Origin of the sequence: Methylobacterium oryzae (assembly GCF_036441375.1) — a bacterium.
GTDB classification, from domain to species: Bacteria; Pseudomonadota; Alphaproteobacteria; order Rhizobiales; family Beijerinckiaceae; genus Methylobacterium; species Methylobacterium oryzae_A.
On record NZ_MLCA01000014.1, the window covers coordinates 846,886 to 888,928 of the forward strand.

Here is a 42,043-nt window from a genome sequence, read left to right on the forward strand (position 1 = left end):
GCGGCCCGAAAATCGCGCTCCTGCCCGCAGGAGCCTTCGCGTTGGGACGGCGGAGCGGCGGCAAGTCCTGGATTCCTTGATGCCGGATGAGAATGAAAGGCTAGAGAACGGCGCTGTCTTACAGTCAAGCCCGCGCCGCGCCTAGGGTAATCGAGCCACGCCGGCCGCTTGCATAACGGGCCGTCCCGGGTTTCGGATCCGGCCTCACGGCCGAACCGCGCCCCCGAAGAAGTCCCGCACCTTCGAGAAGAAGCCCGCGGATTCGGGATGGTTCTCCGGGGAGGCCGACTGGTCGAACTCCTGGAGCAGCTCGCGCTGGCGCTTGGTCAGGTTCTGCGGGGTCTCGACGAAGACCTGGATGTAGAGGTCGCCGACCTCCCGGGAGCGCAGCACCGGCATGCCCTTGCCCTTGATGCGGAACTGCTTGGCGGTCTGCGTCCCCGCGGGGATCCGCACCTGCGTCTGCGAGCCGTCGATCACCGGCACGGTGATCTCGCCCGACAGCGCGGCCGTCACCATCGAGATCGGCACCCGGCAGAACAGGTCGGCGCCGTCGCGCTGGAAGAACTCGTGCTGCTTGATCGACAGGAAGACGTAGAGGTCGCCCGCCGGCCCGCCGCGCAGCCCGCTCTCGCCCTCGCCGGCGAGCCGGATCCGCAACCCGTCATCGACGCCCGCCGGGACGTTGATCGAGAGGGTGCGCTCGCGGTTGACCCGGCCCGCGCCCTGGCAGGCGGCGCAGGGATCGTCGACGATCTCGCCGCGGCCGTGGCAGTTCGGGCAGGTCCGCTCGATGGCGAAGAAGCCCTGCGCGGCCCGGACGCGGCCGTAGCCCGCGCAGGTCGGGCAGGCCCGCGGCTTCGAGCCGGGCTTCGCGCCGGACCCGTCGCAGACCTCGCAGGTGATCGAGGTCGGGATCTTGATGGTCTCGGCCTTGCCCAGGAACGCCTCCTCGAGGGTGATCTCGAGATTGTAGCGCAGGTCGGCCCCGCGCTCGCGTCCCGGCGCGCCGCCGCGTCCGCGGCCACCGCCGGCGGCCCCGCGGCCGTCGCCGAAGAAGTTGTCGAAGATGTCCGACATGAAGTCGCCGAACTCGTTGCCGAATCCGGGGCCGCCCCCGCCCTGGCTGAAGGCCGCGTGGCCGAACCGGTCGTAGGCGGCGCGCTTCTGGCCGTCCGAGAGGCACTGATAGGCCTCGTTGATTTCCTTGAATTTGATCTCGGCGTCCTTGTCGCCGGGATTCCGGTCGGGATGATAGGTCATCGCGAGCTTGCGGAAGGCGATCTTCATCTCGCCTTCCGTGGCGGTCTTGGTGACCCCCAGGATCTCGTAATAGTCCCGCTTCGACATCCCGCCCTCAGGTGCCTTACCGTCTCGTCCCGAACCCCGGGCCGCGACGCTCCTACCACCGCGCCGCCGTTCCGGGGCCCTGCTGGCGAGCCCGGAAGCCGGAGGCGCCGACGCGGCAGATCACGATCTGCCGGCGGGTCCGGATCCCGGGCTCCGCATCCCCGGGGACGACGGAGCTTCTGAATACGCTGCTCACGCAAAGGCGGGGCCGGATCGCTCCGGCCCCGCGCGGTCGTATCAGATCCGCGCCTCAGGCGCGCTTCTTCTGGTCCTTCTCGTCGACCTCCTGGAAGTCGGCGTCGATGACGTCGTCCTTCTTCTCGGAGGCCGCCGCCTCGGCACCGGCATCCGGGCCGGCCGCCTGGTTGGCGGCGTACATGGCCTCGCCGAGCTTCATCGAGGCCTGCATCAGGTCCGTGGTGCGGGCCTTGATGGCCTCGACGTCGTCGCCCTCGAGCGCGGTCTTGAGCGCGGTCATCGCGGTCTCGATCGCGCCCTTGTCGGCGGCCGGGACCTTGTCGCCGTACTCGGTCACCGACTTCTCGGTGGCGTGGATCAGGCTCTCGCCCTGGTTCTTCACCTCGACGAGCTCGCGGCGCTTCTTGTCGGCCTCGGCATTCGCCTCGGCGTCCTTCACCATCCGGTCGATGTCGGCGTCCGAGAGGCCGCCCGAGGCCTGGATGCGGATCTGGTGCTCCTTGTTGGTCGCCTTGTCCTTGGCCGTCACGTTGACGATGCCGTTGGCGTCGATGTCGAAGGTCACCTCGATCTGCGGCATGCCGCGGGGCGCCGGCGGGATGCCGACGAGGTCGAACTGGCCGAGCAGCTTGTTGTCGGCCGCCATCTCGCGCTCGCCCTGGAAGACCCGGATCGTGACCGCGTTCTGGTTGTCCTCGGCGGTCGAGAAGGTCTGGGACTTCTTGGTCGGGATCGTGGTGTTGCGGTCGATGAGCCGGGTGAACACGCCGCCCAGCGTCTCGATGCCCAGCGACAGCGGGGTCACGTCGAGCAGCAGCACGTCCTTGACGTCGCCCTGGAGCACGCCGGCCTGCACGGCGGCGCCGATGGCCACGACCTCGTCCGGGTTGACGCCCTTGTGGGGCTCCTTGCCGAAGAAGGACTTCACCACCTCCTGGATCTTCGGCATGCGGATCATGCCGCCGACCAGCACCACCTCGTCGATCTCGGAGGCCGACACGCCGGCATCCTTGAGCGCCTTGCGGCAGGGCTCGATCGTGCGCTGCACCAGGTCGTCGACCAGCGACTCGAACTTCGCGCGGCTGAGCTTCAGCGCGAGGTGCTTCGGGCCGGTGTTGTCGGCGGTGATGTAGGGCAGGTTGATCTCGGTCTGGGTGGCCGAGGACAGCTCGATCTTCGCCTTCTCGGCGGCCTCCTTGAGGCGCTGGAGGGCGAGCTTGTCCTTGGTCAGGTCGATGCCCTGCTCCTTCTTGAACTCCGCGGTCAGGTACTCGACGATCCGGTTGTCGAAGTCCTCGCCGCCCAGGAAGGTGTCGCCGTTCGTGGACTTCACCTCGAAGACGCCGTCGCCGATCTCGAGGATCGACACGTCGAAGGTGCCGCCGCCGAGGTCGTAGACCGCGATCGTGCCGGACTTCTTCTTGTCGAGGCCGTAGGCGAGCGCCGCCGCGGTCGGCTCGTTGATGATGCGCAGCACCTCGAGGCCCGCGATCTTGCCGGCATCCTTGGTGGCCTGACGCTGGGCGTCGTTGAAGTAGGCCGGGACCGTGATGACCGCCTGCGTGACCGGCTGGCCGAGATGCGACTCGGCGGTCTCCTTCATCTTCTGCAGCGTGAAGGCGGAGATCTGCGACGGCGAGTACTTCTTGCCGTCCGCCTCGACCCAGGCGTCGCCGTTGTCGCCGCGGGCGATCTTGTAGGGCACGAGGCCCTTGTCCTTCTGGGTCATCGGGTCGTCGTAGGTCCGGCCGATGAGCCGCTTGATGGCGAAGAACGTGCGCTCGGGGTTCGTGACCGCCTGGCGCTTGGCCGGCTGGCCGACGAGCCGCTCGCCGTCATCCGTGAAGGCGACGATGGACGGCGTGGTGCGCGCGCCTTCCGAATTCTCGATGACCTTGGGCTGCGTGCCTTCCATCACGGCCACGCAGGAATTGGTGGTGCCGAGGTCGATGCCGATAACTTTACCCATGGTGGGATCCCTCTTTGTGTCGCGTTCAAGCAGACCGCCGAGCCCCGAAGCAGCTCGGCCCATGGCGGTGTCGGGGGTGATGTGAGTATGGGACCCGGGCCGGATCAAGGGCCGTGAACGGCTGAAACCCAGCGCGCAATCCCGCGTCGAGGGCGATATAAGAAGCCCCTTCCGGGCCCGCAAGGCGAAGCCTGCGCGGCGGCGCCGGCCACGCGGATCCGCGCCATCCCCTTGTCATTCCGGCAGGATCTCGCCGGACGGCCGTCATCCGCCGGGTGGCGTGGCTGCATTTTGTTGCTCCGCTGCCACGTCGGCGCCATCGACGGCGTGTTAACGTTTCGACAAGGGGTTGCACGTGGCCCCGCCACTTCGTGTCCCCGTCGTAGAGTCCGATGCGCCCGACCCGCAGCCTCCTGCTCCCGATCCTGGCGGTCGCCGTCGCGGCGCCCGGGATGCTCGCCGCCCCCCCGGCGCGGGCCCAGAACTTCTTCGAGCGCCTGTTCGGCATCAGGCCGGAGCGGCCGCCGACGCCGCCGCGCGGCCTGCCGGAACCGGCACCCGCGCCGGCGGCACCGGGCGAGCCGGGCCCGCCCGCGGCCCCCGAGGCGCCCCGGCCGGCCCCCGCGCCGGCCCGCCCGGTCGTGCTGAGGACGCCCTCCGAGGACGGCGTGATCGNGACGCCGCCGCGCGGCCTGCCGGAACCGGCACCCGCGCCGGCGGCACCGGGCGAGCCGGGCCCGCCCGCGGCCCCCGAGGCGCCCCGGCCGGCCCCGGCGCCGGCCCGCCCGGTCGTGCTGAGGACGCCCTCCGAGGACGGCGTGATCGGCCAGGAGCTGCAGCTCAACGGCCTGTCCGGATCCCTGAAGCTGGAGCGCTCCGGCACCGCCGTCACGGCGCGGATCAAGCTGCCCGGGACCAAGATCTCGCAGCCGGCGGAATCGTGCACGGTGCCGCTCGCGGGCGGCAATCCGGTGACGCTCACCGCCGAGGGCAAGCCCGAGGGCGTGCCGCGCTTCGAGGCCGCCGGGGCCGAGTGCCCGCTGCGCTTCGACGTGACGGACGGCGGCGTCCTGGTCTCGAGCCTGGGGTCGGGCCCGGTCTGCACCTTCTCGGCCGCCGATTGCGCGACCACGCCGGTCGGCCTCTGGGGACCGGGCGCCGCCACCCTGATCCCGCGGGCCGGCGAGTTCGACACGGCCCGCGGCGTGGCCGACAAGGCGGTCCGGGACAATTACAAGCTGATGACTCAGCGGGCCCGGCGCGAGGACGTGCGGCCGATCGTCAGCGAGCAGGCGGCCTTCTCGTCGGACCGCGAGCAGCTCTGCCGCACCTACGCGCGCGAGGGCACGCACGGGTTCTGCCATCTGCGGGTGACCGAGAACCGCGCCCTGGCCCTGGCCACCCGGCTGGGCGCCAACACGGCGACGCCCACCGCCGCCGTGGCGCCCCGCCGGCCGCGTCCCAAGCCGGCCATCGAGGGCATGAACCCGGACGCGGTCGGCGGCGGCGACGCGCTGCCCGAGTAGAGGCCCGTGCAGGAGCGCCGGCCGTGACGGCGCGGCCGTCGCGTCGTCGCGCGGCGAGGCAGCCTGGGGCCGCGGCTCCGAGGCTCCGGGGCGTGCGGCCGGGTCAGGCCCGGCCGGCGGTCATCGACAGCATCGCCGGGTCGATGCCGTTCGCCCGCAGGGCGAGGTCGTACTTGGCGTCGAGGTCGGCGTTGAAGATCAGGGCCGGATCGGCCGGGCAGTTGAGCCAGCCGTTGGCCATGATCTCGCTCTCCAGCTGCCCCGCCTGCCAGCCGGCGTAGCCGAGCGCCAGCACGGCGCTGGCCGGGCCGTCGCCGCTCGCGATGGCGCGGAGGATCTCCACGGTCGCGGTCAGGCAGATGCCGTCGTCGATGATCAGCGTCGATTGCTGGATGTGGAAATCGTCGCTGTGCAGCACGAAGCCGCGCCGCCCCTCCACCGGGCCGCCCATCAGGACCGGCATGTGGCCGACCCGCTCGCGCAGGCGGATCGCGTCCGCCTCGGGCGCGACGTCGAGCTGGACCAGGAGGTCCGGCATGCTGATGTCGGCCGCCGCCTTGTTGACGATGATGCCCATGGCCCCGTCGGCGGAATGGGCGCAGACGTAGATCACCGAGCGGGCGAAGCGCTCGTCGGCCATGCCGGGCATGGCGACGAGGAACTGCCCGTCGAGGAAGTTCGGGCCCGACAGCTCCGTCCGGAGCGGCGACGCGGCCTTCCCGGCCTGCGGCGAGGCTGCCGACATGGGATCAGGCCTGCGGTGCGGAGGATGCGCCATGCGTCCATGCTACGCCGCGCCCCTCCGTTGTCCAGCGGGCAAAAGGGACGCAGCCAGCCTCCCCCAAGCTTGTGCGGGCCGCATGCGCGCCGCGGAATGTCCCGGCCGGCACGCGACGCGGTCGGTCCGGCCACGTTCGAGACCTCGACCATCATGGCTGGCTCCGCCTCTCCGACCGCGTTCGGCACGGAGGAGCAGCGCGCCCGGATCGAGCGCGCGCACGAGGAGACGCGGAAGTTCGTCGCCGAGCAGCACAAGCGGATCGCCGAGCAGTCGGGACTGGCCGCGGAGCAGACCGAGCTGGCGGCCGGGCAGTTCAAGATGACGGCCGGGGCTTCGAAGTCGGCCGTCAAGCAGACCAGGCTCGCGGCCGAGGCCGCCAAGATCGGCCGGGATCGGAGCCTCGCGCCCCGGCAGGTGGCGCCGTCGGGCATGACGGCCGGGGCCGCGCTGTTCGGCGCCGGGGCCGCCTGCGTCGGGCTTCTCGGACCGTGAGCCGCAGGCCGCGCCCGATCCTCGACAGGCACCCCCTGCCACGCTAGGTCAGGCGCGCTGCTCACGCGCGCCATCCCAGCGCGCGACAACGAGGGACCCGCGATGATCCAGGTCGGCGACCACCTGCCCCAGGCCACCTTCCGGGTGATCGGCCCCGAGGGCCCGATCGCGCGCACCACCGACGACGTGTTCAAGGGCCGGCGCGTGGTCCTGATCGGCGTGCCGGGCGCGTTCACCCCCAGCTGCCACCGCAACCACCTGCCGGGCTTCGTCGCCCACAGGGCCGAGATCCTCGGACGGGGCATCGACGCCATCGCGGTGACGAGCGTCAACGACGTGTTCGTGCTCGACGCGTGGTCGAAGGCGAGCGGCGCGGAGGGGCTGGAATTCCTCGCCGACGGCAACGCCGATTTCGCCAAGGCCATCGGCCTGGAGATGGACGGCACCGGCTTCGGTCTCGGGATGCGCTCGAAGCGCTACTCGATGGTGGTCGAGGACGGCGTCGTCCGGATCCTCAACGTCGAGGAGACCCCCTCGAAGGCGGAGGCCTCGGGCGCCGAGGCCCTGCTGAAGGTCCTCTGACCGCGCCGCAGGTCGGCCCTCTTAAGGCCACGTTCCGTCCGCTTGAGTCGCCGGGCTTTGCCCGGAGACCGGCCCGAGGACCGCATGGCCTTCCTGAACGACCTGCCCATCGCCGAGCTGATCGCGAATTACGGTTACATCGCGATCTTCGTGATCATCACCCTCGAGAGCGCCGGCGTGCCGTGCCCCGGCGAGACGGTGCTGATCTCGGCCGCCGTCTACGCCGGCAGCACCGGGAACCTGAATATCGGCCTGGTCATCGCGGCGGCGGCGGGGGCGGCGATCCTCGGCGACAATGTCGGCTACTGGGCGGGGCGGCGCTGGGGCATGCCGCTGCTCCTGCGCTACGGCCACCTCATCGCCCTCGATCACGGGCGGCTCAAGCTCGGCCAGTACCTGTTCCGCCAGCACGGCGGGAAGATCGTGTTCTTCGGCCGCTTCACCGCGATGCTGCGCGCCTACGCGGCCTTGCTCGCCGGGGTGAACCGGCTGGACGCGCGCCGGTTCTTCGCCTTTAACGCCCTCGGCGGCATCGTCTGGGCCGGCAGCATGGGCATCGGCTCGTATTATTGCGGGCGCCAGATCGAGCACATCGTCGGTCCGGTGGGCCTGACCCTGCTGGCGCTGGTAGTGTTCGGCGGCCTGGCCCTGTGGCTGTTCGTGCGCCGTCACGAGGCGCGCCTGCTCAGCGAAGCGGAGATCGCCATCCCGGGGCCGCTCGCCTGAGCGCCGTCACGCCTCCGCGAGGTCGATCGCCTCGAGGGCGTCGTGGTGCAGGAGGAGCACGCCGGTGGCCGTGGCGAGCCGGCGCGCCGCCGGCGTGAAGCCGGCATTCGACACCACGGCGGCCCGGTCCCCGTCCCAGTAGCGCAAAGCCGCGGCCGCTTCCTGCACGGCGGCATTGCCGACCGGCTTGCTCAGCCGCTTGCACTGGACCACGAGGCGCAGCCCGTCCCGCACCGCCACGATATCGGCGCCCTGGTCGCCGCTCGCCGGTGTCCGGTGCGCCCGCCAGCCGGCCCGGACGAGGCGCTCGGCGCAGTAGCGCTCGTAGTCGAGCCCGTCCCCGGGCGCCTCGTCCTCCTCCGGGAGCGCGACGGCGGCCGCCTCGGCCTCGACGATCGCCAGCATCCGCTCGTGCTCCGACTCGGCGAGGTCGGCGAAGCGGGGGCCGAGCTGCGGCAGGACGGTCCGGTCGAGGAAGTAGTCCCGCTCCCGCAGCCAGCCGTCCTCGATCCAGTTGCCGTAGGGGTCGCAGTAGCTCTCCTGGCGCCGCCGCAGCGCCAGCGTCTCGGCATGCGCCCGGGCGATCCGCCGCACCCGGGCCCGGAACCGGCGCGGGCGCCCGAGATGCCGCAGCAGGACCAGCACGAGGGCGAGGCCCGTCGCGGCCAGGGCCGGCCGGCCGTACCAGAGCCCGAACGGGAGGCCGATCACGGCCGTCCAGAACAGGCGGGCGACGAGGCTGGGCTTGCCGGGCATCGGGTCTCTGCGGCGCTGACGGGCCCCTGACCCTCGCAAGCGCGGCTTGCCCGATGCCTAACCCGGATCCGAAAGCTGTGGACGCGGACGCGGATGAGGGCGCCGCGCCGTCAGCCCTTCCGGCGCTGGTGGCCGAGGCCCATGCTCTTGGCGAGGCTGGACCGCGCCGCCGCGTAGTTCGGCGCCACCATCGGGTAGTCGGGCGGGAGGCTCCATTTCGCCCGGTACTCCTCGGGCGTCAGGTTGTAGTGCGTCCGCAGGTGGCGCTTCAGCGACTTGAACTTCTTGCCGTCCTCCAGGCAGACGATGAAGTCGGGCTGGACCGAGCGCCGGACCGGCACGGCCGGCCGCAACTCCTCCGCCGGCGGGGCGGCCGGCTCGCCGAGCCCGTGCAACGTCGCGTGGATCGCCGCGATGAGGCCGGGCAGGTCCGGCGCGGGGACCGGATTGTTGCTCACGAAGGCCGACACGATGTCGACGGACAGCGCGAGATAGTCCGGTTGCCCTTCACCCGTGGCGTCCATCCCATAACCTCCACTCGATCCCAGCCGGCCACCGACCACCGGCGCCGACCGGAACCTGTTTCTGCTCGACCCGATACAGGGTAGTTAAGGGGCAGTTACTATGGTGGCGTGAATTTAATAGCAAGACCAATCTACACACGCCCACAAGTGCCGTCTTAGAGTGGATAAATGGCGCTCGATATTGGACAAAAGGAGGTCTGGAGGGCGAGGCCGCGTCGACCATGCAATTTCCGGCCGGCGCCGGCCGACCGGGCGTTGCAGGCGCGCCGGATCGCGCCATCTGGGAGGGCGGCGAGCGCCCGGACGCCTCGCCCGGTCGAACGTGAGCGAGGGGACCAGATGCGTGCCGCCAGGAACGGCTTGCGGGACCTCATCCCGTGACGGCGGCGCCGTGAGCCGCCGGTCGTGAGCACCTACCGGTTCGACAAGCTGCTGGCGCCCCGCTCCATCGCCCTGGTGGGGGCGGTGGCGCGTCCGGGCTCGCTGGGGCGCAGCGTGCTCGACAGCCTGCGCGCCGCGGGCTTTCCCGGCGCGATCATGCCGGTCCAGCCCGATCAGGTGGCCGTCGAGGGGCTCCCCTGCGTGCCGCGGGTCGCGGATCTGCCCGCCGCCCCCGATCTCGTCCTGATCGCGGTGCCGCCGCCGAGCGTGCCCGAGGTCGTCGCGCAGGCCGCCGCGATCGGCGCCGGGGCGGCGGTGATCCTCACGGCGCGGCTCGGCTCCGGGCCGGACGATCCCGGCCCGGTCGCCCACAGGATCGCGCGCGCGCACGGCCTGCGCCTGCTCGGGCCCGACAGCGCCGGCCTCGCGGTCCCGGGCGCCAAGCTCAATGCCAGCCTGTTCGCCCACGCGCCCGAGGCCGGCGACCTCGCCCTGGTCTCCCAATCCGGCACGGTCGCGGCCGCCATCGTCGCCTGGGGCGCGCGCCACGGCACGGGCTTCTCGGCAGTGCTGTCGCTGGGCAGCGTCCTCGACATCGGCGTGGCCGACTGCCTCGACCACTTCGCCGCCGATTACCGCACCCGCGCGATCCTGCTCTGCCTCGACCGGGTCGCGGATGCCCGCCGCTTCATGTCGGCCGCCCGCGCCGCCGCCCGGGCCAAGCCGGTCGTGGTCCTGCGCGCCGGCCGCCACCGTCCGGACACGCGCGCCGCCGTCACCCATACCGGCGCCCTGGCCCGTCCGGACGCGGTCTACGCCGCGGCGTTCCGGCGGGCCGGCCTGCTGGCCGTTCCGGACCTGGACGCCATGTTCTCCGCGGTCGAGACCCTCGGGCGCCAGCGGCCGTTCCCCGGCCACAGGCTGGCGATCGTGTCGAACGGCCGCGGCATCGGTCTCCTCGCCGCGGACCGGCTGATCGAGCGGGCCGGGACCCTGGCGGCGCCCGCAGAGGCCGAGGGCCGCGCGCCGGGCAACCCCCTCGACCTCGGCATCGAGGCCGCCGGGCCGGCCTTCGCGGCCGCGCTGGCGCCGCTGCTGACGGACCGGTCGAGCGACGCCGTGCTGGCGATCCACGTGCCCACCGTCCGCTCGGAGGCGGGCGCCGTGGCCGAGGCCGTCGCCGCGACGGTCAAGGCTGCCCGCGCCGGCCAGACCCGCAAGAAGCCGGTCTTCGCGGTCACGCTGGGCGACGCGGAGGCGGCGCGCGAGCCCTTCGCGCAGGCCGGGATCCCGCATTTCACCACCGATTCCGAGGCGATCGAGGGTTTCCTGCACCTCGTGCGCTACCGCGAGGCGCAGGACGACCTCATGCGCACGCCGGACTCGCTGCCGCGGGATTTCTCGCCCGACACGGCGCGGGCGCGCTCGATCGTCGCCGGTGCCCTGCGCCAGGGCGCCGCCTGGCTCGACCCGGTGGCGGTGAACGGCCTCCTGGAGGCCTACGGGATTCCGACCGTGCCGATCACGCTCGCCCCCGACACGGACGCGGCCGCAGCGGCCGCGTGGCCGATCATCGCGGCGGGCGGGACGGTGGCGCTGAAGGTCGTCTCACCGGACATCGTTCACAAGTCCGACATCGGCGGCGTCCATCTCGACCTGACCAGCGAGGCCGACGTCGCGGAGGCCGCCCGCAGCATCCTGGCCCGCGCCCGCCGGGAGCGGCCCGACGCCCGCGTCACCGGCTTCGCCGTGCAGCCGATGGTCCGCCGCGGCCAGCGCCGGGAGCTGATTGCCGGCCTCGCCGAGGACGCGGTGTTCGGCCCCGTGGTGGTCTTCGGCCGGGGCGGCACCGCCGTGGAGGTGATCGACGACCGGGCCCTCGGCCTGCCGCCGCTGGACCTGACCCTGGCGCGCGATCTCATCGCCCGCACCCGGGTGGCGCGGCGCCTCGAAGCCTACCGCGACGTGCCCGCGGCCGATCTCGGGGCGGTCGCGCTGACGCTGGTGAAGCTGTCCCAGCTCGCCGCGGACCTGCCGCAGGTCCGCGAACTCGACATCAACCCGCTTCTGGCCGACGAGACCGGCGTGCTGGCCCTGGACGCCCGGGTCCGGATCTGGCGCGCCGAGCGCGGCGCTCAGGGCCGCGGCCACCCGCGCTTCGCGATCCGGCCCTATCCGACCGAGTGGGTCCGGACGCTCAACCTCAAGGATCGGACCGTGCGGGTGCGGCCGGTGCGCCCGGAGGACGAGGGCCTGTTCCTGACCTTCTTCAAGGGGCTCGACCCGGAGGATCTGCGGCTGCGGTTCTTCGGCCCGGTGCGCGAGTTCAGCCACGCCTTCCTGGCGCGCCTGACGCAGCTCGACTACGCCCGCGCCATCGCGTTCGTGGCCACGGAGATCGAGCCGGGGGGCGCCGAGCGCATGCTCGGCGCGGTCCGGCTCCACGCCGACGCCAACCACGAGAGCGGCGAGTACGCGATCGCGGTGGGCCGCGACGCCCGGGGGACCGGCCTCGCCTTCGCGCTGATGCGCCTCATGATCGACTGGGCACGGTCCGAAGGGATCGGGCGGGTCGAGGGCACGGTGCTGGCCGAGAACCGGCCGATGCTGGCGGTCTGCCGCCGCCTCGGCTTCGCGCAGGGGCGCGACCCCGACGATCCGGGCCTCGTGAAGGTCCACCTCGATCTCGCCGCCGGCTAGCGGCGGCGCGACGAGGCCGGCGCCGGCTGCGCTGGGGCCGGGCGGCGCGGCTCAGTGGCCGCTGTCGGTCGCGTCGCGGGTGGTCTCGTAGAGGAACCACGTCCGCTCCTCGGACTGGTCGATCCACTCCTCGAGCTGCGAGGTGGTCGCCACGTCGCCGGCCTCGTCGGTGACGCCGTGGAGCGTGCGCATGTTGGCGGTGAGGGCCTTGTTGTCGTCGCGCAGCTCCTTGAGCATGTCGAGGGGCGAGACGTACTCGGCGTCGTTGTCGGCCACGCGGGTCAGGCTCCTGGCCTGGCCGAGCGAGCGCAGCACCGTGCCGCCGATCTTCCGGGCGCGCTCGTTCACCGCGTCGATGATCTCGAAGATCTGGGCCGACTGCTCGTCCAGCAGGAGGTGGTAGTCGCGGAAATGGGGTCCGCTCATGTGCCAGTGGAAGTTCTTGGTCTTGATGTAGAGCGCGAACAGGTCCGAGCTGAGGATCGTCAGGCCTTCGGCGATCGTCCGGACATCGCTCGGATCGAGGTCGGTCGGGGTGTTCAGGCGCGCGCTCTCGATGCGGCTGCTCGGCTTGGCCTTGGCCATGGTCGTCTCCGGTCCGATTCTGTGGCTCCGCGCGCCGCTCGCTCTCGACGAGGAGAGGGCGGAGGCGCGTTCAGCGAGCCAATGACCGGCTTGCCGCGAGGTTCCGGCATTCCGAGAAGCGCATGGCTGGGTTGGGCTTAGCGGGTAGGTTCGACGGATTCCAAACTGTGGCGCTCGGCCGCTGGCTGGGCCGGCGCGGGCTTCGTCGGGACGGCCTTGACCGCGGCGGGCTTGGCCGCCGCCGCCCGATCGGGCGCCGGCTTCGCGTCGCGTTCCGTGCTCGTCCGGGGGGCGGCCGGCGTGGCNGCCTCGCGGCGACCGCGTCGGCCCCGGCCGGAGCCGCGGGCGGGAGCGCGCCGGTCGCGGCCGGCTCCGGAGCCGGCGTGTCGAGGTTGTAGATGTCGTCGCGGAAATGCGCCTTCCCGTCCGGCGTGGCGAAGCCGGTGAGATACACGAAGGTCACCGGGATCGGCTTGGTGAGCTTGATGTCGCGGCGCTCGCCGTCGGCGATGCCGGTCTCGATCTCGATCGGGCCCCAGCTCGTGCCCGGCCCGTTCGGGCCGTCGGTGCCCTGCAGCAGCCAACCGACGAGTTCCTTCACCTGACCGACCCGGACGCAGCCGTGGCTGTGGAAGCGCACGCTCGCGGCGAAGAGCGACTTCGCCGGCGTATCATGCATGTAGACGGCAAAGCGGTTCGGCATGTCGATCCGCACCTGGCCCAGCGAATTGTCGAAGCCGGAATCCTGGCGCAACGTGTAGTTGACCGCCTTCTCGCCGGCCCAGTCGATCCGCGTCGGGTCGACCTCGCCGGAGGGCCCGAGGATCCGGATGTGGTTCTTGGCGAGGTAGCCCGGATTCTTCCGCATCTGCGGGATGATCTCGTTCTTCACCACCGAGGCCGGGACGGTCCAGGTCGGGTTGAAGTTGATGTCGGTGATCCGCGTCTTCACCGGCGGTGTCGCCTTGTCGGGCGAGCCGACCACCGCGACGTAGCGGCGCGCGACGGCGCCGTTCTCCACCGCCTCCACGGCGGCGGACGGGATGTTGACCACGACGTAGCGCTCGCCGAACGGGAATTTCGAGCCCATCAACCGGGCCGCGGAGGCGGCGAGCTGCCGCTGGCGCACCGGGGCCGGCACGTTGAGCGCGTTGATGGTGAGCCGGCCAAGTATCCCGCTGTCGGGCAGGCCGTGACGGGCCTGGAAAGCCGCGATCGCCGCCACCAGGGGCGGGTCGAGGCGGTCGTTCGGCGGCGCGTCCGCCGGCAGGTCGCCGGTGAGGGTCAGGTGGTGGCGCAGGGCGGGGATCGCCGGGTGGCGCTCGCCGGGCTTGAGGCGCGCGAGATCCTCGGGCAGCCGCTCCCAGCCGCCGGCCTCCGCGAAGGCCGCGTAGCGCTCTGCCGCCCGGAGCGTGTCGAGGAACGTCCGGGCGGTCAGCGTCGGGTTCGGGTCGGTGGAGACCTTGGCGTAGACCAGCGGCGCCGGCTCGCGGGATTTCTTGGCCGCCTCCTGGGGCGTCGCCTGCTGGGACTTGGCCTCCGACGGCTTGGCCTCCGACGGCTTGGTGTCCTGCGCCTTCCCGTCCTGGGCCCTGGCATCCTGCGCCTTACCCTGGGCCGTGACGGGCTCGGGCGCGGCCTCGGTTGCCCGGGTCTCGACCGGCTTGGTGTCGGCCGGCCTGGCGTCGGCGGGTCTGGTCTCGGCCCGCTTGGCGTCTGCCGCCTTGCGGGCCGCTCCCTTCGCCTCACCCTTCGCCTCCGGTGCCCGGAGCTCCTGGCCCTTCGCGGTCTCGCCCGCGGCGGCGGGCGGAACGGCGACCGGCATGCGGCCCCGGCACATCACGCTGATCGTGTCCGCCATGTAGTCGATCACTGCCAGATTGTGGGAAACGATGAGGTAGGAGAGGGCCAGGGCGGCGCCCGGCGCTCCGAGCAGGGCCAGCAGGGAGAGGCCGGCACTCAGCGCGGCGCGCGGGTGGGTGTGACGGCGGGGCTGGACCGGGACCATACGCAACACTCCCGACGCGCTCAGGCGGCGCGACCGGGCCGGATGATGGGCCGGCGTGGTTACCAATCTCCTCCGACCCCGAGAGCGGTCCGAGATCGGGATTCACGATCCCGCACGTGATCCAGCCGCGCGTGGCTTCGCGGATGTCGGTCGGCGTGAAGGTCGCGCTTATACATTTTATGAGTTGCTGGCTTCGGCACACGCGTCGTTGCGAGCGGAGCGAGGCAACCCAGGATCACGCCAAGGACTCCGAGGTCGCCCTGCCCTGGGTCACTTCGCTCCGCTCGTGATGACGGCGTGGGACACCGCAATCGAAGCGTTCCATCGGACACCGCATGGCCGGTTGGCCACGGTTGCCCAGGCCCAGACAGGAGATCGGTCCCCAGCATGCCGCATCCCGGAGACCCGCCTCCCGCATCGATGCCCTACCTGCCCCAGCTCGACGGGGTGCGGGCGCTCGCCATCCTGATCGTGTTCGCGGCCCATTGCGGCTACGGGCACGTGGTGCCGGGCGGCTTCGGCGTGACCGTCTTCTTCTTCCTCAGCGGCTACCTGATCACCACGCTCCTGCGGATCGAGCGGGCGCGGACCGGGACGGTGTCGCTTCCGGCCTTCTACCTCCGGCGGAGCCTGCGCATCCTGCCGCCCATGTACCTGACCCTGCTCGCCTCCGGCGCGCTGTACGCGGCGGGGTGGCTCGACTGGATGCCGGTCGCGCCGGCGGCGGTCCTCGGGCAGGCGACCTTCCTGACGAACTATCCCGGCCTGTTCGGCACCGAGGCGGTGCTGCCGGTGCCGCTCTGGAGCCTCGCCATCGAGGAGCATTTCTACCTCGTCTTCCCGCTGGTCTTCCTGCTCTGGCTCGGGCGCCTGCGGCCGCGCCGCGCGGCCCTGGCCTGCCTGGGGCTCTGCGCGGCGGTCCTGGCGATCCGGTGCGTCAACGTCTGGCGGCTGCCGGATTACAGCCTGAACTACAGCTGGACCCACACCCGGATCGACGCGATCCTGTTCGGGTGCTGCCTCGGGCTGTGGAACAACCCGGTGGTCCCGGCCGACCGGGCGTGGCGCCCCGCGCCCTGGCACGTGGCGGCGAGCCTCGCGGTGATCCTCGGGACCCTGGCGGTCCGCGATCCCGCCTTCCGGGAGAGCCTGCGCTACACGCTCCAGAGCGCCGCCCTGTTCGTGCCCTTCGCGTACCTGCTGCACGGCGAGGGACCTCTGGTGCGGCTGCTGGCCAGCCGGCCGATGCGCCGGCTCGGGCTCTGGTCCTACAGCTTCTACCTCGCGCACATGACCGTGGTGGCCCTGGTGCTGCACCTGCGGCCCGGGCTGCACGGCGTCGGCCTGATGCTGGCGGCCTTCCCGGTGACCCTGCTGTGGTGCTGGGGCATGTACGGCCTCGTCGAGCGCCCCTGCGCGCGCCTCCGCCGCCGCCTCCTGGCGGACCGGCCGCCGGAGCCGAGCCTGGCCGAGGACGGCCGCCGGGCCGGCGTCACGCCCGCCTGAGCTTCTCGCGGGCGGCCCTGTGATCGGGCGCGGCCTCGAAGGCCGCCTTGATGGCGTGCCACAGGGGCTTGCGCCGGAACTGCGCGTCGAGCGGCAGCGCCCGCTGCGGCAGGCCGTCGGGCCGCTTGCGGTAGGGGTGGTCGTTCAGCCACGTGTCCGGGTCGTAGATGTCCCAGGTCAGGACGTCGAGGCAGGCGGGCTCGTCCAGCACCACGTCGAGGTAGCGCCGGGCGTAGTCGGCCACCCTCCGGTCGCGGGTCGCGACGTCGGACGGGAAGGCGCGGTCGTCGATGTCGAGCTCGGTGATCTCGATCCCGAGCCCCATCTGGCCGATCTCCCGCAGGAAGCGCCGCAGCTGGCCCTGGTCGATCGGGATCGTGCTGGTGAGGTGCGATTGCAGCCCGAAGCGCCGGATCGGCACGCCCCGGGACCGCATCGCCTCCAGGCGGCGCAGGACCTTGGTGCGCTTGGCCTCCATCCAGGGCACGCCCTGCTCCACCGCGTCCTCGTTCCACGTGCCGGCGGCGGCCGGATCGGTCTCGTGCAGGATCCGGAAGGCGAGGTCGACGTAGCCGGGGCCGATGGAGGCGAGCCAGGGCGAGTCGCGCAGGCCGCCGCCGCGGTCTGGGTCGGCCTCGTTGCCGAGGATCTCGTTGACCACGTCCCAGGCGACGATCTGGCCGCGGTAATGGCCCGCCACCGTCTCGATCCAGCGCCGCATGAAATCCTCGGCCTGGACGGCGCTCGCCCGGCCGAGGAGCGGCCCGACCCAGGGCGGCAGCGCCGCGTGCCAGACGAGCGTGTGGCCGCGCATGCGCTGGCCGTTCCCCCTGGCGAAGCGCAGGATGGCGTCGCCGCGGGCGAAGTCGGTCCTGCCGGGGGCCGGCAGGACCTCCTCCATCTTCATCTCGGTGCCGCAGACGAGGATGCCGCATTCCCGCGCCACCGCCTGCCGGTAGGCGGGCGTCGCGTCGAAGCGGTGGAACGGCACCTCGCAGCCGTAGAGAAGACCCTTGGCGGCCGCGGCCGCCTGGAGGCTGTCGCCCGACCAGGACGGACGCCCGAGGGGGCCGAACCCTGAAGGGACGGCCGCACGCGCCGCCGTGGCGAGGCCGAGGGAGGCCGCACCGGCGAGGATCGTGCGGCGGCTCGGGGGAGGGGGCATCCGGGCGCTTCGGTCCGAGGGGATCCGGCGACCCTAACAGAATCCGCCGCGGCGGCGATCCGCTGAGTCTGCCGGCGCGCGCGATCCGGCCGCCAACTCGCCTTCCTGTCGGGTTGCCCCATCTGAAGGGCGCCAGTCAGCCGAGGATCCGTCATGAGCCAGCACCCCGCGATCAGCCCCGGTCGCAGCGCGGTCGTCACCGGAGCCGCGAGCGGCATCGGGCTCGCCGCCGCGCAGGCCTTCGCGCGGGCCGGCATGAATGTCTGGCTCGCCGACCTGCCGGGGCCGGCCCTGGACGCGGCCCGGGCCGCCGTCGCCGAACTCGCCGCCGTCGAGGTGCGCGCCGTACCCACCGACGTGTCGGACCGGGGCGCCGTGGAGGCCCTGGCGGCCGCCGTCGCCAAGGCCGGACCGCCCGCCCTGGTGATGCTGAATGCCGGGATCGAGGCCGGCGGAAAGCTGTTCTCCGACGCCGACACCTGGGCGCGGATCCTGGGCACCAACCTCGGCGGCGTGGTCAACGGCATCCACGCCTTCGCGCCCGGCATGATCGAGGGCGGCAAGCCCGGGGCGATCATCGTCACCGGCTCGAAGCAGGGCATCACCACGCCGCCGGGCAACGCGCCCTACAACGTCTCGAAGGCGGGGGTGAAGGCTCTCACCGAGGCGCTCGCCCACGAGTTGCGCAACCGGGAGGGCTGCCACACCACCGCCCACCTGCTGATCCCCGGCTTCGTCTATACCGGGCTCACCAAGGCCCGCGGCGTCACCGAGAAGCCGGCCGGCGCCTGGACGCCCGACGAGACCGTGGCGTTCATGCTGGAGCGGCTCGCGGCCGGCGACTTCTACATCCTCTGCCCCGACAACGAGACCACCCGCGCCCAGGATGCGAAGCGGATCGCCTGGGCGGCCGGCGACATCGTCGAGAACCGGCCCGCCCTGTCGCGCTGGCACCCGGACTACGCCGAGGCGTTCAAGCGGTCCATGGAGGGCTGACCCGAGCGGCCTCGCGCTGCCCTGGGTCACTTCGCTTCGCTCGTGATGACGGAGGAGCGAGACTCGTCGCGTGGCTGCGCGCGGGCTGCCGCGTTCACCGTCTTTGCGAGCGCAGCGAAGCAATCCAGGGAGCCGCGACGCCGGACCTGTTCACGCGAGATCGGGATACAGGTCGTTCCAATCGGGATTCATCGCCTCGATCAGCGCGAGCTTCTTCTTCCGTGAGCCCGCTTTGATCTGCTTCTCGCGGGCGACGGCCCCATTCATCGCGGGATAGCGCTCATACCAGACCAGGCGCTTGCAAGCGTAACGGCTCGTGAAACCGGGAAGCAGCGCCTCCCGGTGCGCGTAGAGCCGCCGGGCGAGGTTGGATGTCACGCCCGTGTAGAGCGTGCCGTTGCGGCGGCTCGCCCTGATGTAGACGGCCGGCTCGCGCAGCGGGCTGCCCTTCCGCGCCGGCGCGCGGCCCTGGGTTGCTTCGCCGCGCTCGCAAGGACGGAGCGTGGCAGCGTGGACTTGCCCGGACCTGCCGCGGCCGTGCCCTGGCCCGGGCAGCGCTGGCCTGCGCCCCTCGTCTGGCGAAGCCCTTGCACACGGGTTAGGTCAGTGCGACGCAGCCGCCGCACGAGACCAGCGCACGACACCCGGGAGCCGCCCTTGGCCACGATCATCCCCGTCGCTTCCTTCGACTGCGTCGTGTTCGGCGCGACCGGCGATCTGACCGCGCGGAAGCTGCTGCCGGCGCTGTTCTACCGGTTCCGCGACGGCCAGATTCCCGAGACCAGCCGGATCATCGGCGCCTCGCGCTCGGAACTGTCCCTCGACGCGTTCCACGAGCACGCCCGCGACGCCCTCAAGCGCTTCGTGCCCGCCACCGACCTGGCCGAGGACGCGCTCGAGCGGTTCCTCGACCATGTGGACTACGTCGCGGTCGACGGCGCCGGCGACAGCGGCTGGACCGATCTCGTCGCCAAGCTCGACGAGCGGCCCGACCAAGTCCGGCCCTACTACCTCGCCACCTCGCCCGACCTCTACGGCTCGATCTGCCGCAACCTCGCCGCCCACGGGCTCGTCGGCGAGAAGTCCCGCGTCGTGCTGGAGAAGCCGATCGGCAAGGACCTGAAATCGGCCCGCGCGATCAACGACGCGGTCGGCGAGGTCTTCCCCGAATCACAGATCTTCCGGATCGACCACTATCTCGGCAAGGAGACGGTCCAGAACCTGCTCTCGCTCCGCTTCGCCAACACGATCTTCGAGCGGCTCTGGACCTCGGACGTGATCGACCACGTCCAGATCACGGTCGCCGAGACGGTGGGGGTCGAGGGCCGGGCCGGCTACTACGACACGTCGGGCGCGATGCGCGACATGCTGCAGAACCATATCCTGCAGCTCCTCTGCCTCACCGCCATGGAGAGCCCGCTCAATCTCGAGGCGAACTCGGTCCGCGACGAGAAGCTGAAGGTGCTCCGCGCCCTCAAGCCCATCACCACGCACGACATCCAGAGCGTCACGGTGCGCGGCCAGTACGTGGCGGGCGCCGTCGACGGCAAGCCCGTGGAGGGCTACCTCGCCGAGCTCGGCCACGAGAGCCGGACCGAGACCTTCGTGGCCATGAAGGTCGAGATCCAGTCCGGGCGCTGGGCCGGCGTGCCGTTCTACCTGCGCACCGGCAAGCGCCTGCCCCAGAAGCTCTCCGAGATCGTGGTGCAGTTCCGCGCCTCGCCCTTCTCGATCTTCCCCGAGGAGGCCTTCGGCCGGGAGCCGAACCGCCTCGTCATCCGCCTGCAGCCGCAGGAGGGCATGAAGCTCGAGGTGATGACCAAGGATCCGGGGCCCGGCGGCCTGCGCCTGCGCCCGACCGACCTCGACATCTCCTTCGAGGAGACCTTCAAGCAGCGCTACCCCGACGCCTACGAGCGCCTGCTGATGGACGTGGTCCGCGGCAACGCCACGCTGTTCATGCGCCGCGACGAGGTCGAGGCCGCCTGGGCCTGGGCGGACGGCGTGCTCAAGGCCTGGGCCGACCGCCCCGAGGCGCCCCGGCCCTACCCGGCCGGGAGCTGGGGCCCGACCGCCGCCATCGCGCTGATCGAGCGCGACGGCCGCACGTGGCACGAGGAATTACGGTAACGACGCGCGGCGGCTTACGGCCAAGCTGCCTTGATGCCGTCAAGCCGGATGTGAAATCTGTCTGCGCCGCCGGATACCGCCCCGCCAGAGGGCGGAGACGGCGCAGCACGAGGGATCATCACATGCTGGACAATCATCGGGACGCGTCCGTCCAGGCCGAGCGTCGCCTGGAGCGTTCGGTCGCCGCCGCCCTGCGCGTCATCGCGGCCGCCCATGACGAGCGGCAGGCCCCGCCGGTCTCCGCGGCCCGCCGCCGCCTGAGCGAGGTCTACGGCGCCACCCGCCTGGCCCGGCGCCTGGAGCAGGAGCGCCGCTCCGCCTGAGGCGGCCCGATCCTGACCTAGACGGCGGCGTCCCAGGTCTCGCTGAGGGGGACGCTCCCGCGGACCAGCCGGGCGCGCAGCACGGCGTCGCCCGGCGGCAGCGGTTCCGGCGGGCGCCACTCGACGTAGATCCGCCAGCCGCCGGTCTGCGGCACGAAATTGGCCACCGGATCGTGCATCGTGCCGGCGCTGGCCGAGACCTCAGCGGCGACCGCGTCGTCGGGACCCTTCGGCAGGCCCGGACCCTCGAAGTCGATCACGCAGAGGCGCCGCTGCGGGCTCGGCGGGTTGGTCGGCCGCAGGCGCTCCGCCGAGCCGAACCGCGTCGAGGTCACCCGGGCGAGGGCGGCTTCCGGGATCGCCGGCACGGGCTCCGCCCCCACCGTGGTCAGGCCGTAGGCGACGTGCAGCGGCGCGCCGGGCTGCGCCGGGGCCGCCGGCACGAAGGCCGCCACGATGTTGTCCATGTACTCCTCGCCCGACGGGATCTCGAAGAGCTGCACGGCGCCGTCCGCGAAGGCGCCCCCGGCGGGATCCGGCGCCACCCACAGCCCCGGCCGCGCCTCGTGGCGCGCCTCCACGTCGAGATAGGCCGCGAAGCCCCGCTCCCGCTGCAGCAGCCCGAAACCGGCGAGCGGCCGGGCCGCGAAGGCGGAGATCTGCGGCTGCGCGCGCCCGTTGACCAGGGGCCGCCAGATCCGGTCGACCCGCGCCGGGTCGGCCCCGGCCGCGACGCAGAGGCCGTCGGAATCGTGCACCTGCGGCCGGAAATCGTCGAAGGGCTTCGCGCCCCACGCCCCGGGCCCGTTCTGGCCGAAGAGGAACATGCTGGTGAGCGGCGCCAGCCCGAGCTTCGGGAGCGCCCGGCGCGGGTGGAGCGCCGCGGTGACGGCGATCCGGGCCGGATCGCCCGGCGCGATCTCGAACCGGTAGGCGCCGGCCACGCTCGGGCTGTCGAGGAGGGAGAGCACCGTGAGCGTGCGCGCCTCCGCCTCCGGCTCGCAGAGCCAGTGGGCGACGAAATCGGGAAATTCCTCGCCCTCGGGCGCGCCGGTCCCGACGGCGAGGCCCCGGGCCGAGAGCCCGTATTCCTGGTTGGCCGCGCGCAGTCGGAAATAGGAGGCGCCCAGGAAGACGAGGAACTCCTCCTGGAAGCCCTTCGGCCGCCAGGCCGGCGTGTCGGGGAAGGCGTAGTGCAGGCGGAAGCCCGCGAAGCCGAGATCCGGCGCGAAGCGCTGGCCGGCGAGCCGCGTGCCCAGGTCGAACAGCTGCGTGTCGTAGGGGATCGGGCGCGCGGGCCCGCGGAGCGGCTGGAGGTGGAGCGCCACGCGCTTGCGCTGCAGGAAGCCGCGGTGGAACAGCTGGGCGCTGAAATGCGCCCCGAGGCGCAGGCGCGCGTCCGGCCGGAAGGTGATCGCGCGGTAGCCGTCGTAGTCGAGGCCCGCGAGCGCCGGCGGCAGGTCCTCGGGCGGTGCGGCGTAGGGCGCGGCGGCGCGCCGCGCCGCCTCGACCGAGAGGGTCTCGAAGGTCATCGCGTCGCCCTGCGGCGGAAGCGCCGGCCCCGCCCACGTTCTGGACCCATTCAGATCAGTCGCGCTAGGTAGAACCGTGCCGGCAGCCGCTGCCAGGACTGTCCGAAGAACGCGGCGTCGGGAGGGGGGATTGATCCGTTCGGCTTCCGGCGGCCTGGGCTGCCCGGTCGGCTCCGTATCCTCACCCCGCACATCGGTATCCACGGTCATCGGTTCCCGGCCCCGGACGGCCGGGCGGCCGGCAGCCTTCCACGGTCGAGCTCCTCGCGCCATGTCGTCACGCGTCACCTCCTCCGCCGAGCGGTCGCACCGGAACGCGGCTCCCGCCATACCCGATCCGTCGGAGAGCGCATCCTGCCGCGAGGTCTGGACCGGCGCGCCGAGCGGCGCCCTGCGCGCCCGGCGCCTCGCCCTGACCATCCCGAGCGTCGCCACCGCCGGCGGCCTCGCGTGGCTCGCCGCGCTCGCCTACCCGGCGGGCGTCAGCCCGCTGGCCTGGGCGGTCCTGGTGCTGTTCGGCCTCGTGATGGGCTGGCAGGCCTTCGTCGCCTGCCAGTACGTCTACGGCTTCGTCGCTTCGCTCCTGGGCGACCGGGCGAAATCCGCGCTGGAGCGCCGCTCCGAGCAGGCGGGCGCCGTGCCGGCCGGGGCCGGACGGACCGCCGCCGTGGTGGCGATCCACGCCGAGGACGCGGTCGCGGTCTTCGCCCGCCTGCGGGTGATGGCCCGCTCGCTCGCCCGCGCCGAGGCACGGGGCATCGACATCTTCGTCCTCTCCGACACGCGCGACGGCGCGATCGCCGCCGTGGAGGAGCACGAATACGCCCGCATCCAGGCCTGGGCGGCGTCCGACCCGGCGCTGCCGCGGATCCGCTACCGGCGCCGGACCGAGAATGTCGGCCGCAAGGCCGGCAACATCGGCGAGTTCTGCCGCAGCTACGGCGGCGAGTACGCGTTCATGATCGTGCTGGACGCCGACAGCCTGATGACCGGCGCGGCCATGGGCCGGCTCGTCGGGCTGATGCAGGCGAGCCCCCGCACCGGCCTGATCCAGACCGTGTCGTACGCGGCCGGCCGGGACACGCTCTTCGCCCGCATCCAGCAATTCGCCGTCCGCCTCTACGCGCCGCTGGCCCTGCGCTGCCTGGAGACCTGGCAGGGCCCGGAGGGCAGCTACTGGGGCCACAACGCGATCCTGCGGGTCGAGGCCTTCGCGGAGAACGCGCAGCTCCCGAAGCTCCCGGGCCGGGAGCCGCTCGGCGGCGAGATCCTGTGCCACGACATCGTCGAGGGCGCGCTGATGGTGCGCGCCGGCTGGGAGGTGCGGCTGCTGCCCGAGATGGGCGGCACCTGGGAGGAGATGCCCACCAACCTCGTCGACCTGCTCGGCCGCGAGCGCCGCTGGTGCCAGGGCAACCTCCAGCACCTGCGGGTGCTGCCCTGGGCGGGGCTGCACGCGGCGAGCCGGTGGCACCTCCTCGTCGGCATCCTCTCGTACGGGGTGCTGCCGCTCTGGATCGCCTTCCTGGGCCTCGCCGCGTGGCAGGCCGCCCGGACCGGCGAACTCGGCCTCCTGGCCTACGGCCTGACCGGGCAGGGCGCCGCCGCCCACGCGCTCGCCGCCCTCAGCGTCGCCGTCCTGGCGCTGCCGAAGCTCCTGAGCCTCGGGCACGTCCTCGCCTCCGCGGAGCGCCGGGCGGCCTTCGGCGGCGCGCGGGCCCTGCTCGCCAGCGCGGCCCTGGAACAGGCGGTGTGGGTGGTCCTGTGGCCGGTCCTGACCCTGTTCACCGCCGGCGCCGTGGTGTCGACCTTCTTCGGCCGGGTGGTGCGCTGGGAGACGCAGGACCGCGACGACCGGCAGGTGTCCTGGGCGGAGGCCGTCCGGCTCCAGGCCGACGCCGTGGTGGTCGGCGCGCTGATGGTGTTCGCCCTGGTCCTGGTCGGGAGCCCGTGGCTCGCCCTCTGGCTGGCGCCGGTGGCCCTGGCGCTCCTCACGAGCCCGGCCCAGAGCGTATGGACCAGCCGGGCCGATCTCGGCCGCGCCGCCCGGGCGCGGGGCCTGTTCCTGAACGCCGACGACACCGCGCAGGCGCCGGAACTCGCCGAGCTCGCCCAGCTCCGCGGCCTGCCCGCCGCGCCGGTCCCGCTCCGCCCGGCCGGCGACGTGGCGCGCGCCTGATCCGCACCGTTCGGGGCGCCGCAGGCGGGCCCGGCCCCGGCGGGACGCGCGGGAGGCGCGGCGGCACGCCGTCGATGCCGGGATCCCAGGCGATCGCGCGGGGCCTTACGGCCAAGCTGCCACAGTGTTGCCATCGAGTCACGGGCGGGCGGAACCGCCCGGCCGGACCGGTTTCAGGCTTGGATTTGAGGCGCGAGCGTTTACCCCTTGGCGAGGATCGGCACGGCATCGTGCGCCGGTTATTCGCCGCGTTCCCGCCATATTCCGCGCCTGCCCCGAGAGGCTTTGATGCGTCGTTTTCTTCCCGCCCTGATCGGGCTTTTCGGCGCGGCCGCCTGCGCCGCGCCGGCTCTGGCCTACGAGATCGACCCGCTGACCCGCCAGCCGCTGAACGACGCGCTCACCGTGCGCGTGCGCCCGCAGGCCGTCGAGACCGTCGCGGTGCCGGTGGCCAACGCCGCCCTCAACGCCGCCGACCCGCTGAGCGCCGACGCCGCGGTGCCGCAGATGTCGGCGATCCCGCGCGAGGTCGTGGCGTATAACGGGCCCTACGGCGCCGGCACGATCGTGGTCTCCACGGCCGAGCGGCGGCTCTACTACGTGATGGGCGGCGGCCAGGCCCTGCGCTACGGCGTCGGCGTCGGCCGGCCGGGCTTCACCTGGGGCGGCGTGCAGACCATCACGATGAAGCGCGAGTGGCCGGATTGGCGTCCGCCGTCGACCATGCTGAAGCGCCGGCCCGACCTGCCGCGCTACATGAAGGGCGGTCTTGAGAACCCGCTCGGCGCCCGCGCCATGTATCTCGGCGGCTCGATCTACCGGATCCACGGCTCCAACGAGCCGGAGACGATCGGCACGGCGGTGTCGTCGGGCTGCATCCGCATGACCAACGACGACGTCATGGACCTGTACACCCGCGCCAAGGTCGGCACGCGGGTCGTCGTCCAGCGCTGATCGCCGTTCTGGGCTTGGACGGAAGGGCCGGCCGCGAGGCCGGCCCTTCCGCGTTCAGGTGCCCGGCAGGGTCACCAGCGCGTCCGGGCGCTTCACCTCGATCTCCACGAAGGCGATCGCGTGGTCGGACCCGTTCATCACGTCGTGCCGGATGCCGGCCGGGCGGGTGTAGGATTGGCCGGCCGCGAGCGCCGTCTCGCTCACATCCGCGCCGTCGTGGACGCGCAGGATCCCGTCCACCAGCATCACCACGAAATAGGGCCAGCCGTGCTCGTGCCAGCCGGTCACCGCGCCCGGCGGGAAGTCCCACCGGGTGATGCGCACGGTGGCGTCGTCCTGCTGGATCGTGGGTGTCGCGGGGATGGTGCAGGCGAAGGCCATGGTGGCTCCAGGGATGGGCGGGCGCAGATGCCCGCGTGACGTGATGCAAGCCTCCGGCCTTCTCCACGGCGCGGTTCGACACCCGGCCCCATCGCGAGCGCAGCGAAGCGAGCCAGGGACGCGCGACCTCTGAGATCGTGGCGCCGCTGGCTCGCTTCGCTCCGCTCGCAAGGACGGGGCGCGGAGCCAGAGTAAGATGGAGCGGCTGCCCTCAGTGGCAGCCGCACGAGCCCGACCCGCAGCCTCCGCCCTGCTTCACCGGGGCGGTGCGCGCGGTCTCACGGTCCAGGCCGCGCTCGGCGAGCTCGCTGAGATAGGTGGTCCACCGCGTCTCGTACTCGCGGCCCAGCGTGTGGAGATAGCCCCAGCCGTAGATGCCGGTGTCGTGCATGTCGTCGAAGCCGAGCTTGACCGCGTAGTTGCCGACCGGCTGCACGGCCAGGATCGCCACGGACCGCTTGCCGCCGATCACCTTCCGCTCCAGCGGCGAGTGACCCTGCACCTCGGCCGAGGGGCTCGACACCCGCAGGTACTCGGCCGGCAGGGCGTAGCGCGCGCCGTCCTCGAAGGCGACGTTGAGCACCCGCCGGTCGGACGACAGGCGAATCTCGGTCGGCCACAGATCCTCGGTCACGGGCCACACTCCTCACGCAATCTGGGGCTGCGGCGCGGGACCTGCTTGCCCGCGACCGCCGGTGGCATCATATGCCGGACGATGCTCGATGACAGCTCCCTGACGCCGCAGACATCCGCGGTCGGCGCGCCCGCCGGGCCCGCGCCGCTGATCGACCCGTTCCAGCGGGCGATCTCGTACCTGCGCATCTCGGTGACGGATCGCTGCGACCTGCGCTGCGCCTACTGCATGTCCGAGCACATGGAGTTCCTGCCCAAGCGCGACCTGCTGACCCTGGAGGAGCTGGACCGGCTCTGCGGCGTGTTCATCGCCCGGGGCGTGCGCAAGCTCCGGATCACCGGCGGCGAGCCGCTCGTGCGCCGCGACATCATGCACCTGTTCCGCCGGCTCTCGCGCCATCTCGATTCGGGGGCGCTGGAGGAGCTGACTCTCACCACCAACGGCACGCAGCTCACGCGCTACGCCGACGAGCTGGCGGACCTCGGCGTGCGCCGGATCAACGTCTCGCTCGACACCCTCGACCCGGACAAGTTCCGGGAGATCACCCGCCGCGGCGACCTCAAGGTGGTGCTCGACGGGATCGCGGCGGCGCGGGCCGCCGGGATGAAGGTCAAGATCAACGCCGTGGCGCTCCGCGACGTCAACGCCGACGAGATCCCCAGCATGATCGCCTGGGCCCACGGCCTCGGCATGGACATGACGCTGATCGAGGTCATGCCGCTCGGCGAGATCGAGGCGGACCGGACCGACCAGTTCCTGCCCCTGTCGGTGGCCCGGCAGCGTCTGGAGGCCCGCTACACCCTGACCCCGCTGCCCGACCGCACCGGCGGCCCGGCGCGCTACGTGCGCGTCGAGGAGACCGGCGGGAAGCTCGGCTTCATCACGCCGCTGACCCACAATTTCTGCGAGAGCTGCAACCGCGTCCGCCTGACCTGCACGGGTCAGCTCTACATGTGCCTGGGCCAGGAGGATTCGGCCGACCTGCGCGCGGTCCTGCGCGCCTCCCAGGACGACGCCGTGCTGGCCGCGGCCGTGGTCGAGGCGATCACCCGCAAGCCCAAGGGCCACGACTTCGTCATCGAGCGCCAGCGCCCGGCCGCCGTGCCGCGGCACATGAGCGTGACGGGGGGGTAGCCCTGCCGACTTTGCGAGCGAGAGCGAAGCAACCCAGGGCAGCGGCCCCTTCCCGAACGTGGCGCATCCCCGGGTTGCTTCGCTCCGCTCGCAAGGACGGGGGCGCTCACATCTCCTCGTCGGCGTAGCGCGCCTGCTGCCGCCCCCGCTGGCCCGAGCCCCGCCGCGGCGCTCCGGCGCTGATGCCCGCCACCAGGTCGGCGATGTGGCGCAGCGTCTCCACCGCGAGCGCCTTCTCGCCCTCGCCGCGCCCTTGCGGGATCAGCGCCTTAGCGAAGCCGAGCTTCTGGGCCTCCTTCAGCCTCGACCCGGCCTGCGCCACGGGCCGGATCGCCCCCGACAGGCCGATCTCGCCGAAATACACCGTCTCGGGCGGCAGCACCGCGCCCGAGAGCGACGAGACCAGGGCGGCCGCCACCGCGAGGTCGGCCGCCGGCTCGGTGATGCGCAGGCCCCCGGCGACGTTCAGGTAGACGTCGTGGCTCCCGAGCCGGATGCCGCCGTGGGCCTCCAGCACGGCGAGCACCATCGACAGCCGGTTCGGGTCCCAGCCGACCACGGCCCGCCGGGGCATGCCGAGGGAGGAGGGCGCCACCAGCGCCTGGATCTCCACCAGCAGCGGCCGCGTCCCCTCCATGCCGGCGAAGACCGCCGTGCCGGCCGCCTGATGGTCGCGGCCCGCCAGGAACAGGGCGGAGGGGTTCGGCACCTCGCTCAGGCCCGCGTCGGTCATCTCGAACACGCCGATCTCGTCGGTGGGCCCGAACCGGTTCTTCACGGCGCGCAGGATGCGGAAATGGTGGCCCTGGTCGCCCTCGAAGGAGGCGACCGCGTCGACCATGTGCTCCACGACCCGGGGGCCGGCGATCTGCCCGTCCTTGGTGACGTGGCCGACCAGGATCACCGCCGTGCCGGTGGTCTTGGCGAAGCGGATCAGCGCCTGCGCGGAGGAGCGCACCTGGGTCACCGTGCCGGGAGCCGATTCCACCGTCTCGGTCCACATGGTCTGGATCGAGTCGATGATCGCCAGCGCGGGCGGCCGGCCCTGGCTCAGGGTCTCGACGATGTCCTCGACGTTGGTCTCGGCGGCGAGCTGGACCGGTCGCGTGCTCAGGCCCAGCCGCTCGGCGCGCAGGCGCACCTGCCCGACCGCCTCCTCGCCCGAGATGTAGGCGACCCGCTCGCCCGTGCCCGCCATGGCCGCGGAGGCCTGCATCAGCAGGGTCGACTTGCCGATGCCGGGATCGCCGCCGAGCAGGATCACCGAGCCGCGCACGAAGCCGCCGCCGGTCACCCGGTCGAGCTCGCCGATCCCCGAGGGGATGCGCGGCGCCTCCTTGGCCTCGCCGGTCAGGCCCTCGAGGGGGAAGACCCGGCCCCGGTTGCGCGACGGCCTCGTCGCGGCCGGGCCCGCTTGGCCGGGGGCGGAGGGCGCCTCCTCGACGATCGTGTTCCAGCCGTTGCAGGCCTCGCAGCGCCCGCGCCAGCGGTTGTAGACCGCCCCGCAGGACTGGCAGACGAAGGTCTGGTGGATCTTGGCCATTCGAGTCCGCGCGCCGGCCGTCCGGCCTTCCGGTCAGGAGAGGGAGCTACCCTATATAGGTTCGAACATAACGAGAACCCAATCCCGTGAGGATCTCGTAGCCGATCGTGCCGGCGGCGCGACCGACCGTGTCGACGTCGAGGCTGTCGCCGATCAGCACCGCGGCGGCGCCGCGCCGGGCCGCGGGCGCCGCCGTGACGTCGAGGATGATCAGGTCCATGGAGACGGAGCCCAGGATCGGGCACGGAACGCCCCCGACCAGCGCTTGGCCGCGCCCGCTGATCGCCCGGGGAAGGCCGTCGGCGTAGCCGAGGGACAGAGTCGCCAGGCGGCTGGGCTCGGTGGCGGTCCAGCGGCCGTTATAGCCCGCGGTGGCGCCGGCCTCGACGCCGCGGACCTGCGCGATCGTCGCCTCCAGACGCACCACCGGGCGCATCGGGTTCGCGGCGCCCGGCGTGGGGTTGCCGCCGAACAGGGCGTAGCCCGGCCGCAGCAGGTCGTGCCAGGCCCCGTCGAGGAAGATTCCCGACGAGTTCGCCAGCGACGCCCGGAGCCCGGGATAGGCCGCCCGGACCCGGGCGAAATCGGCGATCTGCCGGGTGTTCACCGGGTCCTCCGGCGTCTCGGCGCTGACGAAGTGGCTGAGGAGCAGGTCGATCCCGGCCTCCGCGATCCTTGCGTCCCCGGCGAGGTCCAGCGCCTCGGGCACCGACAGGCCGAGCCGGTTCATGCCGGTATCGACGTGGAGCGCCGCGGGCGGCCGGTCCCCCGCGAACGCCGCCCAGTCCGACAGCTCCTCAACGCTGCCGAGCACCGGGCGCAGACCGTGGGCCGCGAAGGCCGCCGCGGCGCCCGAGGGCAGGCCGTTCAGAACGTAGATCGCGGCCTCCGGCAGGGCGGCCCGGGCGGCGACGCCCTCGGACAGGTGCGCGACGAAGAAGGTTCGGCAGCCGGCGGCCCACAGGGCCGGCCCGACGCGGCCGACGCCGCAGCCGTAGGCGTCGGCCTTCACCACCGCGGCGCAGTCGGCGCCCGCGCCGCGGGCCGCAAGGACCCGCCAGTTGGCCGCGATCGCCCCGAGGTCGATCGTCAGCCGGGCGCCGTGGGCGCCGATCTCCGTCACAGGTCCGGTCTCGGCCACGCAGACCGCCTCCATCTGTTCGCCACCGGAGTCTCGGAAGCACAGGCCGGACCCATAGCATCGGGACGGCGCCCGGGTGCAGCGGGGGCTGTCGTTAACACCGGACGCGCCCCGGCGCGCGGCGCGGCTGATGCACGGACGGCACAGCCGCGCGATCAGGCGGGCGCGCCAGGGTGACGGCCGAGGTCGGGCTTGGTATAAATCGACCGCGGTCCGGGGGAGCCGCACGGCCGACGCGCTATCCCCGCGGGTACCAAAAAGCATAACGATGCCGTTTACCGTCCTGGATCTCGCCGTGCTCGGCATCGTCGCGGTCTCCGCGCTGCTCGCGGCCGTGCGTGGTGTGACCCGCGAGGTCCTGGCGATCGTCGCCTGGGTGGCGGCCGCCGCCGTCGCGTGGACGCTCCACCCCATGCTGCTGCCGACCGTGAAGCAGCACGTGAACAGCGACACCGTGGCGCTCGTCGCCTCGATCGCGGCGATCTTCCTCGGCACCCTGATCATCGTGTCGATCATCACGGTGAAGATCTCCGACGTCGTGCTCGACTCCCGGATCGGCGCCGTCGACCGCTCCCTCGGCTTCCTGTTCGGCGCGGCCCGCGGCTTCCTGATCTGCGTGATCGGCTGGGTGTTCCTGTCCTGGCTGGTGCAGGGCAAGGTGCCGGACTGGGCCGCCCAGGCCCGCACGCGCCCGATGCTGGAGAAGTCCGGCGACGCCCTGGTGGCGCAGCTGCCCGAGAATCCTGAGGGCTTCCTCAAGCAGTTCAAGAAGCCAAAGACCGGCGCGCCGCCCAACGAGTCCGCCGACGCTCCGGCCGAGACCGACGCGGCGCCGCAGCGCCGGACCGAGACCGCGCCGACCCCGACGCGACGCTGATCTGCGGTATTCGCCGTAGGTCTCGTCGCGCGGAACGCCTAGATAGCGGTTCCGGTGATGTACGGATTGCTTCCGCGACGACCGGCGCGCCGGCCCGTCGCCGCCGGGATCTGTGAGTGATCGACAGCCCCATGTCACACGCCGCCGCCTCCACCGACTCCTTCGACCTCGACGGCGACACGCTCCGCGAGGAGTGCGGCGTCTTCGGCATCTTCGGCCATCCGGACGCCTCCGCGATCGTGGCGCTGGGCCTGCACGCCCTGCAGCACCGGGGCCAGGAGGCGGCCGGCATCGTCTCCTTCGACGGCTCGGTGTTCCACTCCGAGCGCCGCCCCGGCCTCGTGGGCGATTCCTTCTCGGACGGCGACACGATCGCCCGCCTCAAGGGCCGCGCCGCCATCGGCCACGTGCGCTACTCGACCACCGGCGGGACGATCCTGCGCAACGTCCAGCCGCTCTTCGCGGAGCTCGCCAGCGGCGGCCTCGCCGTCGCCCATAACGGCAACCTGACCAACGCCCTCTCGATCCGCCGCGACCTCGTGCGCGACGGCGCGATCACCCAGTCGACCTCCGACACCGAGGTGATCCTGCACCTCGCGGCCCGCTCGCGGAAGCCGCGGATCATCGAGCGCTTCATCGACGCCCTGCAGGCGATCCAGGGCGCCTACGCGATCGTGGCGCTCACCAACAAGAAGCTGATCGGCGCCCGCGACCCGCTGGGCATCCGCCCGCTGGTGCTGGGCGAGCTCGACGGCCGCTACATGCTGGCCTCCGAGACCTGCGCGCTCGACATCATCGGCGCCCGCTTCGTGCGCGACATCGAGAACGGCGAGATCGTGGTCATCTCCGAGGAGGGGATCGAGTCGATCCGCTTCGCCGACGCCGTTCCGATGCGGCCCTGCATCTTCGAGTACATCTACTTCGCCCGGCCGGACTCGGTCGTGAACGGCAAGAGCGTCTACGCGGTGCGCAAGGCGATCGGCCGCGAGCTGGCCCGCGAGGCCGCGGCGCCGGCCGACATCGTCGTGCCGGTGCCGGATTCCGGCGTTCCGGCGGCGCTCGGCTTCGCGCAGGAGACCGGGATCCCGTTCGAGATGGGGATCATCCGCAACCACTACGTCGGCCGGACCTTCATCCAGCCGACCCAGTCGGTGCGCGAGCTCGGCGTGCGGATGAAGCACTCGGCCAACCGCGCGGCGATCGAGGGCAAGAGCATCGTCCTCGTGGACGACAGCCTCGTGCGCGGCACGACCTCGGTGAAGATCGTCCGGATGATGCGCGAGGCCGGCGCCGCGGAGGTGCATTTCCGCATCGCCTCGCCGCCGATCACCTACCCGGACTTCTACGGGATCGACACGCCCGAGCGGGAGAAGCTGCTCGCCGCGACCCACGATCTCGAGGCGATGCGCAAGTATATCGGCGCCGATTCGCTGGCCTTCCTGTCCATCCCCGGCCTCTACCGGGCGATGGGCGAGGAGGCGCGGAACGCGGCCTGCCCGCAATACACCGACCACTGCTTCACGGGCGACTACCCGACCGGCCTGACCGACCTGTCCATCGCCGGCCCGAAGCGCTTCGCCATGCTGGCCGAGGCCGACTGACAGGATCTGGGGGTTCCGCGCGAACGGGCATCCATCGGAGATCCCCTACGCGCGGAAATGCGCTAGGTCCTGCGCATGGCTGAGTCTCAGAGACCCCTCGAAGGCCGCGTCGCGGTCGTCACCGGCGCATCCCGCGGCATCGGTCGCGCCGCCGCCCTGGCGCTCGCCGGTGCTGGCGCCCACGTGATCGCGGTGGCGCGCACGGTCGGCGCCCTGGAGGAGCTGGACGACGCGATCCGCGCCGCCGGCTCCAGCGCCACCCTCGTCCCCTTCGATCTTGCCGATTACGACGCCATCGACCGGCTCGGCGCGGCGATCAACGAGCGCTGGAAGCGGCTCGACATCCTCGTCGGCAATGCCGGTATTCTCGGCGCGCTCATGCCGATCGGCCACATCACCCCGAAGATCTGGGGGCAGGTGATGGACGTGAACGTCACCGCCAACTGGCGCCTGATCCGCTCGCTGGACCCGCTGCTGCGCATGTCGGATGCCGGCCGGGCGATCTTCGTTTCCTCCGGGGCATCGTCGAAGTGCCGGCCCTATTGGGGGCCGTACTCGGTTTCGAAGGCCGCGCTCGAGGCGCTGGTGCGCACCTACGCGGCCGAGAACGAGACCACCTCCATCAAGGCGATGCTGCTCAACCCGGGGCCCCTCCGCACCGGGATGCGCCGCTCGGCGATGCCGGGCGAGGATCCCGAGACGCTGCGGACGCCCGAGGACCTCGCACCGCATTTCGTGCGGCTCGCCGCCCCGGACTGGACCGAGACCGGCAAGCTCTACGACTTCCCCACCGATCGGGTGCTGAGTTTCCGCGCACCCGAATGACGGGATCGGTGGTTGCTTGATCGGGTCGTCCCACCCACCACCTCATCCTGAGGTGCCGGAGCGAAGCGGAGGCCTCGAAGGAGGGCTCCAGAAGTCTCCGGCTCTCTGGAGCTCTCCTTCGAGGCCCGCTGGCGCGGGCACCTCAGGATGAGGGATTGGGCGGGACAGACCAATTTCCTTTCACTGAGTTGTTTCCCATGATCGACGTCCGCTGCATCTGCGCGATCGGCCTGCGGGGCCAGCTCGGCCTCAACGGCCACCTGCCCTGGGAGGGCAACACCGACCCGCTCTTCGTGGAGGACGTGACGCGCTTCTTCGCCCTGACCATGGGCCACGTGCTGATCGCCGGGCCGAAGACGGTGGCCTCGGTGCCCGAATTTGCCTTCAAGGACCGCACGATCGACGTGATCCGCAGCCACGAGGATCCCGAGGCGGTGCTCAAGCGCTATCCCGGGCGGCGGATCTTCGTCGGCGGCGGGATCGCGGTGTGGAACGTCTACGCGCAGTACATCCAGCACTGGGACATCACGCGTCTGCCCTACGACGGCGAGGCGGACCGCTGGTTCGACCCGGCCTGGCTGGTGGGCGGGCCGCTGCGGACGCCCTGAGCGGCACCTTCCTGCGGGCCGGCGCGTTGGCGCACGCGTCGCGTTTCCGGAGACCACGATGAGCGCCCCCAGCTACCGCTTCGGCATCGAGGAGGAGTACTTCCTGGCCGATGCCGAGACCCGCGGGACGCCGCGGGGCGACCTCGCCGCCTTCCACGCGCGGGTGAAGGCGGAGCTGCCCGAGACGGGGCGCGAGCTGGTCGCCGCGCAGGTCGAGGTCTGCACCCCGCCGCTCACCGACGCCGCGGCGGCTCGCGACAATCTCGGCGGCCAGCGGGCGCAGCTCGCCGGGATCGCCGCGGAGAACGGCCTGCGGCTGCTGGCCTGCGGCACCCATCCCCTGGCGCGCTGGTCGCGCCAGACCGCCACCGACGGCGCGCGCTACAAGGGCATCCTGTCGGATGTCGGCATCGCGGCGCGGCGGGCCCTGATCTGCGGCATGCACGTCCACGTCGAGGTGCCGGACCCCGAGGCCCGCGTCGACCTGATGAACCGGCTGCTGCCGTTCCAGCCGCTGCTGCTCGCGCTCTCGGCCTCCTCGCCGTTCTGGCAGGGCGAGGCGACGGGCCTGCGGGCCTACCGGCTCAGCGTGTTCGGCGAACTCCCCCGCACCGGCCTGCCGGAGATCTTCGCCGACGCCGCCGCCCACGCGCGGTTCGTCGCCATCATGACCCGCGCGGGGGCCATCGCGGACGCGAGCTTCCTGTGGTGGTCGCTGCGTCCCTCGATCAAGTTCCCGACCCTGGAGCTGCGCATCGCCGATGCCTGCACGCGCCTCGACGATTCGCTGTGCATCGCCGCCCTGTTCCGATGCCTCGTGCGCCGGTGCGCGCGCCGGCCGGACCTCCATGCCGGTCTCGACGGCGTCTCGCGGGCGCTGGCCTCGGAGAATCTCTGGCGCGCCCAGCACAGCGGCGTCGCCGCGTCCCTGATCGACGAGGCGCGCGGCGAGGCCGTGCCGTTCGCGGAGGCGCTGGAGGCGATGCTCACGCTGATCGCGGAGGACGCGGACGCGCTCGGCTGCGCGGCGGACGTGGCCCGTGCCCGGGCGATCGTGGCCGAGGGGACCAGCGCGGACGGGCAGATCGCGGCCTACGAGGGCGCGCTCGCCGCCGGGCAGGACGAGCGCGCCGCGCTGGCGGCCGCGGTGGACTGGATCGCCGACGCCGCGCGCTGAGGTCTGCCGCACCCGCGCCGTCATCACGAGCGCAGCGACGTGACCCAGGCTTGGCGCGACATCCGTGAACGTAGCGCTGCCTGGGCTGCTTCGCTCCGCTCGCGATGACGGCGCGGTTCGCCCGGAGGTTGGATCAGCCCTTGTCGAACGGGTTCTGCGAGGTCCGCAGGGACAGGCGGATCGGCGTGCCCGGCAGGTCGAACGCCTCGCGCAGGCCGTTCACGAGGTAGCGCGTGTAGGATTTCGGCAGGGCGTTGAGCTGGTTGCCGAACAGCGCGAAGTGCGGCGGCCGGCTCTTCACCTGGGTGGCGTAGCGGATCTTGATCCGCCGGCCCGACACCGCCGGAGGCGGGTTGCGCGAGGTCGCCTCGTTCAGCCAGTCGTTGATGCGCGACGTGGAGATGCGCCGGTCCCAGACCTCGGCGGCCTGCACCACCGCCTGCATCAGCTTGTCGACGCCGTCGCCGGCGAGGCCGGACAGCGGCACGACAGCGACGCCGCGCACCTGCGGCAGCAGCCGGGTGCAATCCTCCCGCAGCTGCTTGAGCAGGCCCGGCTGGTCGGCGACCAGGTCCCACTTGTTGAGGCCGATCACCAGGGCGCGGCCCTCGCTCTCGACGAGGTCGACGATGGTGAGGTCCTGCTTCTCGAACGGGATCGTCGCGTCGAGGAGCACCACCACCACCTCGGCGAAGCGCACGGCGCGCAACCCGTCCGAGACCGCGAGCTTCTCCAGCTTGTCGTCGATCCGGGCGCGGCGGCGCATCCCGGCCGTGTCGTGCAGCTTGATGCGGCGCCCGCGCCACTCCCAGTCCAGCGAGATCGAGTCGCGGGTGATGCCGGCCTCGGGGCCGACGAGCAGCCTCTCCTCGCCGAGCATCCGGTTGATCAGCGTCGACTTGCCGGCATTCGGGCGGCCGACGATCGCGACCTTCAGGGCGCGGCCGCCGGGGGCGTCGTCGTCCGCGTCCTCGTCGTCGTCGCGCTGGGGCAGGGCGCCCTTGAGCGCCTCGTGCAGCTCGCCCAGGCCCTCGCCGTGCTCGGCCGAGAACGGGATCGGGTCGCCGAGCCCGAGGGTGAAGGCCTCGTAGGCCCCGGCGAGGCCGGCGCCGCCCTCGGCCTTGTTGGCGATCAGGATCACTGGGCAGCCGGCGCGGCGCACCAGCTCGGCGAAGGGCTGGTCGGCCGGCAGCACGCCGGCGCGGGCGTCGATCACGAACAGCACCACGTCGGCGGCGAGGATCGCCGCCTCGGTCTGCATCCGCATCCGGCCCGTGAGGGTCTTCTCGTCGGCCTCCTCGAGGCCGGCGGTGTCGATCACCCGGAACTGGAGGCCGCCGAACGCGACGTCGCCCTCGCGCCGGTCGCGCGTCACGCCCGGGCGGTCGTCGACCAGCGCGAGCTTCTTGCCCACGAGGCGGTTGAACAGGGTCGACTTGCCGACGTTCGGCCTCCCGACGATCGCGACGGTCGGCATATCCATGGTGGTTCTCGAAACAGTCCGGACGAAAAATCAGCGCGTGATCGGCGGGGGCGGCGCGGCGGGCTCCGGCTTGGCCGCGGTCACCGTCACGGGACCGCCCGCGACGATCGCCGCGTAGACCTCGATCCGCTCGCGCAGGTTCCGCGGGGTGTCGGGGTCGGCCACGATCTGGTCGAACCAGCGGCTGGCCTCCTCGTAATCACCCTTCTTCAGGGCGGCGAGGCCCAGCATCTCGCGGGCGGTGTGGCGGAACGGCGTGCCGGCGGCCAGGCCCTGGAGGTTGGCGAGCGCCGGATCCGGGTTCTGCCCGTCGAGGCGTAGCAGCGCGGCGCGCAGGCGCGCCAGGTCCCGCAGGCCGTCGCCGAGGCCGGTATCGTCGGCGAGCTTGTCGAACTCCGCCGCGCCCGCCGCCGGGTCGTGCTTGCCGGTCTCGGCCGCCGCCCGGAACCGGGCGAGGAGGCGGTACCCCGCCGGGCCCTGCGCCTCCAGGGTCTCGAACGCCTTGTCGGCCTCCGCGACCTTGCCGTCCTTGGCGAGGCGGTTGGCGTCGTCGAACTGCACCGAGGCGACCTCGGCCGCGGCGCGCTGCTGGGCCTGCCAGTAGCGCCAGCCCGCGACACCCGCCACCACGAGCACGGCGAGCGCGATGATCACGCCGCTGTAGCGCTTCCAGATCTGGAGGATCCGGTCGCGGCGGTAATCCTCGTCGACCTCGCGAAGAAACTCGTTGTTCTCGGCCATTCTATCCCGGCCCGCATGATTTCAGCGGACCACCTCGTCTCGTTCGGGCCCCGCGCCTAACACACGGGCGGCGGGTTGGCGACAGGTCATGTCCCGGACCGCGTCCCCGGCGCCGGCTCAGGCCGCGCTGCCCGGCCAGACCGGCACGCCGATCACCGGATAGTGCAGGTAGCGGGCGAACACGAACCACGCGGCCGTCCCGATCACCAGGGCCAGGACGTCGTTGCGCCATCCCAGCGGGGCCGCCGCCGGACCGCCGTGCTGGGCCGCGACCGCCCCCGGGGCGAGATTTCGGCGCTTGGCGCTGATCCGGGCGGTCACCGCCCAGGCGAGGAAGCCGCCGAACAGCAGCATCGAGCCGAGATCGCCGTTGGCGAGGAGGTGCGCCGTCGCCCAGATCTTCACGGCGAGCAGCATCGGGTGCTTGGCCTTGGCGCGGATGTGGCCCGGCAGGTAGGCGGCCGCGAGGCACACGAAGGCGGCCCAGACCAGGGTCAGGGCGAGGTGGCGCGTCCAGACCGGCGGGTCCCAGACCGGGATGTAGCCGGCGAGCCGGTAATCGTGGAAGCCGATCCCGATCAGCACGAGCCCGAGCAGCGACAGGGCGGTGTAGCCGAGCTTGTAGCGGCCCTCGCCGATCCGGCCGACGATCGCGGCGCGGCGGGTGCGGGCCATCGAGAAGGCGTGGGTGCCGAGGAACAGCACCAGCCCGAGGATCAGGAGAACCATGGATGACTTTCGGTCGGGCCGCGCGGCCGGTCGGCGGCAAGCACTCTGTAACGGTTCTCAAGCGAATCTCCGCCTGTTTGTCCAGGCGTGGCCGGGACGCAGCCGGATGGCGACCATGGGCTGGGCGAACGGGAGAGCCGGACGGATGCGCGCCGCGTTGCGCTCCGGATCCGGGATGGTGGCGCAGCGGATTCTGCTGACGCTCCTTCCGCTCCTTCCGCACGCCGCCGCGGCCGCCCCCGAGCCGCCGCTCTCGGCCCTGACCGTGGTCGGGCCACCCGCGCTCGTCTTCAAGGCAGGCCGCGACGCCTGCGACAGGGCCGACGTGCCCGACGCGCCGGCGCGCGCCTTCCGGGACGCGTCGGGCGCGGTGGCGCTCTACGGGATGCACTACCGCAACCGGGCGCTGCGCGGCCCCGATCTCGGCCACCTCAAGCTCGACTGCGCGGTGGTTCTCGACTCGGGCGAGAAATCCGATCCCGCGGCCTACGACGACCGGTCCTGGATCACCGCCACCTGGACCGAGGACGGGACCCGGGTGGCCGCGCTCCTCCACCACGAGTACCAGGCCAACGAGCATCCCGGCCGCTGCCCGGCGGCCAGCTACATGGCCTGCTGGTACAACACGATCACGGCCGCCGCCTCGACGGATGGCGGCCGCAGCTTCCGGCGGCAGAGCCCGCCCGTGGTGGTCGCCGGCGCGCCGTTCCGGCAGGAGGTCGACCAGGGCCGCCACCGCGGCTTCTTCAACCCCTCGAACATCGTGGCCGACGGGACGTGGCGGTACGTCCTCGCCTCGACCACCGGCTGGACCCGGCCGGGCAGCGATCAGGAGGCGGGGGTCTGCCTGTTCCGCAGCGACGACCCGGCCGATCCGACCCGCTGGCGGGCCTGGACCGGCACCGGCTTCACCGCGGCCTTCCCGGATCCCTACCGCGCCGTCCGCCCGAACACGGCGACCTGCCGGCCGGTCGGGCCGTTCCCGGGTCCGGTCGGGGCCGTCGTCCGGCACCGCGGCACGGGCGCCTGGATCGCCGTGTTCATGGCCAAAGCGGGGGATGGCTTCGCCCGGTCGGGCTTCTACTGGACGGCCTCCCGTGACCTGATCGCCTGGGACAGCCCGCGCCTGCTCCTCGAGGGCGCCACGCTCTACGACGATCCCTGCACGGCGACGGCGCCGCTCCTCGCCTACCCGTCGCTGCTCGACCCGGACGCGCGTGGGCGCAATTTCGACGATGTCGGAGACCGGGCGCTGCTGACATACGCAAGCCTGCGCACGGAGGGCTGCACGATCACCTCCGACCGGGACCTGCTGCGGCGCCCGGTGGCGATCCGCGTCTGGCCCTGATCCCGCTTGACCGGCGCGCCCCCGCCGCGCCAGTCAGGGTCAGAGAGGTTCGCATGGACGCGCCAGCCGAGACCCCGCCGATTCGCGACGCCGCGGGCCTGCGCGCGCAGTTCGGTCCCGTGGGCCCGCTCGCCGCCCGCAAGGTGCTCGACCGGATCGACGATTACGGCCGCCGCTTCATCGCGCTGTCGCCGTTCCTCGTGGTGGCGAGCGCGGACGGGGCCGGCAACGCCGATGCCAGCCCGCGGGGCGACGCGCCGGGCTTCGTCGCCGTCGCGGATCCCCGCACCTTGGTGATCCCGGACCGGCGCGGCAACAACCGCGTCGACACGTTCCAGAACCTGTTCGAGGCGTCCGGCGTCGGGCTGATCTTCCTCGTGCCGGGGATCGACGAGACCTTCCGGGTGAACGGCACCGCCGCGCTGACGCGGGATCCCGCGCTGCTCGAACCCCTGCGCGCCCAGGGCAAGGTGCCGGCCGCGGGCCTCGTGGTTCGGGTGCGGGAGGCGTTCTTCCACTGCGGCAAGGCGATGATCCGCTCCCGGCTGTGGGATCCGGCGCAGCACGTCGCGCGCGACACCTTCCCGAGCCTCGGCCGCATCCTGTCCGATCAGACCGCGGCCGCCGACGTGGCGGAGGCCGAGGCGACGATCGCGGAGGGCTACCGGACGCGGCTCTACTGAGCGGGCCGGCCGAGCGCCGCCGCGTAGGACGGGCCGGCCCCGACGGAGCGCCCCGGGACGCCGATCCGCTGGCACAGCACGGTGCCGAGGGTCACGCTCAGCATCAGCGCGGTCGCCGAGAGCATCACCGTGGTCGCCCGGGCATAGGCGCGGCCGGCATGGATCAGCAGGCAGCCGAACGCGAAGATCGCGACGGCCTGGAACAGGTGCTGCACGGGCGACGTCCTCTCTGGCGGCGGACGCGCGGTCCGGGCCGGCCGGGATCGAGCGCCATCGTCTCCGGACGGCGTGAAAACGCGGTTAACGTCGGGTATAGCTGTCCCGGACGTGGACCGGTCGGAGGGTATCCCGCATGGCGCATTCGAGGGTTCCGGAGGCGGAGATCCGCGCGGCCGGGACGCCGTCTCACCCGTCCCGCGACACCGCGATCCTGGGTTCGGGCGCCGTCGGCGCGGGGACGATCGGGGCGTCGGCCCTGGGCGCGCTGGCTCTCGGGGCCGCGGCCCTCGGCGTCGTGGCGGTCGGCGCCTTCGCGATCGGCCGCCTCTCGGTGGGCCGCGCCCGGGTCGGCGCCCTGGAGGTCGGTTCGCTGGAGATCGACACGCTCACGGTGCGCGCGCTGCGGATGCCGGGCCGCGACGGCGGCTGAGCCGCGGCGCCGGGGATCGGCGCCGGGCGGAATGCGAGGAGGGGAGCGATGACCGATCGGAAACCGCCCTTCCGGCCCACGGAGGCCGTCGATACCCTCGGTGAGGTCGAGGGCGACTTCGTCCTGCCGCTCTGCCTGCCGGGGGCCAACCTGCTGATTGGCGAGGACCTCGCCATGCTGGTTCTCGACACGATCCACGGGCAGCGGGTCGGCCTGCCCCTCAGCCCGCAGGGCGCGGCCGACCTCCACGCGGTGCTGGGCGAGGCCCTGCGCCTGCTGCAGGCGCGGGACCGCGGGCCGGTTCAGTAGCGGGCGGGTGCCCGCGGCGGCGAAAGGCTTCGTTGAGGCGGTCGGGATAGACAGGCCCCGGACCCTTCCCGTGGCGGCCGATGCGCGCTCCGTTGCTCCTCCTGCTGCTGACCTGCGCCGCCTCGGCGCAGGCCCGGCCCGCCACCTTCCTGGCGGTGCACGCCGTCGGCATGGCGTCGCTGCCGCCGCTCCCGCCGGCTGCCGCGCCCGCACCGGTCGCCGCCGATGCGCGGACCCGCTTCCTGCCGCTCATCGCCCGTGAGGCCGCCGGCACCGGCCTGCCCCTCGCGGTGGCCGACGCCGTCGCGCGGATCGAGAGCGGCTACGATCCCACCGTGGTCGGCAGCGTCGGCGAGGTCGGGCTGATGCAGGTCCGTCCGACCACCGCGGCGATGCTCGGCTTCCGCGGCACCGTCGCCGAACTGGCCTCGCCGGAGATCAACGTCCGCTACGGCGTGCGCTACCTCGCCGAGGCCTGGCGCCGGGCCGACGGAGACCTGTGCCGCGCCCTGATGAAGTACCGGGCGGGGCACGGCGCGGAGGCGATGTCGCCCCTGTCGCAGCTCTACTGCGCCCGCGCCCAGGCGATCCTCGCCGACCCGGAGGCGCGCGTCGTCCGGGTGAGTGCCCGCGCGACCGCCCCGGCCCGCCTCGCCGAGCGGCCCACGGGACCGGTGCACCGGACGCGCGCGGCCGCCATCCCGGCCAAGCCGCTCTCGTTCTGGGAGGCGCACCGGGCGCGGATCGCCCGGCTCAATGCCGCCGTCGTGTCGCGCTGGCGCGCCCGCGGCTGGTCGGCCGCGCCCGAGGCGTCGTC

The 42,043-nt window shown here is 72.5% G+C and carries 40 protein-coding genes and 1 pseudogene (1 of these 41 cut by a window edge); 22 read left to right on the plus strand and 19 right to left on the minus strand.

Features of this window, described 5'->3' with window-relative positions:
- From MOTC310_RS27765 to dnaK, 3 genes are all read right to left on the minus strand, one after another.
- Positions 1 to 64, minus strand: the beginning of a protein-coding gene (locus MOTC310_RS27765) for a class I SAM-dependent methyltransferase (protein ID WP_331294619.1). Its footprint begins 575 nt before the window's first position; the window shows 64 of its 639 coding nt (coding positions 1-64); its start codon is at positions 62 to 64; its stop codon lies beyond the left edge, outside the window.
- 140 nt (positions 65 to 204) lie between these two features.
- Positions 205 to 1,350, minus strand: coding sequence for a molecular chaperone DnaJ (gene dnaJ, locus MOTC310_RS27770; protein ID WP_331304057.1), 1,146 nt, complete (start codon positions 1,348 to 1,350; stop codon positions 205 to 207).
- A gap of 250 nt (positions 1,351 to 1,600) precedes the next feature.
- A complete protein-coding gene (gene dnaK / locus MOTC310_RS27775) occupies positions 1,601 to 3,517 on the minus strand; it encodes a molecular chaperone DnaK (RefSeq protein WP_012320850.1) in 1,917 nt (638 codons plus the stop codon).
- A 680-nt stretch (positions 3,518 to 4,197) separates the two neighbouring features.
- On the opposite strand from dnaK, the pseudogene MOTC310_RS27780 reads away from it, so the two are divergent.
- Positions 4,198 to 5,043: pseudogene (locus tag MOTC310_RS27780) on the plus strand (hypothetical protein); the annotation flags it as partial.
- Positions 5,044 to 5,146: 103 nt separating this feature from the next.
- Here MOTC310_RS27780 and MOTC310_RS27785 read toward each other — a convergent pair.
- Positions 5,147 to 5,788: a YqgE/AlgH family protein gene (locus MOTC310_RS27785; RefSeq protein ID WP_331304059.1), complete on the minus strand. Its 642-nt coding sequence runs from the start codon at positions 5,786 to 5,788 to the stop codon at positions 5,147 to 5,149.
- A gap of 186 nt (positions 5,789 to 5,974) precedes the next feature.
- Here MOTC310_RS27785 and MOTC310_RS27790 point away from each other — a divergent pair, with 186 nt between their 5' ends.
- The 3 genes from MOTC310_RS27790 to MOTC310_RS27800 all read left to right on the plus strand — a co-directional run bounded on the left by MOTC310_RS27790 (position 5,975) and on the right by MOTC310_RS27800 (position 7,624).
- On the plus strand, positions 5,975 to 6,316 hold the full coding sequence (locus tag MOTC310_RS27790) for a hypothetical protein (protein ID WP_331304060.1): 342 nt from the start codon (positions 5,975 to 5,977) through the stop codon (positions 6,314 to 6,316).
- Positions 6,317 to 6,418: 102 nt separating this feature from the next.
- Complete coding sequence (locus MOTC310_RS27795; RefSeq protein ID WP_331294623.1) at positions 6,419 to 6,898, plus strand: peroxiredoxin; 480 nt, start codon at positions 6,419 to 6,421, stop codon at positions 6,896 to 6,898.
- 84 nt (positions 6,899 to 6,982) lie between these two features.
- Positions 6,983 to 7,624: a DedA family protein gene (locus MOTC310_RS27800; protein ID WP_331294624.1), complete on the plus strand. Its 642-nt coding sequence runs from the start codon at positions 6,983 to 6,985 to the stop codon at positions 7,622 to 7,624.
- 6 nt (positions 7,625 to 7,630) lie between these two features.
- On the opposite strand, the gene MOTC310_RS27805 is transcribed toward MOTC310_RS27800, so the two are convergent.
- Positions 7,631 to 8,380 carry a restriction endonuclease gene (locus MOTC310_RS27805; protein ID WP_331304061.1) on the minus strand — a complete coding sequence of 250 codons (750 nt, stop codon included), beginning with the start codon at positions 8,378 to 8,380 and terminating at the stop codon, positions 7,631 to 7,633.
- 110 nt (positions 8,381 to 8,490) lie between these two features.
- Positions 8,491 to 8,904: a Ros/MucR family transcriptional regulator gene (locus tag MOTC310_RS27810; RefSeq protein WP_331294626.1), complete on the minus strand. Its 414-nt coding sequence runs from the start codon at positions 8,902 to 8,904 to the stop codon at positions 8,491 to 8,493.
- Between the two features lie 405 nt (positions 8,905 to 9,309).
- Here MOTC310_RS27810 and MOTC310_RS27815 point away from each other — a divergent pair, with 405 nt between their 5' ends.
- Complete coding sequence (locus tag MOTC310_RS27815) at positions 9,310 to 11,985, plus strand: bifunctional acetate--CoA ligase family protein/GNAT family N-acetyltransferase (protein ID WP_331304062.1); 2,676 nt, start codon at positions 9,310 to 9,312, stop codon at positions 11,983 to 11,985.
- A 51-nt stretch (positions 11,986 to 12,036) separates the two neighbouring features.
- On the opposite strand, the gene MOTC310_RS27820 is transcribed toward MOTC310_RS27815, so the two are convergent.
- Entirely contained in the window at positions 12,037 to 12,570 is a 534-nt protein-coding gene (locus MOTC310_RS27820) for a Dps family protein (protein ID WP_331304063.1), read from the minus strand.
- Positions 12,571 to 12,640: 70 nt separating this feature from the next.
- The gene (locus MOTC310_RS27825; RefSeq protein ID WP_331304064.1) at positions 12,641 to 14,578 is read right to left on the minus strand and encodes a L,D-transpeptidase family protein; all 1,938 of its coding nucleotides are present in this window, start codon (positions 14,576 to 14,578) and stop codon (positions 12,641 to 12,643) included.
- Between the two features lie 387 nt (positions 14,579 to 14,965).
- Here MOTC310_RS27825 and MOTC310_RS27830 point away from each other — a divergent pair, with 387 nt between their 5' ends.
- Positions 14,966 to 16,084, plus strand: coding sequence for an acyltransferase family protein (locus tag MOTC310_RS27830; protein ID WP_331304065.1), 1,119 nt, complete (start codon positions 14,966 to 14,968; stop codon positions 16,082 to 16,084).
- Here MOTC310_RS27830 and MOTC310_RS27835 read toward each other — a convergent pair.
- Positions 16,071 to 17,249: an endo-1,4-beta-xylanase gene (locus MOTC310_RS27835; RefSeq protein WP_331304066.1), complete on the minus strand. Its 1,179-nt coding sequence runs from the start codon at positions 17,247 to 17,249 to the stop codon at positions 16,071 to 16,073. The genes MOTC310_RS27830 and MOTC310_RS27835 overlap by 14 nt on opposite strands.
- 153 nt (positions 17,250 to 17,402) lie before the next feature.
- Between MOTC310_RS27835 and MOTC310_RS27840 the strand changes: the two genes are divergently transcribed.
- Positions 17,403 to 18,245 carry an SDR family NAD(P)-dependent oxidoreductase gene (locus MOTC310_RS27840; protein WP_331304067.1) on the plus strand — a complete coding sequence of 281 codons (843 nt, stop codon included), beginning with the start codon at positions 17,403 to 17,405 and terminating at the stop codon, positions 18,243 to 18,245.
- Between the two features lie 150 nt (positions 18,246 to 18,395).
- On the opposite strand, the gene MOTC310_RS27845 is transcribed toward MOTC310_RS27840, so the two are convergent.
- Positions 18,396 to 18,683, minus strand: a complete 288-nt coding sequence (locus MOTC310_RS27845) for a GIY-YIG nuclease family protein (protein ID WP_331304131.1) — start codon at positions 18,681 to 18,683, stop codon at positions 18,396 to 18,398.
- A gap of 219 nt (positions 18,684 to 18,902) precedes the next feature.
- Here MOTC310_RS27845 and zwf point away from each other — a divergent pair, with 219 nt between their 5' ends.
- Complete coding sequence (gene zwf / locus MOTC310_RS27850) at positions 18,903 to 20,375, plus strand: glucose-6-phosphate dehydrogenase (RefSeq protein WP_331304068.1); 1,473 nt, start codon at positions 18,903 to 18,905, stop codon at positions 20,373 to 20,375.
- A gap of 122 nt (positions 20,376 to 20,497) precedes the next feature.
- Positions 20,498 to 20,698, plus strand: a complete 201-nt coding sequence (locus MOTC310_RS27855) for a hypothetical protein (protein WP_132367049.1) — start codon at positions 20,498 to 20,500, stop codon at positions 20,696 to 20,698.
- A 17-nt stretch (positions 20,699 to 20,715) separates the two neighbouring features.
- On the opposite strand, the gene MOTC310_RS27860 is transcribed toward MOTC310_RS27855, so the two are convergent.
- Positions 20,716 to 22,230 carry a glucan biosynthesis protein gene (locus MOTC310_RS27860; RefSeq protein WP_331304069.1) on the minus strand — a complete coding sequence of 505 codons (1,515 nt, stop codon included), beginning with the start codon at positions 22,228 to 22,230 and terminating at the stop codon, positions 20,716 to 20,718.
- A gap of 271 nt (positions 22,231 to 22,501) precedes the next feature.
- On the opposite strand from MOTC310_RS27860, the gene mdoH reads away from it, so the two are divergent.
- Positions 22,502 to 24,409 (plus strand): glucans biosynthesis glucosyltransferase MdoH, encoded by a 1,908-nt coding sequence (mdoH, locus tag MOTC310_RS27865; RefSeq protein WP_331304070.1) that lies wholly within the window; start codon positions 22,502 to 22,504, stop codon positions 24,407 to 24,409.
- Between the two features lie 288 nt (positions 24,410 to 24,697).
- The gene (locus MOTC310_RS27870; protein ID WP_132367052.1) at positions 24,698 to 25,363 is read left to right on the plus strand and encodes a L,D-transpeptidase; all 666 of its coding nucleotides are present in this window, start codon (positions 24,698 to 24,700) and stop codon (positions 25,361 to 25,363) included.
- A gap of 54 nt (positions 25,364 to 25,417) precedes the next feature.
- On the opposite strand, the gene MOTC310_RS27875 is transcribed toward MOTC310_RS27870, so the two are convergent.
- Both MOTC310_RS27875 and MOTC310_RS27880 read right to left on the minus strand, forming a co-directional pair.
- Positions 25,418 to 25,744, minus strand: a complete 327-nt coding sequence (locus MOTC310_RS27875) for a cupin domain-containing protein (RefSeq protein ID WP_132367053.1) — start codon at positions 25,742 to 25,744, stop codon at positions 25,418 to 25,420.
- Positions 25,745 to 25,955: 211 nt separating this feature from the next.
- A complete protein-coding gene (locus MOTC310_RS27880; protein WP_132367054.1) occupies positions 25,956 to 26,378 on the minus strand; it encodes a gamma-butyrobetaine hydroxylase family protein in 423 nt (140 codons plus the stop codon).
- Between the two features lie 81 nt (positions 26,379 to 26,459).
- On the opposite strand from MOTC310_RS27880, the gene moaA reads away from it, so the two are divergent.
- The gene (moaA, locus tag MOTC310_RS27885; RefSeq protein WP_331304071.1) at positions 26,460 to 27,512 is read left to right on the plus strand and encodes a GTP 3',8-cyclase MoaA; all 1,053 of its coding nucleotides are present in this window, start codon (positions 26,460 to 26,462) and stop codon (positions 27,510 to 27,512) included.
- 106 nt (positions 27,513 to 27,618) lie between these two features.
- Here the strand turns inward: moaA and radA are convergent, their stop codons facing one another.
- Both radA and alr read right to left on the minus strand, forming a co-directional pair.
- On the minus strand, positions 27,619 to 29,055 hold the full coding sequence (radA, locus tag MOTC310_RS27890; protein WP_331304072.1) for a DNA repair protein RadA: 1,437 nt from the start codon (positions 29,053 to 29,055) through the stop codon (positions 27,619 to 27,621).
- A gap of 46 nt (positions 29,056 to 29,101) precedes the next feature.
- Positions 29,102 to 30,211, minus strand: coding sequence for an alanine racemase (gene alr, locus MOTC310_RS27895; protein ID WP_331304073.1), 1,110 nt, complete (start codon positions 30,209 to 30,211; stop codon positions 29,102 to 29,104).
- Between the two features lie 253 nt (positions 30,212 to 30,464).
- Between alr and MOTC310_RS27900 the strand changes: the two genes are divergently transcribed.
- From MOTC310_RS27900 to MOTC310_RS27920, 5 genes are all read left to right on the plus strand, one after another.
- Complete coding sequence (locus tag MOTC310_RS27900) at positions 30,465 to 31,073, plus strand: CvpA family protein (protein WP_266285714.1); 609 nt, start codon at positions 30,465 to 30,467, stop codon at positions 31,071 to 31,073.
- Between the two features lie 131 nt (positions 31,074 to 31,204).
- Positions 31,205 to 32,674 (plus strand): amidophosphoribosyltransferase, encoded by a 1,470-nt coding sequence (gene purF / locus MOTC310_RS27905; protein ID WP_331304074.1) that lies wholly within the window; start codon positions 31,205 to 31,207, stop codon positions 32,672 to 32,674.
- 75 nt (positions 32,675 to 32,749) lie between these two features.
- Entirely contained in the window at positions 32,750 to 33,499 is a 750-nt protein-coding gene (locus tag MOTC310_RS27910; RefSeq protein ID WP_331304075.1) for an SDR family NAD(P)-dependent oxidoreductase, read from the plus strand.
- A 197-nt stretch (positions 33,500 to 33,696) separates the two neighbouring features.
- Positions 33,697 to 34,107, plus strand: a complete 411-nt coding sequence (locus MOTC310_RS27915; protein ID WP_331294639.1) for a dihydrofolate reductase — start codon at positions 33,697 to 33,699, stop codon at positions 34,105 to 34,107.
- Between the two features lie 58 nt (positions 34,108 to 34,165).
- Positions 34,166 to 35,284 (plus strand): carboxylate-amine ligase, encoded by a 1,119-nt coding sequence (locus MOTC310_RS27920; protein WP_331304076.1) that lies wholly within the window; start codon positions 34,166 to 34,168, stop codon positions 35,282 to 35,284.
- Positions 35,285 to 35,417: 133 nt separating this feature from the next.
- On the opposite strand, the gene der is transcribed toward MOTC310_RS27920, so the two are convergent.
- The 3 genes from der to MOTC310_RS27935 form a co-directional block, all read right to left on the minus strand.
- Positions 35,418 to 36,767 carry a ribosome biogenesis GTPase Der gene (gene der, locus MOTC310_RS27925; protein WP_331304077.1) on the minus strand — a complete coding sequence of 450 codons (1,350 nt, stop codon included), beginning with the start codon at positions 36,765 to 36,767 and terminating at the stop codon, positions 35,418 to 35,420.
- Positions 36,768 to 36,797: 30 nt separating this feature from the next.
- Positions 36,798 to 37,508 carry a tetratricopeptide repeat protein gene (locus MOTC310_RS27930; protein WP_331304078.1) on the minus strand — a complete coding sequence of 237 codons (711 nt, stop codon included), beginning with the start codon at positions 37,506 to 37,508 and terminating at the stop codon, positions 36,798 to 36,800.
- Between the two features lie 117 nt (positions 37,509 to 37,625).
- Positions 37,626 to 38,237, minus strand: coding sequence for an NnrU family protein (locus MOTC310_RS27935; protein WP_331294643.1), 612 nt, complete (start codon positions 38,235 to 38,237; stop codon positions 37,626 to 37,628).
- A gap of 175 nt (positions 38,238 to 38,412) precedes the next feature.
- On the opposite strand from MOTC310_RS27935, the gene MOTC310_RS27940 reads away from it, so the two are divergent.
- Positions 38,413 to 39,585 carry a hypothetical protein gene (locus MOTC310_RS27940; RefSeq protein WP_331304132.1) on the plus strand — a complete coding sequence of 391 codons (1,173 nt, stop codon included), beginning with the start codon at positions 38,413 to 38,415 and terminating at the stop codon, positions 39,583 to 39,585.
- 53 nt (positions 39,586 to 39,638) lie between these two features.
- Complete coding sequence (locus MOTC310_RS27945; protein WP_331304079.1) at positions 39,639 to 40,268, plus strand: MSMEG_1061 family FMN-dependent PPOX-type flavoprotein; 630 nt, start codon at positions 39,639 to 39,641, stop codon at positions 40,266 to 40,268.
- On the opposite strand, the gene MOTC310_RS27950 is transcribed toward MOTC310_RS27945, so the two are convergent.
- The gene (locus tag MOTC310_RS27950; RefSeq protein WP_331294646.1) at positions 40,262 to 40,483 is read right to left on the minus strand and encodes a hypothetical protein; all 222 of its coding nucleotides are present in this window, start codon (positions 40,481 to 40,483) and stop codon (positions 40,262 to 40,264) included. The genes MOTC310_RS27945 and MOTC310_RS27950 overlap by 7 nt on opposite strands.
- A 137-nt stretch (positions 40,484 to 40,620) precedes the next feature.
- On the opposite strand from MOTC310_RS27950, the gene MOTC310_RS27955 reads away from it, so the two are divergent.
- The 3 genes from MOTC310_RS27955 to MOTC310_RS27965 all read left to right on the plus strand — a co-directional run.
- Positions 40,621 to 40,917 (plus strand): hypothetical protein, encoded by a 297-nt coding sequence (locus MOTC310_RS27955; protein ID WP_331304080.1) that lies wholly within the window; start codon positions 40,621 to 40,623, stop codon positions 40,915 to 40,917.
- Between the two features lie 48 nt (positions 40,918 to 40,965).
- On the plus strand, positions 40,966 to 41,226 hold the full coding sequence (locus MOTC310_RS27960) for a hypothetical protein (protein WP_331294648.1): 261 nt from the start codon (positions 40,966 to 40,968) through the stop codon (positions 41,224 to 41,226).
- A gap of 80 nt (positions 41,227 to 41,306) precedes the next feature.
- Positions 41,307 to 42,043, plus strand: a 737-nt coding sequence (locus MOTC310_RS27965; RefSeq protein WP_331304081.1) for a lytic transglycosylase domain-containing protein, incomplete at its 3' end; no start/stop codon positions are given.

Bases quoted from the DNA above. Each gene is read 5' to 3' on its own strand.
- MOTC310_RS27805 (WP_331304061.1), bottom strand. From the start codon at position 8,380: ATGCCCGGCAAGCCCAGCCTCGTCGCCCGCCTGTTCTGGACGGCCGTG.
- MOTC310_RS27795 (WP_331294623.1), top strand. From the start codon at position 6,419: ATGATCCAGGTCGGCGACCACCTGCCCCAGGCCACCTTCCGGGTGATC.
- MOTC310_RS27855 (WP_132367049.1), top strand. From the start codon at position 20,498: ATGCTGGACAATCATCGGGACGCGTCCGTCCAGGCCGAGCGTCGCCTG.
- MOTC310_RS27940 (WP_331304132.1), top strand. From the start codon at position 38,413: ATGGTGGCGCAGCGGATTCTGCTGACGCTCCTTCCGCTCCTTCCGCAC.
- MOTC310_RS27835 (WP_331304066.1), bottom strand. From the start codon at position 17,249: ATGCCCCCTCCCCCGAGCCGCCGCACGATCCTCGCCGGTGCGGCCTCC.
- dnaJ (WP_331304057.1), bottom strand. From the start codon at position 1,350: ATGTCGAAGCGGGACTATTACGAGATCCTGGGGGTCACCAAGACCGCC.
- der (WP_331304077.1), bottom strand. From the start codon at position 36,767: ATGGATATGCCGACCGTCGCGATCGTCGGGAGGCCGAACGTCGGCAAG.
- MOTC310_RS27840 (WP_331304067.1), top strand. From the start codon at position 17,403: ATGAGCCAGCACCCCGCGATCAGCCCCGGTCGCAGCGCGGTCGTCACC.
- MOTC310_RS27915 (WP_331294639.1), top strand. From the start codon at position 33,697: ATGATCGACGTCCGCTGCATCTGCGCGATCGGCCTGCGGGGCCAGCTC.
- MOTC310_RS27820 (WP_331304063.1), bottom strand. From the start codon at position 12,570: ATGGCCAAGGCCAAGCCGAGCAGCCGCATCGAGAGCGCGCGCCTGAAC.
- MOTC310_RS27810 (WP_331294626.1), bottom strand. From the start codon at position 8,904: ATGGACGCCACGGGTGAAGGGCAACCGGACTATCTCGCGCTGTCCGTC.
- radA (WP_331304072.1), bottom strand. From the start codon at position 29,055: ATGGCCAAGATCCACCAGACCTTCGTCTGCCAGTCCTGCGGGGCGGTC.
- MOTC310_RS27900 (WP_266285714.1), top strand. From the start codon at position 30,465: ATGCCGTTTACCGTCCTGGATCTCGCCGTGCTCGGCATCGTCGCGGTC.
- dnaK (WP_012320850.1), bottom strand. From the start codon at position 3,517: ATGGGTAAAGTTATCGGCATCGACCTCGGCACCACCAATTCCTGCGTG.
- MOTC310_RS27870 (WP_132367052.1), top strand. From the start codon at position 24,698: ATGCGTCGTTTTCTTCCCGCCCTGATCGGGCTTTTCGGCGCGGCCGCC.
- MOTC310_RS27800 (WP_331294624.1), top strand. From the start codon at position 6,983: ATGGCCTTCCTGAACGACCTGCCCATCGCCGAGCTGATCGCGAATTAC.
- MOTC310_RS27860 (WP_331304069.1), bottom strand. From the start codon at position 22,230: ATGACCTTCGAGACCCTCTCGGTCGAGGCGGCGCGGCGCGCCGCCGCG.
- MOTC310_RS27830 (WP_331304065.1), top strand. From the start codon at position 14,966: ATGCCGCATCCCGGAGACCCGCCTCCCGCATCGATGCCCTACCTGCCC.
- MOTC310_RS27910 (WP_331304075.1), top strand. From the start codon at position 32,750: ATGGCTGAGTCTCAGAGACCCCTCGAAGGCCGCGTCGCGGTCGTCACC.
- MOTC310_RS27930 (WP_331304078.1), bottom strand. From the start codon at position 37,508: ATGGCCGAGAACAACGAGTTTCTTCGCGAGGTCGACGAGGATTACCGC.
- MOTC310_RS27960 (WP_331294648.1), top strand. From the start codon at position 40,966: ATGACCGATCGGAAACCGCCCTTCCGGCCCACGGAGGCCGTCGATACC.
- purF (WP_331304074.1), top strand. From the start codon at position 31,205: ATGTCACACGCCGCCGCCTCCACCGACTCCTTCGACCTCGACGGCGAC.
- MOTC310_RS27920 (WP_331304076.1), top strand. From the start codon at position 34,166: ATGAGCGCCCCCAGCTACCGCTTCGGCATCGAGGAGGAGTACTTCCTG.
- MOTC310_RS27945 (WP_331304079.1), top strand. From the start codon at position 39,639: ATGGACGCGCCAGCCGAGACCCCGCCGATTCGCGACGCCGCGGGCCTG.
- MOTC310_RS27875 (WP_132367053.1), bottom strand. From the start codon at position 25,744: ATGGCCTTCGCCTGCACCATCCCCGCGACACCCACGATCCAGCAGGAC.
- MOTC310_RS27790 (WP_331304060.1), top strand. From the start codon at position 5,975: ATGGCTGGCTCCGCCTCTCCGACCGCGTTCGGCACGGAGGAGCAGCGC.
- MOTC310_RS27935 (WP_331294643.1), bottom strand. From the start codon at position 38,237: ATGGTTCTCCTGATCCTCGGGCTGGTGCTGTTCCTCGGCACCCACGCC.
- MOTC310_RS27955 (WP_331304080.1), top strand. From the start codon at position 40,621: ATGGCGCATTCGAGGGTTCCGGAGGCGGAGATCCGCGCGGCCGGGACG.
- mdoH (WP_331304070.1), top strand. From the start codon at position 22,502: ATGTCGTCACGCGTCACCTCCTCCGCCGAGCGGTCGCACCGGAACGCG.
- MOTC310_RS27785 (WP_331304059.1), bottom strand. From the start codon at position 5,788: ATGTCGGCAGCCTCGCCGCAGGCCGGGAAGGCCGCGTCGCCGCTCCGG.
- moaA (WP_331304071.1), top strand. From the start codon at position 26,460: ATGCTCGATGACAGCTCCCTGACGCCGCAGACATCCGCGGTCGGCGCG.
- alr (WP_331304073.1), bottom strand. From the start codon at position 30,211: ATGGAGGCGGTCTGCGTGGCCGAGACCGGACCTGTGACGGAGATCGGC.